This is a genomic window from Saccharothrix sabaoui, assembly GCF_051756985.1.
Classification (GTDB): domain Bacteria; phylum Actinomycetota; class Actinomycetes; order Mycobacteriales; family Pseudonocardiaceae; genus Actinosynnema.
This window is the reverse complement of sequence record NZ_JBPKJK010000038.1, coordinates 1-56,545: the sequence shown is the minus strand read 5'-3', so window position 1 is coordinate 56,545 and position 56,545 is coordinate 1. Positions and strand designations below refer to the sequence as shown.

52 protein-coding genes, 1 pseudogene and 1 riboswitch (1 of these 54 cut by a window edge) are annotated in these 56,545 nt (G+C 73.9%); of the genes and pseudogenes, 19 read left to right on the top strand and 34 right to left on the bottom strand.

Features of this window, described 5'->3' with window-relative positions; genetic code table 11:
- Positions 1-278, top strand: a pseudogene (locus ACR807_RS14635) (FAD-dependent oxidoreductase) (its annotated part extends 988 nt beyond the left edge of the window); the annotation flags it as partial.
- A gap of 4 nt (positions 279-282) precedes the next feature.
- On the opposite strand, the gene ACR807_RS14630 reads toward ACR807_RS14635, so the two are convergent.
- On the bottom strand, positions 283-1,053 hold the full coding sequence (locus tag ACR807_RS14630; protein WP_438921846.1) for a fumarylacetoacetate hydrolase family protein: 771 nt from the start codon (positions 1,051-1,053) through the stop codon (positions 283-285).
- A 57-nt stretch (positions 1,054-1,110) separates the two neighbouring features.
- On the opposite strand from ACR807_RS14630, the gene ACR807_RS14625 reads away from it, so the two are divergent.
- Positions 1,111-1,773: a S1 family peptidase gene (locus tag ACR807_RS14625; RefSeq protein WP_438921845.1), complete on the top strand. Its 663-nt coding sequence runs from the start codon at positions 1,111-1,113 to the stop codon at positions 1,771-1,773.
- Here ACR807_RS14625 and cimA read toward each other — a convergent pair.
- The 11 genes from cimA to ACR807_RS14570 all read right to left on the bottom strand — a co-directional run bounded on the left by cimA (position 1,754) and on the right by ACR807_RS14570 (position 17,237).
- The gene (gene cimA / locus ACR807_RS14620; protein WP_438921844.1) at positions 1,754-3,349 is read right to left on the bottom strand and encodes a citramalate synthase; all 1,596 of its coding nucleotides are present in this window, start codon (positions 3,347-3,349) and stop codon (positions 1,754-1,756) included. The two genes, ACR807_RS14625 and cimA, sit on opposite strands and share 20 nt — an antisense overlap.
- Positions 3,350-3,558: 209 nt before the next feature.
- Positions 3,559-4,533: an ABC transporter substrate-binding protein gene (locus ACR807_RS14615; RefSeq protein ID WP_438921843.1), complete on the bottom strand. Its 975-nt coding sequence runs from the start codon at positions 4,531-4,533 to the stop codon at positions 3,559-3,561.
- Positions 4,533-5,282 (bottom strand): ABC transporter ATP-binding protein, encoded by a 750-nt coding sequence (locus ACR807_RS14610; protein ID WP_438921842.1) that lies wholly within the window; start codon positions 5,280-5,282, stop codon positions 4,533-4,535. The genes ACR807_RS14615 and ACR807_RS14610 overlap by 1 nt, the downstream gene beginning before the upstream one ends.
- Entirely contained in the window at positions 5,282-6,340 is a 1,059-nt protein-coding gene (locus ACR807_RS14605; protein ID WP_438921841.1) for a FecCD family ABC transporter permease, read from the bottom strand. The genes ACR807_RS14610 and ACR807_RS14605 overlap by 1 nt, the downstream gene beginning before the upstream one ends.
- A gap of 110 nt (positions 6,341-6,450) precedes the next feature.
- A riboswitch (cobalamin riboswitch) is annotated at positions 6,451-6,520 on the bottom strand.
- A 303-nt stretch (positions 6,521-6,823) separates the two neighbouring features.
- Positions 6,824-7,864, bottom strand: coding sequence for a 3-isopropylmalate dehydrogenase (locus ACR807_RS14600; protein ID WP_438921840.1), 1,041 nt, complete (start codon positions 7,862-7,864; stop codon positions 6,824-6,826).
- A gap of 227 nt (positions 7,865-8,091) precedes the next feature.
- The gene (locus ACR807_RS14595; RefSeq protein WP_438921839.1) at positions 8,092-11,424 is read right to left on the bottom strand and encodes a S8 family peptidase; all 3,333 of its coding nucleotides are present in this window, start codon (positions 11,422-11,424) and stop codon (positions 8,092-8,094) included.
- A gap of 291 nt (positions 11,425-11,715) precedes the next feature.
- Entirely contained in the window at positions 11,716-13,305 is a 1,590-nt protein-coding gene (gene serA, locus ACR807_RS14590) for a phosphoglycerate dehydrogenase (RefSeq protein ID WP_438921838.1), read from the bottom strand.
- Between the two features lie 197 nt (positions 13,306-13,502).
- On the bottom strand, positions 13,503-13,772 hold the full coding sequence (locus tag ACR807_RS14585) for a DUF397 domain-containing protein (RefSeq protein WP_438921837.1): 270 nt from the start codon (positions 13,770-13,772) through the stop codon (positions 13,503-13,505).
- A gap of 69 nt (positions 13,773-13,841) precedes the next feature.
- Positions 13,842-14,855 carry a ketol-acid reductoisomerase gene (ilvC, locus tag ACR807_RS14580; RefSeq protein ID WP_438921836.1) on the bottom strand — a complete coding sequence of 338 codons (1,014 nt, stop codon included), beginning with the start codon at positions 14,853-14,855 and terminating at the stop codon, positions 13,842-13,844.
- A gap of 35 nt (positions 14,856-14,890) precedes the next feature.
- Positions 14,891-15,397 (bottom strand): acetolactate synthase small subunit, encoded by a 507-nt coding sequence (gene ilvN / locus ACR807_RS14575; RefSeq protein WP_438921835.1) that lies wholly within the window; start codon positions 15,395-15,397, stop codon positions 14,891-14,893.
- A gap of 1 nt (position 15,398) precedes the next feature.
- Positions 15,399-17,237, bottom strand: a complete 1,839-nt coding sequence (locus ACR807_RS14570) for an acetolactate synthase large subunit (protein ID WP_438921834.1) — start codon at positions 17,235-17,237, stop codon at positions 15,399-15,401.
- Between the two features lie 285 nt (positions 17,238-17,522).
- Here ACR807_RS14570 and ACR807_RS14565 point away from each other — a divergent pair, with 285 nt between their 5' ends.
- The 3 genes from ACR807_RS14565 (at position 17,523) to ilvD (ending at position 20,437) form a co-directional block, all read left to right on the top strand.
- Positions 17,523-18,056, top strand: a complete 534-nt coding sequence (locus ACR807_RS14565) for a PH domain-containing protein (protein WP_438921833.1) — start codon at positions 17,523-17,525, stop codon at positions 18,054-18,056.
- The gene (locus ACR807_RS14560; RefSeq protein ID WP_438921832.1) at positions 18,053-18,496 is read left to right on the top strand and encodes a vitamin K epoxide reductase family protein; all 444 of its coding nucleotides are present in this window, start codon (positions 18,053-18,055) and stop codon (positions 18,494-18,496) included. Before ACR807_RS14565 ends, ACR807_RS14560 begins: the two co-directional genes overlap by 4 nt.
- Positions 18,497-18,592: 96 nt before the next feature.
- On the top strand, positions 18,593-20,437 hold the full coding sequence (ilvD, locus tag ACR807_RS14555; protein WP_438921831.1) for a dihydroxy-acid dehydratase: 1,845 nt from the start codon (positions 18,593-18,595) through the stop codon (positions 20,435-20,437).
- 95 nt (positions 20,438-20,532) lie between these two features.
- Here ilvD and ACR807_RS14550 read toward each other — a convergent pair whose 3' ends face one another.
- Both ACR807_RS14550 and ACR807_RS14545 read right to left on the bottom strand, forming a co-directional pair.
- Complete coding sequence (locus ACR807_RS14550) at positions 20,533-21,267, bottom strand: DoxX family protein (RefSeq protein ID WP_438921830.1); 735 nt, start codon at positions 21,265-21,267, stop codon at positions 20,533-20,535.
- 72 nt (positions 21,268-21,339) lie between these two features.
- On the bottom strand, positions 21,340-22,254 hold the full coding sequence (locus ACR807_RS14545; RefSeq protein WP_438921829.1) for a 2-hydroxyacid dehydrogenase: 915 nt from the start codon (positions 22,252-22,254) through the stop codon (positions 21,340-21,342).
- Positions 22,255-22,299: 45 nt separating this feature from the next.
- On the opposite strand from ACR807_RS14545, the gene ACR807_RS14540 reads away from it, so the two are divergent.
- From ACR807_RS14540 to ACR807_RS14525, 4 genes are all read left to right on the top strand, one after another.
- Positions 22,300-23,169 (top strand): alpha/beta fold hydrolase, encoded by an 870-nt coding sequence (locus tag ACR807_RS14540; protein WP_438921828.1) that lies wholly within the window; start codon positions 22,300-22,302, stop codon positions 23,167-23,169.
- A gap of 10 nt (positions 23,170-23,179) precedes the next feature.
- Positions 23,180-24,361 carry a PQQ-dependent sugar dehydrogenase gene (locus tag ACR807_RS14535; protein WP_438921827.1) on the top strand — a complete coding sequence of 394 codons (1,182 nt, stop codon included), beginning with the start codon at positions 23,180-23,182 and terminating at the stop codon, positions 24,359-24,361.
- Positions 24,362-24,585: 224 nt separating this feature from the next.
- Positions 24,586-25,980, top strand: a complete 1,395-nt coding sequence (locus tag ACR807_RS14530) for a DUF1996 domain-containing protein (protein ID WP_438921826.1) — start codon at positions 24,586-24,588, stop codon at positions 25,978-25,980.
- On the top strand, positions 25,977-26,579 hold the full coding sequence (locus ACR807_RS14525; protein ID WP_438921825.1) for a hypothetical protein: 603 nt from the start codon (positions 25,977-25,979) through the stop codon (positions 26,577-26,579). The genes ACR807_RS14530 and ACR807_RS14525 overlap by 4 nt, the downstream gene beginning before the upstream one ends.
- Positions 26,580-27,096: 517 nt before the next feature.
- Here the strand turns inward: ACR807_RS14525 and ACR807_RS14520 are convergent.
- The 7 genes from ACR807_RS14520 to gatC form a co-directional block, all read right to left on the bottom strand.
- Positions 27,097-29,583: a M14 family zinc carboxypeptidase gene (locus ACR807_RS14520; RefSeq protein WP_438921824.1), complete on the bottom strand. Its 2,487-nt coding sequence runs from the start codon at positions 29,581-29,583 to the stop codon at positions 27,097-27,099.
- Positions 29,584-29,699: 116 nt separating this feature from the next.
- On the bottom strand, positions 29,700-32,360 hold the full coding sequence (locus ACR807_RS14515; RefSeq protein WP_438921823.1) for a CHAT domain-containing protein: 2,661 nt from the start codon (positions 32,358-32,360) through the stop codon (positions 29,700-29,702).
- Between the two features lie 79 nt (positions 32,361-32,439).
- Complete coding sequence (locus tag ACR807_RS14510; RefSeq protein ID WP_438921822.1) at positions 32,440-32,658, bottom strand: hypothetical protein; 219 nt, start codon at positions 32,656-32,658, stop codon at positions 32,440-32,442.
- A 359-nt stretch (positions 32,659-33,017) separates the two neighbouring features.
- On the bottom strand, positions 33,018-34,520 hold the full coding sequence (gene gatB, locus ACR807_RS14505) for an Asp-tRNA(Asn)/Glu-tRNA(Gln) amidotransferase subunit GatB (RefSeq protein ID WP_438921821.1): 1,503 nt from the start codon (positions 34,518-34,520) through the stop codon (positions 33,018-33,020).
- Entirely contained in the window at positions 34,517-34,708 is a 192-nt protein-coding gene (locus ACR807_RS14500) for a hypothetical protein (RefSeq protein WP_438921820.1), read from the bottom strand. The genes gatB and ACR807_RS14500 overlap by 4 nt, the downstream gene beginning before the upstream one ends.
- Positions 34,705-36,222, bottom strand: a complete 1,518-nt coding sequence (gene gatA, locus ACR807_RS14495) for an Asp-tRNA(Asn)/Glu-tRNA(Gln) amidotransferase subunit GatA (RefSeq protein ID WP_438921819.1) — start codon at positions 36,220-36,222, stop codon at positions 34,705-34,707. The genes ACR807_RS14500 and gatA overlap by 4 nt, the downstream gene beginning before the upstream one ends.
- The gene (gatC, locus tag ACR807_RS14490) at positions 36,219-36,518 is read right to left on the bottom strand and encodes an Asp-tRNA(Asn)/Glu-tRNA(Gln) amidotransferase subunit GatC (RefSeq protein WP_015804727.1); all 300 of its coding nucleotides are present in this window, start codon (positions 36,516-36,518) and stop codon (positions 36,219-36,221) included. Before gatC ends, gatA begins: the two co-directional genes overlap by 4 nt.
- A 213-nt stretch (positions 36,519-36,731) precedes the next feature.
- On the opposite strand from gatC, the gene ACR807_RS14485 reads away from it, so the two are divergent.
- Positions 36,732-37,385 (top strand): ACT domain-containing protein, encoded by a 654-nt coding sequence (locus ACR807_RS14485; RefSeq protein WP_438921818.1) that lies wholly within the window; start codon positions 36,732-36,734, stop codon positions 37,383-37,385.
- 7 nt (positions 37,386-37,392) lie between these two features.
- Here the strand turns inward: ACR807_RS14485 and ACR807_RS14480 are convergent, their stop codons facing one another.
- Both ACR807_RS14480 and ACR807_RS14475 read right to left on the bottom strand, forming a co-directional pair.
- Positions 37,393-38,046, bottom strand: coding sequence for a LysE family translocator (locus ACR807_RS14480; RefSeq protein WP_438921817.1), 654 nt, complete (start codon positions 38,044-38,046; stop codon positions 37,393-37,395).
- A gap of 32 nt (positions 38,047-38,078) precedes the next feature.
- Positions 38,079-38,789, bottom strand: a complete 711-nt coding sequence (locus ACR807_RS14475; RefSeq protein WP_438921816.1) for a 3-keto-5-aminohexanoate cleavage protein — start codon at positions 38,787-38,789, stop codon at positions 38,079-38,081.
- A gap of 26 nt (positions 38,790-38,815) precedes the next feature.
- Between ACR807_RS14475 and ACR807_RS14470 the strand changes: the two genes are divergently transcribed.
- Positions 38,816-39,226 (top strand): SWIM zinc finger family protein, encoded by a 411-nt coding sequence (locus ACR807_RS14470; protein ID WP_438921815.1) that lies wholly within the window; start codon positions 38,816-38,818, stop codon positions 39,224-39,226.
- Here the strand turns inward: ACR807_RS14470 and ACR807_RS14465 are convergent.
- Complete coding sequence (locus ACR807_RS14465; protein WP_438921814.1) at positions 39,207-39,713, bottom strand: GNAT family N-acetyltransferase; 507 nt, start codon at positions 39,711-39,713, stop codon at positions 39,207-39,209. The genes ACR807_RS14470 and ACR807_RS14465 overlap by 20 nt on opposite strands.
- Before the next feature lie 270 nt (positions 39,714-39,983).
- Here ACR807_RS14465 and ACR807_RS14460 point away from each other — a divergent pair, with 270 nt between their 5' ends.
- A complete protein-coding gene (locus tag ACR807_RS14460) occupies positions 39,984-41,927 on the top strand; it encodes a GTP-binding protein (RefSeq protein ID WP_438921813.1) in 1,944 nt (647 codons plus the stop codon).
- A 12-nt stretch (positions 41,928-41,939) separates the two neighbouring features.
- Here ACR807_RS14460 and ligA read toward each other — a convergent pair whose 3' ends face one another.
- From ligA to ACR807_RS14445, 3 genes are read right to left on the bottom strand one after another with little or no spacing between them, the layout of a single operon-like run.
- Positions 41,940-44,153, bottom strand: coding sequence for an NAD-dependent DNA ligase LigA (gene ligA, locus ACR807_RS14455; protein WP_438921812.1), 2,214 nt, complete (start codon positions 44,151-44,153; stop codon positions 41,940-41,942).
- A gap of 9 nt (positions 44,154-44,162) precedes the next feature.
- Positions 44,163-44,852, bottom strand: coding sequence for a hypothetical protein (locus ACR807_RS14450; RefSeq protein ID WP_438921811.1), 690 nt, complete (start codon positions 44,850-44,852; stop codon positions 44,163-44,165).
- On the bottom strand, positions 44,849-45,739 hold the full coding sequence (locus tag ACR807_RS14445) for a LysR substrate-binding domain-containing protein (protein WP_438921810.1): 891 nt from the start codon (positions 45,737-45,739) through the stop codon (positions 44,849-44,851). The genes ACR807_RS14450 and ACR807_RS14445 overlap by 4 nt, the downstream gene beginning before the upstream one ends.
- Positions 45,740-45,809: 70 nt before the next feature.
- Here ACR807_RS14445 and ACR807_RS14440 point away from each other — a divergent pair, with 70 nt between their 5' ends.
- Positions 45,810-46,592 carry a putative sulfate exporter family transporter gene (locus ACR807_RS14440; RefSeq protein WP_438921809.1) on the top strand — a complete coding sequence of 261 codons (783 nt, stop codon included), beginning with the start codon at positions 45,810-45,812 and terminating at the stop codon, positions 46,590-46,592.
- Here the strand turns inward: ACR807_RS14440 and ACR807_RS14435 are convergent.
- Genes ACR807_RS14435 through ACR807_RS14425 form a run of 3 tightly spaced genes read right to left on the bottom strand, consistent with a single transcriptional unit; the run spans position 46,568 to position 49,849 of the window.
- Positions 46,568-47,314: a succinate dehydrogenase/fumarate reductase iron-sulfur subunit gene (locus tag ACR807_RS14435; RefSeq protein WP_438921808.1), complete on the bottom strand. Its 747-nt coding sequence runs from the start codon at positions 47,312-47,314 to the stop codon at positions 46,568-46,570. The two genes, ACR807_RS14440 and ACR807_RS14435, sit on opposite strands and share 25 nt — an antisense overlap.
- Positions 47,311-49,218 (bottom strand): fumarate reductase/succinate dehydrogenase flavoprotein subunit, encoded by a 1,908-nt coding sequence (locus ACR807_RS14430; protein ID WP_438921807.1) that lies wholly within the window; start codon positions 49,216-49,218, stop codon positions 47,311-47,313. The genes ACR807_RS14435 and ACR807_RS14430 overlap by 4 nt, the downstream gene beginning before the upstream one ends.
- 1 nt (position 49,219) lies before the next feature.
- Positions 49,220-49,849 (bottom strand): succinate dehydrogenase cytochrome b subunit, encoded by a 630-nt coding sequence (locus ACR807_RS14425; RefSeq protein ID WP_438921806.1) that lies wholly within the window; start codon positions 49,847-49,849, stop codon positions 49,220-49,222.
- 72 nt (positions 49,850-49,921) lie between these two features.
- Between ACR807_RS14425 and ACR807_RS14420 the strand changes: the two genes are divergently transcribed.
- Together ACR807_RS14420 and ACR807_RS14415 are read left to right on the top strand one after the other, a co-directional pair.
- Positions 49,922-50,827 (top strand): LysR family transcriptional regulator, encoded by a 906-nt coding sequence (locus tag ACR807_RS14420; RefSeq protein WP_438921805.1) that lies wholly within the window; start codon positions 49,922-49,924, stop codon positions 50,825-50,827.
- A 10-nt stretch (positions 50,828-50,837) separates the two neighbouring features.
- The gene (locus ACR807_RS14415; protein ID WP_438921804.1) at positions 50,838-51,341 is read left to right on the top strand and encodes a GNAT family N-acetyltransferase; all 504 of its coding nucleotides are present in this window, start codon (positions 50,838-50,840) and stop codon (positions 51,339-51,341) included.
- Between the two features lie 19 nt (positions 51,342-51,360).
- On the opposite strand, the gene ACR807_RS14410 is transcribed toward ACR807_RS14415, so the two are convergent.
- Positions 51,361-52,371, bottom strand: coding sequence for a methionine synthase (locus ACR807_RS14410; protein ID WP_438921803.1), 1,011 nt, complete (start codon positions 52,369-52,371; stop codon positions 51,361-51,363).
- Positions 52,372-52,572: 201 nt separating this feature from the next.
- Between ACR807_RS14410 and ACR807_RS14405 the strand changes: the two genes are divergently transcribed.
- Positions 52,573-53,022: an SMI1/KNR4 family protein gene (locus ACR807_RS14405; protein WP_438921802.1), complete on the top strand. Its 450-nt coding sequence runs from the start codon at positions 52,573-52,575 to the stop codon at positions 53,020-53,022.
- Positions 52,977-53,234, top strand: a complete 258-nt coding sequence (locus ACR807_RS14400) for a hypothetical protein (protein ID WP_438921801.1) — start codon at positions 52,977-52,979, stop codon at positions 53,232-53,234. Before ACR807_RS14405 ends, ACR807_RS14400 begins: the two co-directional genes overlap by 46 nt.
- Positions 53,235-53,241: 7 nt before the next feature.
- Here the strand turns inward: ACR807_RS14400 and ACR807_RS14395 are convergent, their stop codons facing one another.
- From ACR807_RS14395 to ACR807_RS14385, 3 genes are all read right to left on the bottom strand, one after another.
- Positions 53,242-53,415 (bottom strand): hypothetical protein, encoded by a 174-nt coding sequence (locus ACR807_RS14395; RefSeq protein WP_438921800.1) that lies wholly within the window; start codon positions 53,413-53,415, stop codon positions 53,242-53,244.
- Positions 53,416-53,460: 45 nt separating this feature from the next.
- Positions 53,461-53,838 (bottom strand): hypothetical protein, encoded by a 378-nt coding sequence (locus tag ACR807_RS14390; RefSeq protein ID WP_438921799.1) that lies wholly within the window; start codon positions 53,836-53,838, stop codon positions 53,461-53,463.
- A gap of 66 nt (positions 53,839-53,904) precedes the next feature.
- Entirely contained in the window at positions 53,905-55,080 is a 1,176-nt protein-coding gene (locus ACR807_RS14385) for a hypothetical protein (RefSeq protein ID WP_438921798.1), read from the bottom strand.
- A gap of 41 nt (positions 55,081-55,121) precedes the next feature.
- Here ACR807_RS14385 and ACR807_RS14380 point away from each other — a divergent pair, with 41 nt between their 5' ends.
- Together ACR807_RS14380 and ACR807_RS14375 are read left to right on the top strand one after the other, a co-directional pair.
- Positions 55,122-55,628: a DUF6584 family protein gene (locus tag ACR807_RS14380; protein WP_438921797.1), complete on the top strand. Its 507-nt coding sequence runs from the start codon at positions 55,122-55,124 to the stop codon at positions 55,626-55,628.
- A 15-nt stretch (positions 55,629-55,643) separates the two neighbouring features.
- Complete coding sequence (locus ACR807_RS14375) at positions 55,644-56,516, top strand: threonine/serine dehydratase (RefSeq protein ID WP_438921796.1); 873 nt, start codon at positions 55,644-55,646, stop codon at positions 56,514-56,516.
- The last annotated feature ends 29 nt before the right edge of the window (positions 56,517-56,545 follow it).

Below are 56,545 nucleotides of genomic sequence, written 5' to 3'. Positions count from 1 at the left end.
AGCTGACGCCGAAGGTGCTGGCGGGGGTGCGCCGCCGCCGGTGGCTGCCGACCGCGGCGGTCCAGGCGGCCCAGCGGCGCGTGCAGGACTCGTTCCTCGCGCCGACGCTGGCGGGCACCTCCGGCGCGGCCGGGGGCCGGGTGCCCCTGCCCGTGCGGCTGGTGCGGCGGTTCCCCGCCCTCCAGGTGGTGCCCGCCTACCTCATCGGGATCGGGCTGCTGCCCGAGCACGCGCCGGTCTTCGCCCGCCGCGCGCCGGAGCGGGTCGAGCGGACCTGACCGGTCAGCGCTCGGAGACGGTGTTGGTCAGCGTGCCCAGGCCCTCGACGGTCACCGAGACGCTCTGCCCGGCGGTCAGCGGGCCGACGCCGGCGGGGGTGCCGGTGAGGATCACGTCGAGCGGGCGCAGCGTCATCACCGACGAGATGTACTCGATCAGCTCGGGGATGCCGTGGAGCAGCAGCGAGGTCCGCGAGTCCTGCTTCACCACGCCGTCCACCTCGGTGCGGATCGCGACGTCGGACGGGTCGAACTCGGTCTCCACCCACGGGCCGAGCGGGCAGAACGTGTCGAAGCCCTTGGCGCGCGTCCACTGCCCGTCGATCTTCTGCAGGTCCCGCGCGGTGACGTCGTTGGCGATCGTGTAGCCGAGGACGGACTGCGCCGCGCGGGACGCGGGGATGTCCCGGCCGCCGACGCCGACCACCACGGCCAGCTCGCCCTCGAAGTCGACCCGCTCGGACACGGCGGGCAGCTTGATCTCGGCGTTCGGGCCGACGACCGCGGTGTTCGGCTTGAGGAACATGAGCGGTTCGGCGGGCACCTCGTTGCCCAGCTCGACCGCGTGCTCGGCGTAGTTGCGGCCGATGGCGACGATCTTGGGCGGCAGGAACGGCGCCAGCAGGCGGACGTCGGCCAGCGGCCACGAGCGGCCGGTGAACGTCGGGTTCGCGAAGGGGTCGTCGGCGATCTCGACCGCGGTCAGGTCGTCGCCCTCGCCGCGGATCTCGGCGAAGGCCAGGCCGTCGGGCTGGGCGATACGGGCAATGCGCACGCTGTTCACCCTAACCGGCGGCTGAACAGCGCACCGTGCGTGCCTAACGTCGGGGGGATGCGAACCCTGCTGATCGCCCTCGTCCTGTTGCTGGGGACGGCCGCCCCCGCCGCCGCCGTCCCCGTCCTCGCCGCCCCGGTGCCCGCCGCCCCGGTCTCCGCCGCCCCGGTGCCCCTCGAAGCGGGCACCCCGCTCACCACCGCCGCCGGCGCGCGGTGCACCAACGGCTTCAACGTCCGCGGCCACCTGCTCGTCCAGCCCTCCTGCGGGCCGGTCGGCACGGTGGTCCGCGGCCCCGGCGGCGGCGTCGTCGGGTCGATCACCGCCGTCCGGCCGACGTACGCGGTGGTCACGATCACCGACGCCGCCGCCTGGGTGCAGCGGCCCACCGTCGCCGGGCGGCCCGGCGTCGTCACCGGCTCGGTCGAGACCCCCGTGGGCGGGTCGGTGTGCCGGGTCGGCGGCGCCACCGGGCTGCGCTGCGGCACCGTGCAGGCCAGGAACGTCACCGTCTTCCTGCCCGCGGGCACCATCACCGGCGTGACGCGGACGAACCTCTGCCCGGAGCCCGGCGACCACTGGGCCCCGGTGATCAGCGGCTCGAACGCGCAGGGCCACGTGATCGGCGGCTCCGGCGGCTGCTCCTCCGGCGGCACGACCTTCTTCTACCCGGTCAACCGCGTCCTGGCGGCCGAGGGCTTCACGCTGGTGACGGGCTGACCCGCATGGCCTTGTGCGCCAGCGCGTCGCACAGGGCCAGCCAGCTCGCCTCGACGATGTTGCCGTGCACGCCCACGGTGGTCCACTCGCGCTCGCCGTCGGTGGACTCCACCAGCACGCGGGTGACGGCGTCGGTGCCGTGCTGGTCGGTGAGGATGCGGACCTTGTAGTCGTTCAGCTCCACGGCGTCCAACCAGGACAGGTGGGGCAGCAGCGCCTTCCGCAGCGCCGCGTCGAGCGCGTGCACCGGCCCGTTGCCCTCGGCGGTGGCGATGACCCTCTCCCCCGCCACGTGCACCTTGACGGTCGCCTCCGACACGATCTCGCCGCCCTGGTGGTGGTCGAGCACCACCCGGTAGGACTCCAGCCGGAACGGCGGCGCGTCCAGTTCGGACAGCTCGTCGCGCATGAGCAGCTCCAGGGAGGCGTCGGCGGCCTCGAACGACCAGCCGCCCGCCTCCAGCTCCTTCACCCTGCGCACGGCGTTCGTCAGCGCCTCGGGGCGGCGGGCCAGGTCGATCCCGAACTCGCGTCCCTTGAGTTCGAGGCTCGCCCGGCCCGCCATCTCCGTGACCAGCACCCGCATGTCGTTGCCGACGGTCCCCGGCTCGATGTGGTTGTACAGCTCCGGGTCGACCTTGATCGCGCTCGCGTGCAGCCCCGCCTTGTGGGCGAAGGCCGACGACCCGACGTAGGCCTGGTGGGAGTCGGGTGCGATGTTCGCGATCTCGGCGAGGGCGTGCGAGACGCGGGTCAGCTCGGCCAGCGACTCGTGCGGCAGCACCTGGAGGCCGAGCTTGGTCACGAGGTTCCCCACCACGGCGAACAGGTCGGCGTTGCCCGCCCGCTCGCCGTAGCCGTTCGCGGTGCACTGGACGTGGGTCGCCCCCGCCTGCACCGCCGCCAGGGTGTTCGCCACCGCGCACGACGTGTCGTCCTGGCAGTGGATGCCGACCCGGAAGCCCGTGCGGGCGACCACGTCGGCGACGGTCTCGGCCAGCCCGAGGGGGAGCTGCCCGCCGTTGGTGTCGCACAGCACGACGACGTCCGCGCCGCCCTCCACCGCGGACTCCAGCACGCGCAGCGAGGTGTCCGGGTCGAACGCGAAGCCGTCGAAGAAGTGCTCGGCGTCGAGGAACACGCGGCGGCCCTCGCCGACGAGGAAGCGCACGGTGTCGCGCACCATCGCGCAGTTCTCCGCGACGTCGGTGCGCAGGGCCTTCTCGATGTGCCTGCGGTCGGACTTGGCGACCAGCGTCACGACCGGCGCGTGGCTGTCCAGCAGCGCCTTGACCTGCGCGTCCTCCTCGACCCGCACGCCCGCCTTGCGGGTGGAGCCGAACGCGACGAGCTGCGCGTGCTTGAGCGTCAGGTCCCCCGCCGCGGCGCGGGCGAAGAACTCGGTGTCCTTCGGCAGCGCCCCCGGCCAGCCGCCCTCGATGAACCCAACGCCCAGCGAGTCGAGCAGCCGCGCCACGGCCAGCTTGTCGGTGACCGAGTACGTGATGCCCTCGCGCTGGGCACCGTCGCGCAGGGTCGTGTCGTAGACGTGGAACGAGTCGCCGAGGGGGGCCACGGGAGGTCTCCTAGAGATCTGGGAAACGAGATCCGGAAAACAAAAAGACCCCCCGCGGGATGCGAGAGGTCTGCGCGTCGGGTGCTCGGTGGGAGCACTACCCGACGCGCTGGGCGATAATGATCACGGCGTGGAGAGCCACGTCGGGAATGGTGCCACACCCCGTCCGCGCTGACCAAGCCACGGACGGGTTGTCCCACATGGTGGGGCTAGTGACCGGCGAGGAACTCGGCGAACGCCTCGATGGCGGCGGGGTTGCGGGGCGATTCCACGAGAGCGGCGTAGGGCAGCACGAAGAACTTCCCGTTCCGGACCGCCGAGACGTCCTTCAGCGGCGCGTAGGACTCCAGGAACGCCCGCTTCTCCTCCGGGGTGTTCGCGTCGCCGTCGGCGTAGTCGTTGATCAGGATGACGTCGGGGTCGCGCGCCACGACGGCCTCCCAGCCGACCGTCGTCCAGCTGTCGTCGAGGTCGCCGAAGACGTTGTCGCCGCCGGCCTTGCCGATGACGTCCTGCGGCGCGGCGTTGCGGCCGGCGGTGAACGGCTGGTCGAGGCCGCTGTCGTAGAGGAACACCTTCGGGCGGTCGCCGGTGACGAGCCCCTCGGCGGCGGCCACCTGCTCCCGGTACCCCTCGACCAGCTCTCGCGCCCGGTCCTCCACGCCGAAGATGCGGCCCAGGTTCTCCAGGTCGGTGTAGAGGGCTTCGAGCGGCGGCATGATGCCGCGCTGCTTGCCCGTGCCGTTCCGGCACGCCTCGGTGAGCTGGTAGGTGGCGATGCCGAGGTCCGCCAGGGCGTCGGGGGTGAAGCCGGTGCTCTCGGAGAACCCGTAGTTCCAGCCCGCGAACACCAGGTCGGCGCCCGCGCCCTGGACGACCTCCTTGTTCACCTCGTCACCCAGGTGCGGCACGCGCTCGAAGTCGGCCTTCCACGGCGAGGACGCGACGTCGCCCGCCTTCGCGGCGGTGGGGATCGTGTAGCCGGCCATGCGGTCGGCCAGGCCCAGGGCGAACATCAGCTCGGTGATGCCGGTGTCGTTGGTGACGACCCGGGTCGGGGAGCCGTAGGAGACCTGCCGCCCGCAGTTCACCACGGTGGTGGTGGCCTGCGCGGCGGGTTCCACGACCTGTGCGCCGCACGCCGTCGTGAGCAGGGCGGTGGCGAGCGCGAGGACTCGTCGCATCACGGGGTGACCTCCCGGTCGAACAGCAGTTGGGGCACCCCGCTGGTGGGGTGCGGGACGACGTGGGCGCGGACGCGGAAGACCTCCGCGAGCAGGTCCGGGGTGAGCACCTCGGCGGGCGTGCCGCTGCGCACCACCCGGCCTTCGGCGAGCACGTGCAGGCGGTCGCAGTGCGCGGCGGCCAGGTTCAGGTCGTGCAGCACCGCGAGGACCGTGACGCCGAGGCCGCGGACCAGGCCGAGCACGGCGAGCTGGTGGCTGATGTCGAGGTGGTTGGTGGGCTCGTCGAGGACGAGCACCTCGGGCCGCTGGGCGAGGGCGCGGGCGATGAGGACGCGTTGCCGCTCGCCGCCGGAGAGGGTGAGGAAGCTGCGGTGCGCGAGGTGCGCGGCGTCCACCCGGGACAGCGCGTCGGCGGCGACCCGCGCGTCCTCCTCCCGGCCGGTGCGGTGCGGGAGGCGGCCCATCGCGACCACCTCGGCGGCGGTGAAGTCGAACTCGACGTGGCTGTCCTGGGTGAGCGCGGCCAGCCGGCGCGCCGTGTCGGCGACCCGCTGCCCGGCGATGTCGCGGCCGTCGAGGAGCACCGCGCCGCCGGACGGCGCCAGCGCCCGGTAGACGCACCGCAGGGCGGTGGACTTGCCGCTGCCGTTGGGGCCGACGATCCCGTGCACCTCGCCCCCGCCGACGCGCACGTCGACGCCGCGCAGGATGCCGTCGATGACGAGGGAGTCCAGTTCGAGGTCCATCAGCGGCCCCCGAACACGTAGCCGCGGCGGCGCATGAGGAACACGAAGCACGGCACGCCGAGCGCGGCCGTGATGACGCCCAGCGGCAGCTCCTCGGGCGCGGCGAGCAGGCGTGCGGCGACGTCCACCCAGATCAGGAACACCGCGCCCGCCAGGGGCGCGACGGCGAGCACGCGGCGGTGGTCCGCGCCCACGACCAGCCGCACCAGGTGCGGCAGCATCAGCCCGACGAACCCGACCGCGCCGCTGACCGCCACCAGCACGCCCGTCATGGCGGCGGTGACCACGAACAGGCCGCGGCGGGCCCTCGTCACGTCGACGCCGAGCGTCGTGGCCGTCTCGTCGCCCATCGACAGGGCGTTGAGGTGCTTCGCGCGGGCCGTGAGGTGGGCCGTGCCGGCCAGGACCACCGCGGCGGCGACCGGCAGGGACGCCCACGTGACGCCGCCCAGGCTGCCCAGCAGCCAGAACATCGCCGACCGGGCCGCCTCGCCGCGCGGGGCGCGGAACACCAGCAGCATGGCGAGGGCGCTGAACCCGTAGGCCATGGCCGTGCCGGTGAGGACCAGCCGCAGCGGGGTCAGGCCGCCTTGACGTGCGATCAGGTAGACCACGGCCATCGCGACCAGCGCGGCGAGGAACGCGGCGGTGGACAGGGCGTAGACGCCCAGGGACGCGAACAGGCCCGTGGTGGCGACCGCCGTGGCGCCGACGCTCGCGCCGGAGGAGATGCCCAGCACGTACGGGTCGGCGAGCGCGTTGCGGACCATCGCCTGGATCGCCACGCCGACCGCCGTCAGGCCCGCGCCGACGACCGCGGCGAGCAGGACGCGCGGCAGGCGGATGTCCCAGACGATGCGGTAGGCCCCGACGTCGGCGCCCTCGACGACCCCGCCGGTGAGCCCGGCGCGCAGCAGGCGGACGACGTCGCCGAACGGGACGCGCACCGGTCCCAGCGCGACGCCGGCCACCACCGACAGGACCAGCAGGAAGCCCAGGACCAGGCACAACGCGGTGGTGGAGCGCACGCGGCGCGGTACGGGGTCGATCGCGGTCACCGGGCGCCTTCCGGGCGGGTGGCCTCGACCCGGTTGAGCGCAGCCCGCGGTGGACCGGCGCACCCGTCCCGCAGACCACGGCAGGAGTGGAGCTTCTTCCCACCGCCCGCGGGTGATCGGGCTCGCCCCTCGCGGGGCTTACCGTTGCGGGTCAGCGCCGGACTCTCACCGGACTTCCCCCGAGGGCAGCGCCCCCGACCCTACGGCAGCCCCCACCCCCGCAGCGCCCCACCCGCAGTAACCCTGCTCACCACCCCCACCCGCGAGAGTCCAACCCCCAGGTCCCGAGAGTCCAACCTCCAGGACCCGTGAGTTCTTCGTTCGGGCCGACCGGTCGGTATGCGGAACGGAGAACTCACGGGTCCTGAGCGTTGGACTCTCGGGCCTTGAGCGTTGGACTCTCGAGGTCTGAGTGTTGGACTCTCGGGGACGGGAAGGGCCACCGCGCGCTGGTCGCGGTGGCCCTCGTCGCGTGCGGTCGTGCTAGGCGCCGGTCCTCACGTTCGAGGAGACCAGCGCGGCCAGGCGGTCGCCCACCGCGTAGGTGGCGCCCGGCGACGCGTGGTCGCGGGTGGCCAGGTCGAACGCCACCGACGCCTCGATCCGGCGCGCCGCCTCCGACTCGCCCAGGTGGTCGAGCATCAGGGCCACCGACAGGACCGCCGCCGTCGGGTCGGCGATGCCCTGGCCCGCGATGTCCGGCGCGCTGCCGTGCACCGGCTCGAACATGCTCGGGTTGCGCCGCGTCACGTCGAGGTTGCCGGACGCCGCCAGCCCGATGCCGCCGGTCACGGCCGCCGCCAGGTCCGTCAGGATGTCGCCGAACAGGTTGTCGGTGACGATCACGTCGTACCGGCCCGGGTCGGTGACCAGGTGGATCGTCGCGGCGTCCACGTGCTGGTACGCGACCGTCACGTCGGGGTGCTGCAGCGACACCTCCTCCACGACCCGCGACCACAGCGAACCCGCGTGCGTGAGCACGTTGGTCTTGTGCACCAGCGTGAGGTGCTTGCGCGGCCGGTTCGCGGCGCGGGCGAACGCGTCGCGCACCACCCGCTCCACGCCGAACGAGGTGTTGATCGACACCTCGGTGGCGATCTCGTGCGGCGTGTCCTTGCGCAACAGGCCGCCGTTGCCCGCGTACAGGCCCTCGGTGCCCTCCCGCACGACCACCATGTCGATCTCCGGCGGGTCGGCGATCGGGCTGCGCACACCGGGGTAGAGCCGCGCCGGGCGCAGGTTCACGTGGTGGTCGAGCTCGAACCGGAGCCGGAGCAGCAGGCCGCGTTCCAGGATCCCGCTGGGCACCGAGGGGTCGCCCACGGCTCCGAGCAGGATCGCGTCGTGCTGGCGGAGCTCGCCCAGCACGGACTCCGGCAGCAACTCACCTGTGGCGTGCCAGCGCGCCGCGCCGAGGTCGTAGCGGGTGATCTCAGCCGCTGGAACGACCTCACCGAGCACCTTCAGGGCCTCGGCGACGACCTCGGGCCCGATCCCGTCTCCTGGGATCACTGCGAGCCGCATCCACACACCTCCCAGGTATCAGTCCCATTTAGCGGGACTAGTTTCCTTTGCGAAAGGCTACCGGTCCCCAGGGGTGAAACCGCACTCGGAACACCCCTCCGTGGCCGAGTCTCCCGGACTGCGGGACACCCGAACGGTTCAGTGCGTCCGAATGGCGGTCACCCGATGCGCTTAAACGGCTCTGGCCGGCCGGGGCAACCCCGACCGGCCAGAGCGGCGTACGGCGATCAGTCCGCGGAGCGGTTGTTCGCCTTGCCCTTCACCTTCACCACGGACGCCCGGTCACCCGTGGCGTTGTGGTGGTGCAGGACCAGCAGGCTGTCCGCGGCGTCGGTCGCGAGCGACGCGGCGTCGCGGTTGACCACCAGCGCGGTGCCCGGGCGGGCGGAGTAGGACAGCGCGGCGTCGCCGCCGCCCTGCGCCCACAGGCCCGGCTTGAGCGGGTCGAACGACAGCTGGCCCGGGGTCGAGTCGATCAGGCCGTTCGTGCTGCCCGGCGCGAGGTAGAAGCCGGACGTGCCGGCCTGGTACCTGATCCGCGAGGTGTCCGCCGAGGCGTCGATGCCGATCGCCGACAGCAGCACCGGCAGGACCACGACGTTCGTGTCGAACACGTTCGTGTCCACGTCGCCGAACTGGCCGTTGACGCCCTGGATGTCGACCGCGACGCCGGTGGCGAGGTCCACCGTGGTCGCGACCAGCAGGTCGGTGTCGGTCAGCTTGGTCGCGTAGACCTCGTAGTCGAACACGCCGTCGCCGTTGGTGTCGATGTCGACGAACGGCACGGTGTTGCTGCCCAGGTTGTACCAGTTGCCCCAGGTCGCGATGCCGAACGCGAGCAGCGCCTCCTCCGGCGCGCCCTGCGCCTTGGCCAGCGGCGCGGTGGACGCGGCGCCGACGTAGCGCAGGTCACCGCCCTTGGCCGTGTCGTTCAGGGTGCAGTTGGTGGTGACGTTGCGGCGGCACTCCGGCAGCTTCGGCGAGGTGGCCTGGAGCTCCAGGACGCTCACCAGCGACTGGTAGGCGCCCTGGTTGAGGCCCTTGCCGGTCAGGTTGAGCACGGCCTGGCCGCTGTTGTTCGCCTTGACGCTGCCCGGCACGTCGATGTCCGCGACCGGCTTCGGGGCGGAGTACACCGGCACGCGCAGCGGCACGGTCGTGCCCGACTTCGGCGAGAACACGACCCGGCCCGACGCGTCGGCCAGGAACTGGCGCGGCACGTCCAGCTGGAGCGGCTCGACGGTCGGGTCGACCGTCTTGCGCAGCGCCTTCGGGTCGTCGATCCTCAGCGTGACCTTGACCCGGGCGACGCCGCGCGGCGACACCCGGACGGTGTTCGCCGACAGCTCGTAGCGCACGCCGGGGATCTGGGTCAGGGCCTCGTAGCCGACGGTGTAGTCGACCCACTTGGTGGACTTGTTGACCACCTTGATCGTCTTGGTCAGCGACACCGGCTTGGCGACCTCGACCACGCCGAACGACGCGGACACGGTGCCCGGGTCGTCCTGCACGTAGGCCAGCACCTGGTTCTCGACCGCGGCCTTGCCGTCGATGCGGCCGGAGCCGACGCGGTTCGGGGCGTAGGTCTTGCCGTCCTGCGACTTCACGTCGGCCGAGGCGCTGTTCATGACCGCGGCCTTGACCTCCTCGGGCGTCCAGTCCGGGTGGACCTGGCGCACCAGCGCGGCGATGCCGGTGGTGTGCGGGGCCGCCATCGAGGTGCCCGAGATGACGAGCGTCTTGTCGCCCGAGCCGACCAGCGCCGAGGCGATGGTGTCACCGGGGGCCGCCACGTCCGGCTTCACGGCCGGGCCGCGCACGCCGCGCGAGGTGAACGAGCTGGGGGTGTCGGTGATCGCCTGGTCGAACGTCGGCAGCACGGTGCGCAGGTCGCCCGCGAGGCGGACGGTCAGCGTGCCGGCGGCCAGGGCCGGGCGCAGCGCCGCGGTGGCGGAGCCGGTGAACTGGAGGACCGGGACGGCGGCGTTGCCCGCGATGCCCGCGTTGAAGTGCTCCAGCTGCGAGGTGAACACCGCGCCGATGGCGCCCGCGGCGGTCACGTTGTTCGTGCGGCCACCGGAGCCGCAACGGCGCGTCGCGTCGTTGTCGTCCCACTCCAGCCACGCGATCCTGCCCGCGACGGCGGCCTTGTCGGCGGCCGACAGCGGGAGGCAGCCGTCCTTGTTGGCCGGGTCGGACAGCGGCACCACGACACCCGTGACGCTCTTGCCCTCGTAGTTGTAGTTCTGGCTGTACTGGCCGGGCTTCCGCCCCGCCACCGCGGCCGGGGCGGTCACCTCGGCCGCGTCGCGCAGCACGTACGAGTCGCGCGTGCTGGCCACGGTCAGCGCCTCGGGGGTGCTGCCCGGCGAGCCGCCGATGTCGTACAGGTCGCCGCCGTTGCCCGCGGAGAACACGGTCAGCACGCCGGAGGCGTTGAGCTTGCGCACGAACAGGCTGTCGGGGTCGTCCGGGGCGCCGTAGTCGGAGCCCAGGGACAGGTTGACCACGTCGAGGTGGTCGGAGAAGTCGCCGTCGCCGTCGGGGTCGAGCGACCAGTCGAGCGCCTGCGCGGTGACGTTGGTCGAGCCCTCGCAGCCGAACACCTTCAGCGCGTACAGCAGGGCCTTCGGCGCGGTGCCGGGGCCGATGCGCATCGCGTCGAGCGCCTCGGGGGTGAGCTTGGTGTAGTCACCGGTGAAGGTGGAGCCGTCGGCGTTGACGCCGAAGCCCGCCGCGGTGCCCGCCACGTGCGAGCCGTGGCTGTTGCAGTCGATCGGGTTCGGGTCCGGCTTCGGGGTGTTGAGCGCCGGGTCGTCGCTGGCGCCGTCGTAGGCGTTGCCGACGAAGTCGTAGCCGCCGACGACCTTGGCGGTCGGGAAGTACGACGCGTCGACCTTCGTCTCGTCGATCGCCTGGAACGCCTCGATGGTGCCCGGGCCGCCGAAGTCGGCGTGGGTGTAGTCGATGCCCGTGTCGATGATGCCGACGCGGGTGTCGTCACCGAGCTTGCCGTACTGCTGCCACGCCTTGAGCGTGTTGGTCAGCTGCACGGCGGTGGAGTTCTGGCGGGACTTGGGCACCACGGTGCGCACGGACTTCACGTCCGCGCGCTGCGCCAGCTCGCGCACCTTGGCGGCGTCGGCGGTGACCACCACGCCCGGGACGCCGTTGGTGGTGCGGTACAGCTCCTTGGTGGCGGAGTCCTTGCCCCTCAGGTCGGTGACCACGCGGTCGACGACCTTGCCGGTGTCGTTCCTGGTCGCCTTGGCGGCGTCCTTGGCCTGCTGCTTGCTCGCGCCCTGGCTGGTCTTCTCCGCGTAGGTGTCGACGGCCGGCTTGGCCTCCAGCTCGACGAACGCGGTGACCTTGCCCTGGGCGGCGGTGAGCCGCTTCGAGACCTTCAACTGCAACTTGCCGGCGTCCAGCCCGCGCGCGGCGGCGACGGACGGTGCCGGCGGATCTTCGGCGGCCAGTGCCGTACCCGCCGTGGACGCCGCGAGGAGGATCGCGGCGAACACCGGTACGGCTGATCTGGCGACAACGCGAGATCGGCTCACAACGTGCCCCAACCGAGGTCGTGTTCGACCGGGCGGGCAGCGTCGCGACGACTGTGGGGGGACTGCGTGCCCGCGTGGTGCCGTGCCCTCTACGGCACCGGGTCAACCTCGTGGGCAGCAACCTAACCGCTCGAAAGAGCCGAACAATTAGTCCGAACGAGTGACAACACCAACAGTTTTAACGACTAACGGTCAAATGTGACACCGCCGAGACCTGCGACGATATACACCAACAGGTCTCGGCGGCACTAGTCCGATTCAGCTATGGGTGCCCTCGGCGGGCGACCCCGTTCAGTCGAAGTTGACCGCGCGGGCGGTGCGGGCGCCCACGGACGCGCCGATCGGGGCCAGCACGGCGGTGTCCACCGGGCGGTCGACGCGCAGCAGCATGAACGCGTCCTGCCCGTCCTTGGTCTGGCTGATCTGCGCCGCCTCGACGTTCACGCCCGCCTCGCCCAGCAGGGTGCCGACGGTGCCCATCACGCCCGGCCGGTCCGGGTACTCCAGCAGCAGCACGTTGCCCTCGGCGCGCAGGTCGAAGCCGCGGCCGTTGATGCCGACCAGCTTCTGCACCTGGTCCAGGCCCGACAGCGTGCCCGACGCGGTGATGACCGCGCCGTCCGCCTGCACCGCGCGCACCGTGACCAGGCTGCGGTGCGCGGCGCTCTCCGGCTCCTTCACCAGGTCGACCGAGACGCCGAGCGAGTTGGCCAGCGCCGGGGCGTTGACGAAGGTGACCTGCTCCTCGACCACGCTGGAGAACACGCCGCGCAGCGCGGCCAGCGGCAGCACCGCGACGTCCTCGTTGGACAGCTCGCCGCGCACCTCGACGGTGACCGAGGTCGGGGCCTTCGCGCTCAGCGCGGCGACCACCGTGCCCAGCTTCTGCACCAGCGGCAGGTACGGGCGGACCTCCTCGCCGACCACGCCGCCGCCCTGCACGTTCACCGCGTCCGGCACGAAGTCGCCCGCCAGCGCCAGCAGCACCGACTTGGCCACGTCCGTGCCCGCGCGGTCCTGCGCCTCGGACGTGGACGCGCCCAGGTGCGGCGTGACGACCACGTTGGGGACGCCGAACAGCGGGTTGTCGGTGGTGGGCTCGCTGGAGAACACGTCCACGCCCGCGCCGCCGACCTGGCCCTCGCGGACCGCCTCGGCCAGCGCCTCCTCGTCGATGAGCCCGCCGCGCGCGGCGTTGACGATGATGACGCCGCGCTTGGCCTTGGCCAGCTGCTCGGCGCCGATCAGGCCCTTGGTCTCCGGGGTCTTCGGCAGGTGGATCGAGATGAAGTCGGAGCGCTCCAGCAGCTCCTCCAGCGACACCAGCTCGATGCCGAGCTGCGCGGCGCGGGCGGCGCTCACGTACGGGTCGTAGGCGATCAGCGTGGTGCCGAAGGCGGCGATGCGGGCCGCGAACAGCTGGCCGATCTTGCCGAGGCCGACGACGCCCACGGTCTTGCCGTTGACCTCGACGCCGTTGAACTTGCTGCGCTTCCACTCGTGGTCCTGGAGCGTGGCGTGCGCGGCGGGGATCTGGCGGGCGGTGGCGAGCAGCAGCGCGACGGCGTGCTCGGCGGCGCTGACGATGTTGGAGGTCGGCGCGTTCACCACCATGACGCCGCGCTCGGTGGCGGCGGGCACCTCGACGTTGTCCAGGCCCACGCCGGCGCGGGCGACGACCTTCAGCTTCGTGGTGGCCTTGAGGACCTCGGCGTCCACCTTGGTCGCGGAGCGGACCAGGAGGGCGTCGGCGTCGGCCACGGCCGCCAGCAGGGCGGGGCGGTCGGTGCCGTCGACGTGGCGCACCTCGATGTCTTCGCCGAAGACGTCGAGAACGGACGGTGCGAGCTTCTCGGCGATGAGGACAACGGGCTTGGTCACGGACGTCGCTCCCAGTGGTTCTGTTCGTGTGGGGAGCGCGGGGCCGTCGTGCAGGTAGTCACCCGCGCCGGCCGGCCACGGCAATGTGTCCGGTTTGTTAACGAGCTTAGTCGGCGACCGTTCACCGATTCACACCCGGGTACCGCGTTTCACCTGCTGGGACCCGGTACGCACGTCCTGCTTGGCGCCCGGCGGGGTCACCAGGGTTCGTCGAACTCGCCGTCCTTGACGCCGAGGATGAACGCCTCCCACTCGGCCGGCGTGAAGACCAGCACCGGACCCTCGGGGTGGGCGGAGTTGCGCATGGCCGTGTAGGTGATGCCGTCGGTGTGCTCGACGAACGCGATCTCGACGTGCTCCTCCTCGTCCTCGGCCCCCTCGTCGCTGCGGACCCACTCCGCGGCGGTGAGGTCGAGGTTGCCGCGGACGTGGGCCTTGTCGTCGTATATCGGCGCGCTGTCGGTCATGGGACCTAGGTATACCGGAGCCCGCGGCGTGCGTGAACACCGCGGGCTCCGGGGGTGGAACAGCAGGTACTAGGCGGTTTCGGTGATCGGGCGGTCGACCCACGACATGAGGCCGCGCAGCTTCTTCCCGACCTCCTCGATCGGGTGCTGTTCGCCCTCCTGCTGCAACTTCTTGTAGTTGCCGCGGCCGGCGTCGTCCTCGTTCACCCACTCGGTGGCGAAGGTGCCGTCCTGGATCTCGCCCAGGATCTTGCGCATCTCCTCCTTGACGGCCGGCGTCACCACGCGCGGGCCGCGGGTGAGGTCGCCGTACTCGGCGGTGTCGGAGATCGAGTAGCGCATCCGGGCGATGCCGCCCTCGTACATGAGGTCCACGATCAGCTTCAGCTCGTGGAGGCACTCGAAGTAGGCGACCTCGGGCGCGTAACCGGCCTCGGTCAGCACCTCGAAACCGGCCTGCACCAGCGCGGACGCGCCACCGCAGAGCACGGCCTGCTCACCGAACAGGTCGGTCTCGGTCTCCTCCTTGAACGTCGTCTTGATGACGCCCGCGCGGGTGCCGCCGATGCCCTTGGCGTAGGCCAGGGCCAGCGCCTGGGCGTTGCCGGTGGCGTCCTGCTCGATCGCGATCAGCGCGGGCACGCCCTTGCCGTCGACGAACTGGCGGCGCACCAGGTGCCCCGGGCCCTTGGGCGCGACCATGGCCACGTCCACGTTGGACGGCGCCTCGATCAGGCCGTAGCGGATGTTGAAGCCGTGGCCGAAGAACAGCGCGTCGCCGTCCTTGAGGTTGGGCGCGATGTCGTTGGCGTAGATGTGCCGCTGCGCGGTGTCCGGCGCCAGGACCATGATCAGGTCGGCCTCGGCCGCCGCCTCGGCGTTGCTCAGGACCCGCAGGCCCTCCTCCTCGGCCTTGGCCGCGGACTTCGAACCCTCGCGGAGGCCGATGCGCACGTCGACGCCGGAGTCGCGCAGGCTCAGCGCGTGGGCGTGGCCCTGGCTGCCGTAGCCGATGACCGCGACCTTGCGCCCCTGGATGACGCTCAGGTCGGCATCGTCGTCGTAGAAGATCTCGACGCTCACGTGTTGGTACTCCCTTTCGCAAAAGCGGGGTGGGTTCAGCGCACCGCGGTGGCGGTGATGGAGCGGGCGCCACGGCCGATGGCGACCATGCCGGACTGGACGATCTCGCGGAGCCCGTAGGGCTCCAGCATCCGCAGCAGCGCGTCGAGCTTCTCAGACGTGCCGGTGGCCTCGACGGTGACCGCCTCCGGGGAGACGTCGACGACCTTCGCGCGGAAGAGCTGCACCGTCTCCAGGACCTGGCTGCGCACCGTGGCGTCGGCACGCACCTTGACGAGCAGGAGCTGCCGCTGCACGGCGGCGGCGGGTTCCAGCTCGACGATCTTGATGACGTTGATGAGCTTGTTGAGCTGCTTGGTGACCTGCTCCAGCGGCAGCTCCTCGACGGAGACGACGATCGTCATCCGGGAGATGTCGGGGTGCTCGGTGCGGCCGACGGCGAGCGACTCGATGTTGAAGCCGCGCCGCGAGAACAGGCCCGCCACCCGGGCCAGGACACCGGGCTTGTCCTCGACCAGGACGCTGAGGGTGTGCCGGGTCATCTCACTCGTCCTCGTCGAACAGGGGGCGGATGCCCCGCGCGGCCATGATCTCGCTGTTGCCGGTGCCCGCCGCGACCATCGGCCACACCTGGGCGTCCTTGCCGACCACGAAGTCGATGACGACGGGGCGGTCGTTGATCTCCATGGCCTTCTCGATGACCGCGTCGACCTCCTCGCGGGACTCGGCGCGCAGCCCGGCGCAGCCCATGGCCTCGGCCAGCAGCTTGAAGTCGGGGATGCGGTGCTTGTGCGTGCCCAGGTCGGTGCTGGAGTAGCGCTCGCCGTAGAACAGGGTCTGCCACTGGCGGACCATGCCCAGGTTGCCGTTGTTGATGACGGCCACCTTGATCGGGATGCCCTCGATGGCGCAGGTGGCCAGCTCCTGGTTGGTCATCTGGAAGCAGCCGTCGCCGTCGATCGCCCACACCTGGACCTCCGGCACGCCCGCCTTCGCGCCCATCGCGGCCGGGACGGCGTAGCCCATCGTGCCGAGGCCGCCGGAGTTGATCCAGGTGCGCGGCGACTCGTACTTGACGAACTGCGCGGCCCACATCTGGTGCTGGCCGACGCCGGCCGTGAACACGGTGCCCGCCGGGGTCAGCGCGCCGATCCGCTCGACGACGTACTGCGGGGACAGCGTGCCGTCGTCCGGCCAGGTGTAGCCCAGCGGGAACGTGCGGCGGACCTCGTCCAGCGTCTCCCACCAGGGCGTCAGGTCGACGACCCGGGCGGTGTTCTCCTTCTCGGCGCGGACCGCGTCGATCAGCTCGGCGATGATCTCCTTGCAGTCGCCGACGATCGGGACGTCCGCGCGGCGGTTCTTGGAGATCTCGGCCGGGTCGATGTCGGCGTGCACGACCTGCGCGTCCGGCGCGAACGTGGACAGCTGACCGGTGACCCGGTCGTCGAACCGCGCGCCCAGGGCGATCAGCAGGTCGGACTTCTGCATCGCGGCGACCGCGGCGACCGTGCCGTGCATCCCGGGCATGCCCAGGTGCTGCCGGTGCGAGTCGGGGAACGCGCCGCGCGCCATCAGCGTGGTGACCACCGGGATGCCGGTGGACTCGGCCAGCTCCAGCAGCTCGGCCGACGCCTCGGCCTTGATGACGCCGCCGCCGGCGTACAGGACCGGGCGGCGGGCCGCGGCGATCAGCTTCGCGGCCTCGCGCACCTGCTTGCCGTGCGGCCGGGTCGTCGGCCGGTAGCCGGGCAGGCGCAGCTCCGGCGGCCAGGAGAACGACGTCATCTCCTGGAGCACGTCCTTGGGGATGTCCACCAGGACCGGGCCGGGTCGGCCGGTGGAGGCCAGGTGGAACGCCTCGGCCACGGCGCGCGGGATGTCCGCGGCATCGGTGACCAGGAAGTTGTGCTTGGTGATCGGCATCGTGATGCCGCAGATGTCCGCTTCCTGGAACGCGTCGGTGCCGATCAGCGGGCGGGACTGCTGGCCGGTGATGGCGACCACCGGGACGGAGTCCATGTTGGCGTCCGCGAGCGGGGTGACCAGGTTCGTGGCGCCGGGACCGGACGTGGCCATGCACACGCCGACCCGGCCGGTGGCCTGGGCGTAGCCGGTGGCTGCGTGGCCCGCGCCCTGTTCGTGGCGGACCAGGATGTGGCGCACCTTGGTGGAGTCGAGCAGCGGGTCGTACGCGGGCAGGATCGTGCCGCCGGGGATGCCGAAGACCACCTCGCAGCCCACCGCTTCGAGCGAGCGGACGAGGGACTGGGCACCGGTCACGCGGATGGGGGCACCGCTCGGCGGGGCCGGCTTCGGGCGCGGTCCAGGGCGGGGCGACGGCGGCTCACCGGGAGCCGGTCGCGAGGTTGCGCTGGTCATCTGTCTGCCTCGTGGTAAGGAGAATGCACGGTCCGGGCACGAAAAAACCCTCGCCAACCCAGACGGGTCGCACGAGGGTCGCGCGTCGACGCAAGCTCGAGTGCCTAGGCGTCGACGCGCCTGGGAAGTACGAGAACGAGGTTGCGCTGCATGGCGCTGACGTTAACCGTCAAGTGCGGGAAGCGTCAACTGTGCGGGACGGCACTCCCGGATGGTGGACGCCCCCACGTGCGTCGACCCGGGCCGGGGTCACCCGCCCGGACGACCGGTGGCACCATCGGTGGCGTGTCGAAGGTCGTGTTCCGCATCCCCACCCCCGCCCTGCTCGCCGCCGCGCTCACGGTGATCTGCGCCACCCCGATCGCCTGGGCGGCGCCCGGTCTCCAGGCGATCTACCTGCTGCCGGCGGCGTTCGCGGTGTGGGTCGTGCGCAACCGGACCACGGTGGACGGTGAGCGGATCGTGGCCCGGAGCACGTTCGGCGAGCGGGTCGTGCCGTGGTCCGGGGTCAAGGCCGTCAAGGTGGTCGAGCGCGGCTGGCTGAGCGCGGTGCTCACCGACGGTTCGCTGGTCCGGCTGCCCGCCGTCCGGGCGGGTCACCTGCCCGCGCTGGCCCTGGTCAGCGGCGGTCGCCTGCCGAACCCGGCCGCGGCGGAGGAGGGGCCGGCGACGGCGCCCGAGCCGACCGCGGTGGCGTCGAGCACGGGCCCCGGGGACCCGGCAAGCGCGCCGGGGGGTGCCGCTTCGGGTGGTCCCGACCCGGCCGCCGCCGCGCCTGACCGGGAGGCAACGCCGCCCTCCGTACAGTCCGACGGGTGAGTTCGAACACGCGGACCCTCGGCCGGGTGCCCGTCGTCAGCCTCGTGCTGTCCCTCGCGGGCCTGGCCGTCTCGACCTACCTGACCGTCGCGCACCACACCGCGGGCGCGCTGCTGTGCGCCGAGGGCGAGGTGGTCGACTGCGGCACGGTCACCACCAGCGAGCAGTCCGAGCTGCTGGGCGTCCCGGTCGCGGTGCTGGGCCTGGCGTTCTTCGCGTTCCTCACCGTCGTCTGCCTGCCGTTCGCGTGGCGCGTGGAGGCGCTGCACTGGGCACGCCTGGCGTCGGTCGCGGTCGGCGTGCTGTTCGTCGTCTACCTGGTGGCCGCCGAGTTCCTGCTGATCGGCAAGATCTGCCTGTGGTGCACCGCCGTGCACGTGATCACGCTCGCGCTGGCGGCCGTGCTGGTCACGGGCGCGTTGCGGCGGAGTAGCCTCTAGGCACCGCTCCCACCACCCCGGCGCCCCACCCCCGCGCCGTCGGCGCCTTTCGCGCGCCCCCGCGACCAGCACCTGAACCGCAGACATGGAGGAGCCGTGCCACCGCTCCGTTCCCGCACCACGACCCACGGCCGCAACGCCGCGGGCGCCCGCTCGCTGTGGCGGGCGACCGGCATGACCGACTCGGACTTCGGCAAGCCGATCGTGGCGATCGCCAACTCCTACACGCAGTTCGTGCCCGGTCACGTGCACCTGCGCGACCTCGGCGACATCGTGGCCGAGGCGATCCGCGAGGCGGGCGGCGTGGCGCGCGAGTTCCACACCATCGCCGTGGACGACGGCATCGCGATGGGCCACAGCGGCATGCTCTACTCGCTGCCCTCGCGCGAGATCATCGCCGACTCGGTCGAGTACATGGTCAACGCGCACCAGGCCGACGCGATCGTGTGCATCTCGAACTGCGACAAGATCACCCCGGGCATGCTGAACGCCGCGATGCGGCTCAACATCCCCGTGGTGTTCGTCTCGGGCGGGCCGATGGAGGCGGGCAAGGCGGTCGTGGTGGACGGCGTCGCCGTCGCGCCCACCGACCTGATCACCGCGATCTCCGCGTCGGCGTCCCCGGACGTGGACGACGCCGGGTTGGCCGAGGTCGAGCGGTCGGCGTGCCCGACGTGCGGCTCCTGCTCGGGCATGTTCACCGCGAACTCGATGAACTGCCTCACCGAGGCGCTGGGCCTCTCGCTGCCCGGCAACGGCTCGACGCTGGCCACGCACGCCGCGCGCCGCGAGCTGTTCGCCGAGGCCGGCCGCGTGGTCGTGGAGCTGTGCAAGCAGTACTACGAGCAGGACGACGAGTCGGTGCTGCCGCGGTCGATCGCGAACCGCAAGGCGTTCGAGAACGCCATGGCGCTCGACATGGCGATGGGCGGCTCCACGAACACCGTGCTGCACGTCCTCGCCGCCGCGCAGGAGGGCGAGGTCGACTTCACGCTCGCCGACATCGACGCGCTCAGCCGCCGCGTGCCGTGCCTGGCGAAGGTGTCGCCGAACTCGGACTACCACATGGAGGACGTCCACCGGGCCGGCGGCATCCCGGCCCTGCTGGGCGAGCTGTGGCGGGCCGGGCTGCTCAACGAGGACGTGCGCACCGTGCACAGCCCGGACCTGGCGTCCTGGCTGGGGGCGTGGGACGTCCGCGCCGAGTCGCCGTCCGAGAAGGCGGTCGAGCTGTTCCACGCGGCGCCCGGCGGCGTGCGCACCACGCAGGCGTTCTCCACCTCGAACCGCTGGTCGAAGCTCGACACGGACGCGGCGGGCGGCTGCATCCGCGACGTCGAGCACGCCTACACCAGGGACGGCGGCCTGGCCGTGCTGCACGGCAACCTGGCCGAGCGCGGCGCGGTGATCAAGGCGGCGGGCGTCGACGAGGACCTGTGGCGCTTCGAGGGCCCGGCGCGCGTCGTCGAGTCCCAGGAGGAGGCCGTCTCGGTCATCCTGAAGAAGGAGATCAAGGCGGGCGACGTGCTGGTGGTCCGCTACGAGGGCCCCGCGGGCGGGCCGGGCATGCAGGAGATGCTGCACCCGACCGCGTTCCTCAAGGGCGCGGGCCTGGGCAAGAAGTGCGCGCTGATCACCGACGGCCGGTTCTCCGGCGGCACGTCGGGGCTCTCGATCGGCCACGTCTCGCCGGAGGCGGCGGGCGGCGGCGCGATCGGCCTGGTCCAGGACGGCGACCGCATCCTGATCGACGTGCACGAGCGCCGGCTGGAGCTGCTGGTGGACGACGAGGTGCTGGCCGAGCGGCGCGCGAAGATGGAGGCGTCCGAGCGGCCGTGGCAGCCGGTGGACCGGGTGCGCCCGGTGACCTCGGCGCTGCGCGCCTACGCGCGGATGGCGACCGACGCGTCCACCGGCGCGGTGCGGGACGTGAACAGGTAGCACGTGCCGAGGACCGGCCGTCCCGCGTGGGGCGGCCGGTTTTCGCACGTCAGGGCGTTTCGTCGACGTGCACCGGGCCGTCGGTGGAACACCCGTCAGCGGAACACGTAGAGGGTCGCGGCCGTCGCGCCCACCGCCGGCACCAGGCAGATGAACCCGGCCAGGAGCGCGTGGCGGAACCAGCCCCGGTTGTAGTCGAGCGCCGCCCGGCCCGGCCCGGCGAACAGCAGGCCGAACGCCATCGCCGCGTACGCGACCTCCAGCTCCACGCCGTCCGGCGCCAGGAACCCGGCCCGGTACTTGAGCGCGACGACGTTCGCCATCACGCCCAGCACACCGGCCGCCGCCAGCGGCGTGAACAGGCCCAGGACCAGCAGGCCGCCGCCCGCCAGCTCGGTGACGCCGGTGACCCACGCCAGGATGCGCGGCTCGCGGAAGCCCGCCGCCTGGAGGTAGTTCGCGAACCCGTCGATGCCCGGCCCGCCGAACAGGCCGAACACCTTCTGCAACCCGTGCACGACGAACGCGCCGCCCAGCGCCAGGCGCAGCACGAGCAGGCCGAGGTCGGGACCGGCGCTCCAGCCGAACGGCCTGCGCTCGTCGTCCTCGTCCTCGTAGTGCGACGACGGCTCGTCGTCGAGCGTGGAGACCGGCGCGTACCCGGTGGAGTCGAAGCTCTGCGTGTCCCGGTCGTACGCCTGCGCGCCGAACGCCGTGGTGCCGTCGTCGTCGAAGTGGTGCACCCCGCCGCCGCCCGTGCCGCTCGTCGAGTAGAACCCGTCGTCGGAGTAGCCGCCCGAAGCCCTCGAGCGGTCGTCGTGAGTAGCCACGCACCCGCACGTTAGGAGGTTCGGACGACGACCGCGAGCGTCCGTCCAGCCCTCCCCGCACACCCGAACGGCCTAGTAGTCGCCCGTCACGAGGTTGACCGGCAGCTCCCCGCGGGCGTAGCGGGCCACCTCGGCCGCCACCACCGCGTACGCGCGCTCGGCGTGACCCGTGCAGCTGCCCGCCACGTGGGGGGTGAGGAACAGCCCGGGGGCCGTCCACAGCGGGTGGTCGGCGGGCAGCGGCTCGGGTTCGGTGACGTCCAGCGCCGCCCGCAGCCGCCCCGACTCCAGCTCCGCGAGCAGCGCGCCCGTGTCGACCACCGGGCCGCGCGCCGCGTTCAGCAGCACCGCCCCGTCCTTCATCCGGGCCAGGAACGCCGCGTCCACCAGGCCGGTGGTCGCCCCGGTCAGCGGCACCACGACCAGCACCGCGTCGAAGTCGCCCAGCAGCTCCGGCAGCTCGTCCACGCCGTGCACGCCGGGCCGCGCCGTGCGGGCGACCATCGTGGCGGTCGCGTCGAACGGCTCCAGCCGCCGCCGGAACTGCTCGCCCAGGTCGCCCGCGCCGACCACGAGCACCTTCTTGCCCTGCAACGTGTCCGTCACGCGGTAGTCCCAGCGGCGCTCGGCCCGGGCCCGCTCGAACACCGGGAAGTCGCGGTAGACCGCGAGCAGCGCGCCGATCGCCCACTCGGCCGTGCTGCCGCCGTGCGCGCCCCGGCACGTGGACAGCAGCACGCCGTCCGGCACCGCGCCGACGAACCGCTCCGCGCCCGCCGACATCAGCTGCACGTACTTCAGCGCGGGCAGCTGCGCGAACACCTCGCGCGGGTCGGTGCTCTGCAGGAAGCGCGGCACGATCACCTCGGCCTCGGCGGCCTCGGCGGGCAGCGGTCGCCCCGCCTCGTAGCGGACCGGGCGGACACCCTCCACCCCGGACAGCGCGCGAACACCGACTTCATCGGGGACCAGCACGATGACGCTCACGGCGTCGAACGTTACGGCAGGGCCCGGTGCGGCACACTGGCCGCCATGCGGGAGCACGACGTCCTCAGCGGGGACGGCACGCGGATCAGGCTGTGGCGCACCGGCGGGGACGGCCCGGACGTGCTCCTGTCCCCCGGTCTCGGCGCGGTGCCCGACGGCTGGCCGGAGCTGCCGTCCGCGCGCGTGCACAGCTGGTACCACCGGGGCACGCTGGGGTCCGACCGGCCCGCCGACCCGGCCCGCGTCGAGCTGGCCGACCACGTGGCCGACGCGCTGGCCGTCCTCGACGACGGCGGGGTCGAGCGGTGCGTGGTGATGGGCTGGTCGATGGGCGTGACCGTGGCCGCCGAACTGGCCCTGCGGCACCCGTCGCGGGTCAGCGGGCTGATGCTCGTCGCGGGCTCGCCCGGTGACGCCTTCGCGGGCGTCCTCGGCGTGCCCGGCGTGCCCCCGGAGGTGCGGCGGGTCCTCGGCGTGGCCGTCGCGAGCGCGTTGCGCGCCGCCGGGCCGCTGCTGGACGGCGTGCTGCACCGGCTGCCCGTGCCGAACCTGCCGCACCCGCTGGTCGCGACGCTGCGCCGGTTCCTGCGGCACGACTGGCGGTGGTACTTCACGCTGGCCCTGGCCCTCGGCCGCACGCCCCCGCTCGACCTGGCCGGCGTGACGTGCCCCACCACCGTGCTCGCCGGGCGGTACGACGTGCTGGCGCACCCGGCCGGCGTGGTCGACCCGGTCGCCGCGCTGCCGCAGGCCAGGGTGCGCGTGCTGCCCAACACCCACTTCCTGCCGCTGGAGGACCCGCGCGTGGTGCTCGACGAGCTGGAGCTGCTGCTCGACCGGGTGTCCGCCGTGGAGCGGGTGCTGCGCGACGACGTCGACGGGCCGCTCACCCCGCGTTCACGGCCGCGCGCCTAACCTGGGTGGCGTGTCGCGACTGCGTGGAGTGGTGATCGGGTCGGCCCTCGGCCTGCTGGTCGCGGGCTGCGCGAGCTTCCCCGAGCAGCCGGGACCGGCGGGGTGGAGCGCGGCCCAGCAGCTGACGCCGCAGGCCGGGCCGGTGCCCGAGCTGCCCGGCGAGCTGCCCAAGGCGCCCCAGGGGCAGCAGCCCGGCCAGTCGCAGGCCCCCGTGCCACCGCCGCAGGGCTGCAAGGACTTCAACCCGGCCGTCGTCGGCACCTGCCTCGACCCGGTGTCCGGGGTCGCGCTGACCGACGTGAACCCGGCCACGGGCGCGGTGACGGCGCTGGCGACCGAGCGCGCCACCGGGCGGCTCGTGCGCGTGACGAAGGACGTGGACCCCGTCGAGCTGGCCCGCTTCGAGGTGGACGCCTCCACCGACGGCGGGCTGACCGGGCTGGCCCTGTCGCCCACCTACGCGGAGGACCAGCTCGTCTACGTGTACGTGACGACCGCCACCGACAACCGGGTGATGCGGATCGCGCCCGGTGACGTGCCCAAGCCCGTGCTGACCGGCATCCCCAGGGGACCGTCCGGCAACCGGGGCGTGCTGGCCCACGACCGCACCGGCGCGCTGCTCGTGGCGACCGGCGACGCGGGCAACCCGGCGTCGGCGGCCGACCCGGCGTCGCTGGCCGGGAAGGTGCTGCGGATCGACGGCTCCGGCCAACCCGCGCCGGGCAACCCCACCGCCGGGTCGCGCGTGCTGGCGTCCGGGCTGCGGTCGCCGGGCGGGCTGTGCGTGGCCGGCGACGGGTCGAAGACGTGGGTGACCGACGCGGGCGCGTCCGCCGACCTGCTGTACCGGGTCGAGGCGGGCAAGGCGCTGGGCGACGCGGCGTGGTCATGGCCGGAGCGGCCGGGCGTGGCGGGGTGCGCGTCGATGTCCGACATGGTGTGGGTGGCGACGTCCGCGACGCCGGGGACGCTCACGCTGCCGATGAACCCCGACGGCGGCTTCACCGGCAAGCCGGAGCCGATGCTGGAGGGCGAGGACGGCTTCGGCCGCCTGGGTCCGATGGTGGCGCTGGACGACCGGACGGCGCTGGCGGGCACGGTGAACAAGGCGGCCGGCGGCACCCCGGTGTCCAGCGACGACCGCGTGGTGATCATCCTGCGCCCGGACACGGCCGGCGGCAGCAGGGACTGACGTCCCGGGGGCCCGCGCCGGTTCCCCACCCCTGTCTTCGCGACTTTCCCGTTATCCCCTCACGGCGGTGGCATCTCCTGGTCGGCACCCGGTTCGGTGCCGACCCTGCGGACACACCCCTGAGAGGGACCATGTCATCACTTCCCGTTCCCGAGACGCCGTCTTCCGGGCGCCGCCGCCACGGCGTCCCGCGCACCAGGGGGCGTCGGCGGACCCTGGCCGCGTTGACCGCGCTGGCCGTGACCGGTTCGGCGGCGGTGTACGTGACCTCGACGTTCGCCGCCACCGCCCCGCCCGCGCAGCCGCTGCTCTCGCAGGGCCGGCAGGCGACGTCGTCGTCCACCGAGGCCGCCGCGTTCGGCGCGGCGAAGGCCGTGGACGGTGACCCGGGCACCCGCTGGTCGAGCGCGTTCCGCGACCCGCAGTGGCTCCAGGTGGACCTCGGCTCGACCGCGTCGATCAGCAAGGTCACACTTGCGTGGGAACGTGCCCACGCGCTCGACTACCAGTTGCAGTCATCGTCCGACGGCCTGACGTGGACGACGTTCGACCGGGTGGCGAATTCACCCGGGGGTACCGAAAGCCACGACGTCACCGCGACCGGGCGTTACGTGCGCGTGCACGCCACCAAGCGGTCGACCCAGTACGGCGTCTCCCTGTGGGAGTTCCAGGTCTTCGGCACGGCGGGCCCGACCACCACGACACCACCCGCAAGTGCGACGACCGGCGTCCCCACCACGTCGTCCCCCAGCGCCACGACCTCCTCCACCACGGCCGTCCCCACCACCACCGCTCCTACCACGACCGCCCCCGGCACCACGTCGGCCGGCCCGACCACGTCCGCGACCATCCCCCCGAACGCGGTGCGGGTGGCGGAGTTCGTGGCCGAGTGCCCGTTCACGCACCGCCTGCCGGACGACCCGATCGTGTTCCCCAAGCTGTCGGGCGCGTCGCACATGCACAGCTTCTTCGGCAACGAGTCGACCGACGCTCACTCGGACGTGAACTCCTTGTCCGCCGCGCGGAGCACCTGCTCGCCCTCGGTGGACGTGTCGTCCTACTGGGTGCCGACGCTGTACGTGGACGGTCAGCCGGTCGAGCCGACCGGTACCACGTTCTACTACCTGGGTGAGGGCGTGAAGCCCGAGGTGACGGCGCGCATCCAGCCGTTCCCGCTGGGCCTGCGGGTCGTCGCCGGCAACGCGAGGGCCACCGCGCCGGACGCCACCACGCTCTCCCGGTGGTCGTGCCTGCACGCCGGGCACGTGGGTTCGTCGAAGGACTTCGTCAACTGCCCGGCGGGCACGATGCTGGAGTCCTACCTGGACTTCCCGCAGTGCTGGAACGGCAAGGACCTGGACGCGCCGGACCACAAGAGCCACATGTCGTACCCGGTCGACGGCGGGTGCCCGGCGACCCACCCCGTGCCGGTCCCGAAGCTGCGCCAGGTGCTGCGCTACCCGGTCAGCGGCGACCCGTCGCGCATCAGGCTGGCCTCCGGCGCGGGCTTCACCATGCACGGCGACTTCTTCAACGCGTGGCCGGAGGCGGAGCTGGCCCAGCGCGTCCGCGACTGCATCAACGTGATCGTCAAGTGCGGCCCGAACGGCCGCCCATGACCCCCACCCCCCACACCTGTCCTGACCTGCACTTCTCCCGCACCCCTCGCGGTCCGGCCACCCCGCGCGGCAGGCGCGGCCTCGCGCTGGCCGTCGCCGTCGCCGCGGCGGCGCTGTGCGCGGCGTGCGGCAGCGGCCCCGCGGGCGGCGAGGCGGCCCCGGCGGCGGCCTCGTCCCCCGCAGCCGCGCCGACGACGGCGGCGAACGGCGGGTTGTCGCCCACCGACGTGGCCTGGCTGGAGCTGCTCATCGCGCAGGACGAGTCGGCGTTGGCCCTCGTCGGGGCGATGGGCGACGAGTGGGACGCGGTGGCGAGCGACTACCGGCGCGAGTTGGCGCGGGCCCGGGAGATCCTCGCGGGCGCGGGTGCCGTGGACAGCCGGCAGCACGAGGGGCACGACATGCCCGGGATGGTGCCCGCCGACGAACTGGCCGCGGTGTCGGGCGGCGAGGTCGGGCGGCGGGTGTTGCGGGCGCAGTTGGAGGAGTCCGCCGCGGTCGCCTCGGCCGAGCGGTCGGCCGGGGTGGCCGAGGACGTCGTGTCCTTGGCCGTCGAGGTCGAACGGTCACGGGCCGCGCACCTCGAAGGGCTCGGGTGAGGTAGGCGCATCGCAGGGCTGGGTGCACTCGGGACCTCGCGAGACCCCCGAGTGCACCCAACGCATCGCGGGGCTGGGCTGCACCCGGTGCGTCACGGGGCCGAGGTGCGCTCGGCGCGTCACGGGACCGGGCTGCACCCGGCACATCGCGAGGCTGGGGTGCGCTCGGCACGTCGCGCAGCCGGGGTGCGCTCGGCGGGTCGCGGGTCGCGGGTCGCGGGTCGCGGGTCGCGGGTCGCGGCTGCGCTCGGCGCGTCGCGGGCAGGGTGGGCTCGGGGCGTCGTGGGCCGGGTGTTCGGGGCGTTGGTCGTCGGTCGGCTGCGGGGGCTCCTCGGGTCGTGTGGTGGGCGTTGATCGCGTCCGCTTGGTCTTCAACCGATGTCCGGGACCGGCGTTTACGTACATCGATCACCCGATCGTGTAGCCATCGGGGCTGTCACCAGCGGAGATGACGGGGGCCGCCGGGGTGTGGGGGACGAGCACCCCCTCCCCCCGGCGGCCTTGGTGCACCCGGTGTTCAGTGTGCCGTTCGGTAGAGCGCGTCCGCTACCTGCCAGTACAACCCCTTCGGGTGGTCTCGGAAGAGTGGTTCCGTGCCGAACAGCACCGCTTCGGCACCTCGCGGGGACCGGCCCGCCACCACGGCCGCCTGGCCCGCCGCCTCCGCTTGGCCGCCGGTGCCGTCGGGGCGGCTCGCCCAGTGGCCCGCGACCACGTCCTCGTAGCGCTGGAGCGCCCGCACCCCCTCGCCCAGGTCCGCGAACCAGTGGGGGGCGTACACGAACGAGTGGTCCTTGACGCCCGCTCCGTCCACGACCGACACCACGCCGTTGGCGTCCTCCCTGCCCGCCACCGCACGGACGGGGAGCAGGGACGTGTCCGTCGCGAACCTCGCCCCGGTCGCACCCCTCGTCACCACCCCGCCGCGCGCCAGGAAGGCGTCCACGGCGGCACGCGCGGCGGGGGTCAGCTGGTCGTGGCGCAACCCCGACGAGACGAACAGGACGTTCACCCCGGTCAGGTCGAACCCGGCGTTCAGCGCCGCCGTCGACACCGGCCTGACCTCGAAACCCATGTCGCGCAACGCCTTCAGCTCGTCGGCCGCCACCGCGCCGGCCACCACCGGGCGGACCAGGGGGCGGGTCGGCGCGGTGCCCGCGGCGGTGAAGCGGGCACCGTGGCGGTCCGAGACCTCGGTGACCGCCGCGCGGGCGGAGGCGGGGGCGACGACGGTGCCGTCGTCGGCGCGGCGCAGCGCCACGCCCCGCGCCAGCAGGTCGTTGACCGCCGCCGCGTCCCTGCCGTCGCGCGGGACCAGGGACAGGTCCCGCCCGGGGGCCGCGTCGACCGAGCCGGTGGGCGACGCGGCGGCCACGGGTCGGCCGCGCACGTCGAGGCGACCGGTGGGCACGGCGTCGACGGTGGCTCCCCACAGCAGGCCGTGGCTCCAGCCGCTGATGTCGTACATGACGTCGACCCGGTCGGAGATGTCGCTGCCCGCCTCCAGCAGCACGTTGGCCAGCGCCCGCTTGGGCTGGTGCATGTCGACCACGTACGACCCGGCGGGGTGGGTGCGGCCGGCGAGGGTGAACGGGCGGTCGGCGCGCGTCACCCGGACGTCGTGCGCGACGAGGTGGTCGACGAGCCGGGCCGCGGCGGCGCCGGAGCGCTGGCCGTCCCCGACCGGGATGACGTAGGCGCGCGGGAACGTGGTGGTGTAGCGGTCCTCGGGCCCGAAGCCGGGGACGACGCCGTCGGGCACGGTGCGCTGCGGTTCGCCGGCCAGGCCGCGCCGGAACACCTCGACCTGGTTGTCGAGCATGGGCAGGCGGTTGTCGCGCACGTAGCCGAGGGCGCTGCGGACGGTGGCCTCGACGACGTCGGTGTTGATCGCGGAACGCCGGCGCAGCTCCGCCTCGGGCAGGGTCTGGTAGTCGCCCCGGTTGACCCGCATCGGGACCTCGATCGTGTAGGACACCGCGCCGTGGTACATCGAGTACTGGGCGGTGTAGATGGGCGCCCACCCGTCCCACTCGCCGGGTTGGTAGTCGCGGAACGGGATCTCGGGTCGGGCGGCCTCGGGGTGGCCGAGGGCCTGCACGGCCTTCTCCATGCGCAGCCCGCCGGCGTAGCCGTGCTCGACGTAGAGGTCGAAGTCGTAGTTCTGGCCGTGCGGCGGGGTGGTGGGTTCGATGAGGGTGTTGGCCACGTAGCCGTGCTGGTCGAGCACGAGCAGCGGTTGGACGCGCTCGACGACGTCGCGCAGGGCGCGGGACTCGGGTTGGGAGTTGGTGACGAAGTCGCGGTTGAGGTCGAAGCCGGCGCCGTTGGCGCGGGTGCCGGTGACGCGGCCGTCGGGGTTGGCGCTGAGGGTGAAGTAGACGCGGTGGCGGCGCAGGAACGTCGACGCGGACGGGGTGAGCGCGAGGTCCTCGATGACGCGCAGGGCGCCGTCGGTGCCCTCCCACTCGTCGCCGTGGATGTTGGCGTTGACCCAGACGGGCGCCTTGTAGGCGGTGCGCAGGAAGATGTCGCGGCGGGCGGCGACGGGGTCGTTCTCGATCTTCTCGCGCCACGCGTCCTGGCGGCGGGTCTCGGCGGGGGTCTCGGGCGCGGTGAGGGTGACGAGGTAGAGGTCGCGGCCCGCGGTGGACTGGCCGACGACCTCGACGGAGACCCGGTCGCTGCGGCGCTGGAGGTCGTTGAGGCGGGGCGCGAGGGAGTGGTAGGGGGCGAGGCCGAGCTTGAGGGCCTTGTCGGTGGGGTCCTCGGGGTAGGCGCGGAGCTGGGTGCGGCGCGGGTAGCCGGGGTTGGCGTCGGGCCAGTTGTCGCCGCGCGCGGTGGTCGCGGTGAGCGGCGCGTCGGTGGCGGCGACCTGGTTGCGCTCGGGGCCGTTGCCGGGTTCGCGCCCGGTTCCGGTGGCCGGGGCGGCGGTCGCGGGTGTGAGCAGCGTGGTCGGCAGCAGTGCGGTCAGCAGCAGTGCGGCGAGCAGGGTCGAGCGCACCGGTCACCCTCCGATCACCGGGGAACCCGGGAGGGGTTCGCTCCCTCCTGACTAGTGGGCGGGCCGGTCCCGGGTCAACCGGTCGACCGGGGGGAGCCGGGGCCGCCGGGTGGTGGTCAGCCGGACCCGAGGCAGACGAACGGCCTGCGCAGCGGGTCGACGGCGACGGCGTCGGCGAGGGCCACGGCGGGTCGGGCGCCGGCGGCGAGGTGGCGGTGGAAGTCGGCCATGGCGGCGGCCGAGGGGTGGTCGCCGACGCGGCTGGAGGCGGCGATGACGGTGCGGGTGCCGCCGGCGAGGAGGGCGCCGGCGAAGCCGAGGGGTTCGTCGCCGGGGCGGACGCGGTTGAGGGCGAGTTCGCACGCGGCGAGGACGACGCGGTGCGGTGGGTGGCGGACGCGGCCGACCTCGTGGGCGAACAGGGCGCCGTCGACGAGTTCGAGGCGGGAGAACAGGGCGTTCTCGGGTTCGTGCTCGCCGTGGGCGGCGATGTGGGCGAGGTGGACGCCGTCGAGGGCGTCGAGGACGGCGGTGACGCGGGCGTCGGCGACGCCGAGGACGGTGGCGTCGCCGTGGTAGCCGGCGAGGTTGTCGATCTCGCCCTGGGCGGCTTGCAGGCCGGGGCCGCTGACGAGCAGGACGCCGTCGGCGGCGGGGCGGTCCTCGCGGGTGGCGGACACCCAGGCGGTGGCGGACGGCACGGCGGTGGTGGGCCGGTTCGCGCAGGTCGGGAGGACGCCCCAGGGGACGACGTAGAGGGCGCCGGTGGGCACGACGACGAGTTCGCGGTCGCCGAGGAGGGCCGCGAGGGGGCGCAGGAGGAGCTGGTCGAGCTTGTCGGCCTCGCGGCGCGCGGAGGCGGCGATGACGTCCAGCAGGGGTGGTGCCAGGTGGTCGGGGGCGAGGGCGTTGAGGTCGGCGTGGAGGCGGCGGGCGCCTTCGGTGGCGGCGGCGGCGGAGCCGAGGCGCACCATGCGGACGCGGTCGTCGACGAGGACGACGGCGAGGAGTTCGTCGCCGCTGACGGCGTAGCTGACGAGGGCGCGGCCGGCGAGGCGGGCGAGGACCTCGTCGGGGGTGACGACGGGGCGGGGCGTGCCCCAGGGGTGGGCGGCGCTCCAGCCGAGGCGGGAGGCGGCGCGCTGGCTCGTCCGGAGGCGGGTCTCCAGTTCGGCGGTGGGCAGGCCGTCGAGGCGGGCGCGGAGCAGGACGCGGCTGAGCCTGCGGACCTCGGTGATCCGCTCGCCGAGTTCGCTGTCCACGGTGGACTCGGCGGGGTCGTAGCGGTAGAGCTGGGCGCGGGTGCGTTCGAGCCAGGTGAACAGGCGCTTGGCGTTGGCGGCCGGGTCGCGGCCGCGCAGCACCAGCCCGATGGCGAGTTCGCCCAGTTCGCGGCCGTGGACGGCGGTGCCGGAGACGAGTTCGAGGCCGCCGAGGCGGTCGCGCACGCGGCCGAGTTCGGCGAGGCCGGCCTTGGCCTGGGCGAGGGCGACGCGGTGGTTGCCGCGGGCGAGGGCGAGTTCGGCGCGGCAGAGCCGCAGCACCATGCGGTGGTCGATGGGGGCGGGGCGGCGGGCCTTGGGGACGCGGCGCAGCAGGTCGGCGGCGCGGTCGGGGTTGGCGCGGCGGATCTCCAGGCGGGCGGCGAGGACGAGGGCGAACGCGGCCTGGTCGGGGAGCTTGAGGTCGGCGAGTTCGGCGGACAGCGCCTCGGCGCGGGCCACGACGGCGGCCCCGGGGCGGGGCGGGGTGCCGGCCGCGTCGCGGGGGCGGGCGGCGAGGGGGCGGGTGGCGAGGGGGCGGGCGCCGAGGAGGCGCTGGGCGTCGACGCGCAGGGCGATGAGGCCGGCGACGGCGGCCCACGCGGGGCTGCCCCGGCGGGCGAGCTTGCGCTGCGCGGAACCGGCCGTGCGCTTGGCGAGCAGGAGGTCGCCGTCCTGGAGGGCGGCGGCGGCGCGGAACAGCTCGGCTTCGGCGACGTCCTGGCCGGTGCGCTGGCGGCGCAGCTCGGGCAGCACCTCGTCGAGGAGCCGGCCGGCCTCGTCGGCGAGGCCGACGCTGATCATGGCCTCGGCCTGGTCGATGCGCAGGCGCAGCAGCAGGCCGGGTTCGAGTTCCTGGAACGCCCGGTTGGCCTCGTGGTAGTACCGGAGGGCGGCGGGGATGTCGCCGGCGCGCTGCACGGTGTTGCCGAGCGCGTGCTTGGCGATGGCCGCGCGCAGCGGCAGGTCGTGGGCCTCGGCGAGGGCGACGACGCGGTCGAGGTCGCGGACGGCCCGGTCGTGGTGGTGGACCTCGCCGTGGGCGTTGCCGCGGTTGGACAGGGCGAGGGCGAGGAGGTTGACCGCGTCGGGGTCGGGTGCGCGCCGGATCGCCGCGTCGAGCAGGTCGACCACGACGTCGAGGCTGGCGATGCCCTCGTCGATGCGGCCCACCCGGCACAGCAGGGCGGACCGGTTGAGGTTCGCGGTGGTGGCGAGGCGGGCGCGCAGCACGTCGTCGCGCAGCTCCGCGAGTTCGCGGTCGACGGCGGCGAACTGGGTGAGGCCGTCCTCGACGTTGCCGGTCTCGCCGAGGCAGAAGGCGAGGAGGCTGAGGAGCCGGATGCGGACCTCGTGGCGTTCCTGGGGGTCGACGCCGGGGGTCTCCAGCAGTTCCAGGCCGCGCCGCATCTGCCGGATGGCGGCGGGGTGCCGGTCGGCGGTCGCGGCGTCGAGTGCGCTGTCGCGCAGTTCCCGGGCGAGGGCGACGGCCCGAGCGGGTTTCGGCGCAGGCACGGTCATATCAGATCACAGCCGGTGCGGGGGTGCCGCCGACTCGGGGTCGGCGGCACCGCCGCGCGTCACCGGGCGATCGTCAGACGGCGGCCGCCGGCTCGCTCCCGGGCTTGTAGGGGCCGCCGTTGGGCGTCGGCAGCGGTTCGCCGCCGGGCTTGTAGGGGCCACCGGTGGGCACGGGCAGCGCGCCACCGCCGCCGGAGCCGGCCTCGGGCACCACCAGGTCGGTGGTCCCGGCGACCAGGTCGTCCTCGATCGCGTCGATCTCCGCGACGAGCTTCGGGTCGGTTCCAGCCATGACGTCGTCCTCCCCTAACAACGGGCCCGTCCAGGCTTGTGCGCGACGGGCGGTCCAGTCCGGTGGCGACCTCCCCGACCGCCTCCCGAACGGGCCCAAGCCTTACACAGATGGACGCAGCCACGAGGAGAAATTTCACTATGAGCTACCAAGATCACGTTCAGCGCCGCGTTGACCAGCAGCAGCATGGTCAATTGAGCTTTGTTACCACTCGAACGGACGAATGCCTTCACAGGCTGCATCCACTGTGGGTCCGCAATAGTGTGGACACCCGCCCCGGCAACGGCCCCCGGGAACGACCCCCGGGAACGACGAGGGGGGCGGCACCCGCGGGCACCGCCCCCACCCGGTCGCACGACCTACGAGCAGCGGGCGATCACGAGCTCCCGCACGCGCTTGGCGTCCGCCTGGCCCTTCGTCGCCTTCATCACCGCGCCGACGATCGCACCGGCCGCGGCGACCTTGCCGTCGCGGATCTTCGCCGCCACGTCCGGCTGCGCGGCCAGCGCCTCGTCGACCGCCTTCTCCAGCGCGGAGTCGTCGGACACGACCTTCAGGCCGCGCGCCTCGACGACCGCGTCCGGCTCGCCCTCGCCGTCGAGCACACCGGTGACGACCTCGCGGGCCATCTTGTTGGTCAGCTCACCGGAGTTGACCAGCGCCACGACCCGCGCCACCTGCGCCGGCGTGATGGCCAGCCCGGACAGCTCCACGCCCCGGTTGTTGGCCTCCTTGGTCAGGTAGGCCACCCACCACGACCGCGCCTCGGCGGGCGTCGCGCCCGCGTCCACCGTCGCCGCCACCAGGTCCACCGCACCGGAGTTGACCAGGTCGCGCAGTTCGGCATCGGTCAGCGACCACTCCTGCTGGACGCGCTTGCGGCGCTCCCACGGCAGCTCCGGCAGCGTCCCGCGCAGCTCGTCGACCCACTCGCGCGACGGCGCGACCGGCACCAGGTCGGGTTCCGGGAAGTACCGGTAGTCCTCCGCGGTCTCCTTCTTGCGCCCCGGGGAGGTGCTGCCCGTGGACTCGTCGAAGTGGCGGGTCTCCTGGGTGACCGAGCCGCCGTTCGCGAGCACCGCCGCCTGGCGGGTCATCTCGAACCGCACGGCCCGCTCGACGCTGCGCAGCGAGTTCACGTTCTTCGTCTCGGTGCGCGTGCCCAGCTCGCCCGTGGTCTTCGGCGAGAGCGACACGTTCGCGTCGCAGCGCAGCGAGCCCTGGTCCATCCGGACGTCCGACACGTCGAGCGCCTTGAGCAGGTCGCGCAGCGCCGTCACGTAGGCGCGCGCCACCTCGGGGGCCCGCTCGCCGGTGCCCGGGATCATCTTGGTGACGATCTCGATCAGCGGCACGCCCGCGCGGTTGTAGTCGAGCAGCGAGTGCTCGGCGCCGTGGATGCGCCCGGTCGCGCCGCCCACGTGCAGCGACTTGCCGGTGTCCTCCTCCATGTGCGCGCGCTCGATCTCGACCCGCACGACCTCGCCGTCGTCCAGCGTCACGTCGAGCCAGCCGTTGAACGCGATCGGCTCGTCGTACTGCGAGGTCTGGAAGTTCTTCGGCATGTCCGGGTAGAAGTAGTTCTTCCGGGCGAACCGGCACCACTCGGCGATCTCGCAGTTCAGCGCGAGGCCGATGCGGATGGCCGACTCGATCGCGGTGGCGTTGACCACCGGCAGCGCGCCGGGCAGGCCCAGGCACACCGGGCACACGTTCGTGTTGGGTTCGCCGCCGAACGCGTTGGCGCACCCGCAGAACATCTTGGTGTTGGTGTGCAGCTCGACGTGCACCTCCAACCCCAGCACCGGGTCGTAGCGCTCGACGACCTCGGCGTAGTCCATCAGCTCGTCCACCGACGTCATGACTTCCCGCCCTTCCGCAGCCCGCGCGCGGCCAGCGCCGCACCGGTGATGGCCACCAGGATGCTCGCCGCCGCGTTGGCCAGGGCCAGCTTGTCGCCCTTGCCGCGGGCCGACTTCAACGTGGAGAACGCGCTGGTCGCGGCACCGGCGGCGCCCACCAGCGACAGGATCACGCGCGCCTTCTTCACCGGGCCACCGCCAGGTCCGGCACGCCCAGGACCAGCGCCGACCCGGCCGCCGCGTCCCGCGCCGCCTCGTAGGCCGCCGCCACCCGGTACATGCGGTGGTCCTGGAGCGCCGGGGCCATGATCTGCAGCCCCACCGGCAGGCCGTCCTCGTCGGACAGTCCACTGGGGAGGCTCATGGCCGCGTTGCCCGCCAGGTTGGCGGGGATCGTGCACAGGTCGGCCTTGTACATGGCCATCGGGTCGCCGGTGCGCTCGCCGATCGGGAACGCCGTGGTCGGCGTGGTCGGCGACACCAGCACGTCGACGGTCGCGAACGCCGCGTCGAAGTCCCGCGAGATCAGGGTGCGCACCTTCTGCGCCGACCCGTAGTAGGCGTCGTAGTAGCCCGACGACAGCGCGTACGTGCCGATCATGATGCGGCGCTTGACCTCGGGGCCGAACCCGGCCTCGCGGGTCAGCGACATGACCTCCTCGGCGCTGCGGGTGCCGTCGTCGCCCACCCGGATGCCGTAGCGCATCGCGTCGAAGCGGGCCAGGTTGGACGACGCCTCGCTGGGCGCGATCAGGTAGTACGCGGGCAGCGCGTAGTCGAAGCTCGGGCAGGAGACCTCGACGACCTCCGCGCCGAGCTGCTTGAGCTGCGCCACGGCCGCCTCGAAGCTGCGCAGCACGCCCGGCTGGTAGCCGTCGCCGGAGAACTGGGTGACCACGCCGACGCGCACGCCGGACAGGTCGCCGTTCGCGCCCTCGCGGGCCGCCGCCACCACGGGCGGGACGGGCGCGGCGATCGAGGTGGAGTCCAGCGGGTCGTGGCCCGCGATGACCTCGTGCAGCAGGGCCGCGTCGAGCACCGTGCGGGCGCACGGGCCGGCCTGGTCCAGCGACGAGGAGAACGCCACCAGGCCGTAGCGCGACACGCCGCCGTAGGTGGGCTTCACGCCGACCGTGCCGGTGACCGCGCCGGGCTGGCGGATCGAGCCGCCGGTGTCGGTGCCGATCGACAGCGGGGCCTCGAACGCGGCCAGCGCCGCCGCCGAGCCGCCGCCGGACCCGCCGGGGATGCGGTCCAGGTCCCACGGGTTGCGGGTGGGCCCGTAGGCGGAGTTCTCGGTGGAGGAGCCCATCGCGAACTCGTCCATGTTGGTCTTGCCGAGGACCACCACGCCCGCCTCCTTGAGGCGGCGGGTGACCGTGGCGTCGTAGGGCGGCAGCCACCCTTCGAGCATCTTGGAGCCGACCGTGGTGGGCACGCCCTCGGTGGTGAACACGTCCTTGAGCGCCACCGGCACGCCGGCCAGCGGCCCCACGGCCTCGCCGGCGGCGACGGCGTCGTCCACCTTCTTCGCGGCGGCCAGCGCGCCCCCGGTGTCGACGTGCAGGAACGCGTGCACCGCGCCGTCGACCTCGGCGATCCGGTCGAGGTGGGCCTGCGCGACCTCGACCGCGGAGACCTCGCGGCTCGCGATCCTCGCGGCCAGCTCGGCCGCGGTGCTGCGGATCAAGTCCTTGCTCATGCTTCCTCACCCAGGATTCGAGGAACGCGGAAGCGGCCTTCCTCGGCGGCGGGGGCGCCCGCGAGCGCCTGCTGCTGACCGAGGCTGGGACGCACCACGTCCTCGCGGAACACGTTGGTCAGCGGGACGGCGTGCGACGTGGGCGGGATGTCCGCGGTGGCGATGTCGCCGACCGTGGCAACCGACTGGAGGATCACGTCCAACTGGCCCGCGAACAGGTCGAGCTCGTCGTCGGTGACGGCGAGCCTCGCCAGTCGGGCCAGGTGCGCGACCTCGTCGCGGGAGATGCTCGGCACCTCGTCAACCCCCGGGGGTCTGGTTTTATGGTTTTTGGACCCACCGAGTCTATGGGCTGGTCAGGGGGACCTCGTACCGGGTTGCGCGCCCGCGCGCGCGGGGGTGCGCGATTTTACCGGTGCGCAACGCGGCCGGGAGGTCGGAAAGCGAAGCTGCGTCTGCGAGAATCACCGGTCGGCAAGTCCCACCACCTGCTCTTGGAGGCGTGCACCGTGTCCTTCCTGATCCGGGTCCAGCTCCCGGACCGTCCCGGCACACTGGGCGCGGTCGCCACCGCGCTCGGCGAGATCGGGGCCGACATACTGAGCGTGGACGTGGTGGAGCGCGGGGCGGGCCTGGCCATCGACGACCTGGTGGTCGAGCTGCCCTCGGGCCGGTTGCCGGACGTGCTGATCACGGCGGCCGAGTCGATCGAGGGCGTCGAGGTGGACGCGGTGCGGCCGTACGCGGGTGTGCTGGACACCCACCGCGAGCTGGAGCTGGTCGAGGAGGTCGCCGAGGACCCCAAGCACGGGCTGGAGGTCTTCACCGAGGGCGTCCCGAAGATCATCCGGGCGGGCTGGGCCGTCGTCGTGTCGTGGGACGGGCGGAAGGTGCACCGGCTGACCTCGTCGTCGGCCGCGCCGGAGACCCGCCTGGAGTCCCAGCCGTGGATGCCGCTGGCGCGGGCGACCGTGCTCGACGGCGACGACGACTGGGTGCCCGAGACGTGGCGCGAGCTGGGCACCGAGCTGGCCGCGACGCCGCTGGGCAAGCCGGACCGCGTGCTGCTGGTCGGCCGGCCGGGCGGTCCGATGTTCCGCGCGGCCGAGGTGGCGCGGCTGGCGCACCTGGCGGGCATCGTGTCCGTCGTGCTGCCGGACTGAACCCCGGCTAGTCCTCCCCGCCGGTCACGGCGACCGCGACGCCGAGGCCGATCATCGTCGCCCCGCCGACGCCGCCGACCGCCGCGAGCCGGCGCGGCGAACGGGCGAACCAGGTCCGCGCGGTGGCCGCGGCGAGGCCCCAGGCGCTGTCCGAGGCCACCGCGATGAGGTTGAACACCAGGCCGAGCAGCAGCACCTGCGCCACCACGTGCCCGCGTGCCGGGTCGACGAACTGCGGCAGCACGGCGGCGAAGAACACGATGGTCTTCGGGTTGGCCACGCCGACCGCGAACCCCTCCCACAGCGTGCGCAGGCCGCCGCGCGCGACGCCGCCACCGCCGCCACCGCCGCCGCCGGGGTCGGCCGTCAGCTCACCGCGCCGGCGCACCGCCTTCACGCCCAGGTGGACCAGGTAGGCGGCGCCGGCCAGCTTGAGCGCGGTGAACACGAGCGCCGAGCGCTCCACGACCGCGCCCACGCCGAACGCCACGGCCACCACCAGCAGGTACGCGCCCAGGGTGTTGCCGACGACGGTGACCAGCGCCGCCCGGCGGCCGTGCGCCAGCGCCCGGCCGATCACGAACAGCACGCTGGGCCCGGGGACCAGGATCAGCGCGAACGACAGGGCCGCGAAGGCCCACAACCGCTCGGTGGACACCATGCGCCCAGGCTAGGCACCCGGTCCAGGCAGTTTCAGCCGCGCGCCAGGGCCACCAGCTGCGCGTTCGTCAGGCCCGTCTCGCCGTCGCGGCCCAGCAGGGTGTCCTCCAGGCCGACGCGGGTGTCCAGGCCGCGGGCGAGCGCCAGGTCCAGCACCGGCCACGCGCTGTCGTCCTCGCCGTGCAGCAGCACGGGCGCGCCGAGCGGCGCGAGCAGGTCGAGCAGGCGTTCGGCGTCCCCGGTCGTCCCCTCCGGCCGCACCTCGGCCAGCACGCGGACCGTGCCCGGCGGGAGGCCCGCGTCGAGCAGGGTGCGCGCCGCGGCCTCGTGGAACACGCCCAGCTCGATCCCGACGCCCGCCTCGCGCAGGGCCGCGGCGCACCCCCGCCAGCCCTCCTCGTGGACGTTGACCGACGCCACGTCCGGCCGGCCCGCCGCGAGGCCCGCCCAGCCGCGCAGCAGCTCGGCCCGCCGCACCGGGTCCGGCACGACCCACGCGCCCGTCGTCACGCCGATCTCCGCGCCCGGCACGGCGGCGCGCACCACCGCCACCGCCGTGGCGACCTCCGGTCCGGCCAGGACCTCCAGCCCCACCACGTCACGGGGGTGGAGGTGGAACGCCGACACCCCCAGCTCGGCGCACGCCGCGGCGTCCGCGGCCAGCTGCTGCGGGGTGATCGGCAGGTTCGGGTGGTCGCCCGGCACGCGGGCGCCGTTCAGACATGCCTGGAGCACGGAGCCCACTCAACCGCACGGTGTTGGATACCGCCATGCAGACGCTCACCCCGGCCCTGCTCCGACACCACGCGGGCGCCAAGTCCTACTGGCGCGGGTTGACCTACCGGGACGCCGTGGTGGAGCTGGTCGTGCGCTCGCGGCACGTGGACGCGACCGTCGTCGGCGCCGACACCTACCGGGTGTCGCTGGCCTGGGAGGGCACCCACCTGGCGGGCGACTGCTCGTGCCCGTACGGGGCGCAGGGGTTCTTCTGCAAGCACTGCGTCGCGGTCGGCCTGGTGCTGCTCGACCGGGGCCTCACCGTGCCGCCGCCCGACGCGGAGGACGCGGAGCTGCGCGCCCGGCTGGGCGAGCTGGACCACGCCGAGCTGGTCGAGCTGCTCTACGAGCGGGCGAGCGCCGACCGGGCGCTGCGCGACGCCGTCATGCGAGTTCGAGGCTGAACGCGCAGGCCACGACGTCCACGCCGGGCACCGGCAGCCAGTCGCGCTCGGGCAGCCGCCGGAACCCCAGCCGCCGGTAGAGGCGGTGCGCGGTGAGCATGTGCTCGGAGCTGCTCATCACCAGCCGCCGCGCGCCCAGCTCCCGGGCCCGCGCGACGACCGCCAGCACCAGGGCCTCGCCGACGCCGCGCCCGCGCGCCCCCGGGCTCACCGCGAGCATCCGGAACTCGACCTCGCCCGGCCGGCTGACCTCGGCGTACGGCGTGCCCGGCCGCACCACGGTCACCGTGCCCAGCACCGTGTCCTCCACGTCCACCGCCACCAGCAGCTCCGCCTGCGCGGCCCGCGACCGCGCGTCGACCAGCACGTCGGCGTACCCGCCGGTGTGGCTGTCGATGTGGCGGTCGGCCCGGTAGGCGGCCACCGTGACCGCACCGGCCGCCGCCCACTCGTCTTCCCTCGCGGGCCTCACCACGACGTCGGCCATCTGGCACCCCTCCACCTCGGCGACTCCCGATTCCCGATTCCCGATTCCCACCCCCAGACAACTGCGCGGGTGGTGGTGCGATCAAGGTCCGGCGGCGATGTCACCCGTTGCCGCCCGCAAGACTGCGGAGCGCGTTAACCGGTTGCCGCACCCCGGGTCGGCCTGGTTGCGTGGTCGGGGTCCCGATCCCCCGAGCGAGGAGACGCGTCGTGCGAGCTGTCACGCCCTTCCGGAAGGTCCTGAACACCTGCCAAGAGGACGTGACACCTGGTGCGAACGCTCAACCTGGGCATCCTGGCCCACGTCGACGCCGGTAAGACGAGCCTGACCGAACGGCTGCTGCACACCGTCGGCGTCATCGACGTGCTCGGCAGCGTCGATGGCGGCAGCACGCGGACCGACACGCTCGACCTGGAGCGGCAGCGCGGCATCACCATCAAGTCCGCGGTGGTGTCGTTCGAGGTCGCGGGCACGACGGTCAACCTGGTCGACACCCCCGGCCACCCGGACTTCATCGCCGAGGTGGAGCGGGTGCTCGGCGTGCTCGACGGCGCGGTGCTGGTCGTGTCGGCCGTCGAGGGCGTGCAGGCGCAGACCCGCGTGCTGGCGCGGGCGCTGCGGCGGCTGCGCATCCCGACGCTCGTGTTCGTGAACAAGGTCGACCGGGGCGGCGCGCGGCCGGAGGCGGTGCTGCGCGACCTGGCGGCGGTGCTCGCGCCCGCCGTGGTCGGCACCGGGCGGGTGCTCGGCGCGGGCACGCGGTCGGCGTCGGTCGTGCCGGGGCTCGCCGACGACGCCGCCGAGGTGCTGGCCGACGGCGACGACGCGCTGCTCGCCGCCTACGTCCGCGGCGACCTGCCGGACCTGCGGCCGGCGCTGGCCGAGCAGACCCGGCGGTGCGCCGCGCACCCGGTGTTCTTCGGGTCCGCGATCACCGGCGCGGGCGTGCCCGACCTCGTGCGGGGGCTGGTCGAGCTGCTGCCGGCGGCGTCCGGCGACCCGTCCGCGCCGCTGTCGGCGCTGGTGTTCAAGGTCGAGCGCGGGCACGCCGGCGAGCGGGTCGCCCACCTGCGGCTGTTCGGCGGCGTCCTGCGGGTGCGCGACCGGGTGCCGGTGGCGGGCGTCGGGCGGAAGGTCACCGGTATCGCCGCGTTCGCGCACGGCGACGCGGTGCGCGCCGACGCGGTGTCCGCCGGGCAGGTGGCCCGGGTGTGGGGGCTGGGCGGGGTCCGCGTCGGCGACGCCGTCGGCGCGCGGCCACCGGTGGTCGTGCACCGGTTCGCGCCGCCGACGCTGGAGACCGTCGTGGTGCCGGCCCGCGCGGCCGACCGGCCCGCCCTGCACGCGGCGCTGGCGCGGCTCGCCGAGCAGGACCCGCTGATCGACCTGCGGCAGGACGACGTGCGGCGGGAGATCCGGCTGTCGCTGTACGGCGAGGTGCAGAAGGAGGTCGTGCAGGCCACCCTCGCCGCCTCGCACGGCCTGGACGTGGCGTTCCGCGAGACCACCACCGTCTGCCTGGAGCGGCCGGTCGGGGTCGGCGAGGCGGTGGAGGTCGGGCAGCAGGGCGACAACCCGTTCCTGGCCACGGTCGGGTTGCGCGTCGAACCCGGTGACGGCGTCGCGTTCGCGCTGGGCGTGGAGCTGGGGTCGATGCCGTTCGCGTTCTTCAGGGCCGTCGAGGAGACCGTGCGCGAGACCCTCGCCGAAGGGCTGCGCGGCTGGCGGGTGGACGACTGCGCGGTGACCGTGACGCGCGCCGGCTACTGGCCCCGGCAGTCGCACGCGCACGCCACGTTCGACAAGTCCATGTCCAGCACGGCGGGCGACTTCCGGCTGCTGACCCCGCTGGTGCTGATCGAGGCGCTGCGGCGGGCCGGCACCGCGGTGCACGAGCCGGTGCACCGGTTCGCGCTGGAGGTCCCGACCGACGTGCTGGGCGTGCTGCTGCCCGCGCTGGCGAGGCTGCGCGCCGTGCCGCTGGACACCCGGCCGGGCGGGCGGACGACCGTGCTGGAGGGCGACGTGCCCGTCGCGTCCGTGCACGCCCTCCAGCGGCGGCTGCCGTCGCTCACCCGCGGCGAGGGCGTGCTGGAGACCTGGTTCTCGCACCACTCCCCCGTGGTCGGGGAGCCGCCGGCGCGGGCGCGCACCGACCACGACCCGCTCAACCGCGAGGAGTACCTGCTGCGCGTGACGCGGCGGACCGACTGACCACGCCTCCGCCTACGAACCGGCCTGATCCCCCTCGGCGGGGCTTTCGCCGGCCGGTTCCCCGGCAGGGCTCTCCTCTGCGGAGGGCTCCTCTGCGGGGGGCTCCTCGACAACGGCCACGGCCGCCGCGGCTTCCGGGCCCTGCTCCAGCAGGACCCGGAAGCCCGCCTCGTCCAGCACGGGCACCTTCAGCTGCGCGGCCTTCTCGGCCTTCGACCCCGGCGACTCGCCGACCACCACGAACGCCGTCTTCTTCGACACCGACCCCGCCGCCTTGCCGCCGCGCGACAGGACCGCCTCCTTGGCCTCGTCCCGCGAGAACCCGTCCAGCGAGCCGGTGACCACGATCGACAGGCCCTCCAGGGTGCGCGGGACCGACGCGTCGCGCTCCTCGGCCAGCCGCACGCCCGCCGCGCGCCACTTCGCCACGACCTCCTGCCGCCACGGGGTGTCGACCCACTCGCGGACGGCGGCGGCGATGGTCGGGCCGACGCCCTCGGCCGCCGCCAGCTCCTCCTCCGACGCCGACGTGATGCGGTCGAGCGAGCCGAACTCGCGGGCCAGCGCCCGCGCCGCCGTCGGGCCCACGTGGCGGATCGACAGCGCCACCAGCACCCTCCACAGGGGACGCTCCTTGACCGCCTCCAGGTTGTCCAGCAGCTTGTGCGCGTTGGTGGTCAGCCCGCCGTGGACGGTCCGGAAGAGGCCGACCTCCAGCAGCCGGTCCGCGTCCAGCGAGAACAGGTCGCCCTCGTCGCCGTAGACCGGCGAGTCGACCAGGGCCGCCGCGGCCTCGTAGCCCAGCACCTCGATGTCGAGCGCCGACCGGGACGCCAGGTAGGCCAGGCGCTCCCGCAGCTGCCCCGGGCAGCCCGCCGCGTTGGGGCAGCGGATGTCGACGTCGCCCTCCTTCATGGGGCGCAGCAGGTGGCCGCACTCCGGGCAGGACACCGGCATCACGAACTCGCGGGCGTCGGCGGGGCGGGCGTCGACCACCGGGCCCAGCACCTCGGGGATCACGTCGCCGGCCTTGCGGATGACGATGCGGTCGCCGATCAGCACGCCCTTGCGGCGGACCTCGCTCGCGTTGTGCAGGGTGGCGCGGGCGACGGTGGACCCGGCGACCTTCACCGGCTCCATCACCGCGTACGGCGTGACCCGGCCGGTGCGCCCCACCTGCACCTTGATGTCGAGCAGCGTGGTGGTGGCCTCCTCCGGCGGGTACTTGAACGCGATGGCCCAGCGCGGCGCGCGGGACGTGCTGCCCAGGCGGCGCTGCAGCGACACCTCGTCGACCTTGACGACCACGCCGTCGATCTCGTGCTCGGCGTCGTGCCGGTGCGCGCCCCAGTGCTCGACGTGCCCGGCGACGTCCTCGAACGCGGTCAGCACCTTCGTGTGCGGTGACACCGGCAGGCCCCACGCGCGCAGCGCCTCGTAGGCGGCGGACTGGCGGGTCAGCTCGAAGCCCTCCCGCTTGCCGAGGCCGTGGCAGATCAGCCGCAGCCGGCGGGACGCGGTGACCTTCGGGTCCTTCTGCCGCAACGAGCCCGCCGCCGTGTTGCGGGGGTTGGCGAACGGCGGCTTGCCCGCCTCCACGAGCCGGGCGTTGAGCTCCAGGAAGTCCTCCACGGCGAAGAACACCTCGCCGCGCACCTCCACCAGCTCGGGCACCGGGTGCTCGTCGGTGCCGGTCAGCACCTCGGGCACGTCGTCCAGCGTGCGCACGTTGAGCGTCACGTCCTCGCCGGTGCGCCCGTCGCCGCGGGTGAGGGCGCGGACCAGCCGGCCCTTCTCGTAGAGCAGGTTGACCGCCAGGCCGTCGATCTTCAGCTCGCACAGGTAGTGGACGCCCGTGCCGACCTCCTTCTCGACCCGTTCGAACCACGCGCGCAGCTCGTCGGGCGAGAACGCGTTGTCCAGGCTGAGCATCCGCTCCAGGTGGTCCACCGCCCGGAACTCGGTCGAGAACGTGCCGCCGACCCGCTGGGTGGGCGAGTCGGGGGTGGCCAGGCCGGGGTGCGCCCGCTCCATGGCCTCCAGCTCGCGCAGCAGCGCGTCGAACTCACCGTCACCGACCGTCGGCGAGTCCTTCACGTAGTAGTTGAACTGGTGCCCGCGCACCACCTCCGCCAGGGCGGCGTGGGCCTCCCGCGCGGCGGCGGGCACGTCCTCCACGCCCTCGGCGGGCGGTTGGGTCTCGTTCACCGGGTCGCTGCTGGTCACAGCATGATCCTAGTCAAGGGGCCCGACATTTTCGCCGCTGTCCCCGGCCATCCCCCGAACCAGTTCGCGCAGTTCCAGCAGACCGATCGTGCCCTCCGGTTCGGCTGACGCGGTCTCCACCCGACCGAGTCGTTCGCCCGCCAGTCGCTCACCCAGGGTGACGTCCAGGGGGAGGAACGTCATGGTCCGCCGGGCCGCGTCGTCCAGCGCGGCGAACTCCGGGTGGTACACGGCGACGTCCACGAGCCCGTCCGCGACCTGGGCGACGACCCGCACGTCGGCGAGCGCGATCCGCCGCGCGCCCAGGTTGACCGTCACCCTGGTCGGGTCCGGCACGGGCGGCACCGAGTCGTGGTACTCCCAGATCATGTCCCCGGCGGGCGCGGCGGCCATCCAGGCGTCGGTCCACGCCCGCAGCCTCGGGTCCTCCTGCCCGGTGAGGACCAGCGCGTAGATGGCGCGGTGCCCGCGTTCGAGGGAGAAGCGCAGGTCGGGGTGGACGGCGGCGACCAGGGCGCCGATCTCGTCCTCGACGCGGTGCGGCTCGCCGTCGCCGAGCGCCGCGCTGACCGCCGGCAGCAGCTCGAACCAGGCCGTCCAGAACGCGACCGCCGCCTCGTCCGGGTTGGGCAGGTGCGCGCGGGCTCCCCCGGCCTGGGGTCCGGGCACGTCGGGGCGTCGGCGGCGGAACCAGCTCATGGCCCCATTGAACTACGCCGGACCGCCACCGCGAGGAGTTCCGCGGCAGGTCCCACGAGCCGCCGCCCGCCCGGCCACACGGCCCGCAGCACGCGCCGCAGGTCCAGCCCGACCGGCACCTCCACCAGCCGCCCGTCGGCCAGGTCGACGCCCACCGCGAGCGCGCTGAGCACGGCCGGCGCGACCCCGGCGACCACCGCGCCGCGCACCGCCGTCGTCGACCCCAGCTCCAGCGCGGGCGGGCACGCGCCGGGCAGCGCGCGGTCGAGGGTGTCCCGGGTGCCCGACCCGCGTTCCCGCACCACCAGCGGCGTCGCGGCCAGCTCGGCGGCGGTCGGCCCGCGCCGCCGCCGCGCCCACGGGTGGCCGGGCGCGACGACCAGGGCCAGCCGGTCCACCGCGACCTTCCGGGTGGACAGCCCGGCCAGCGCGCCGGGCGCCTCGACGAACCCGACGTCGACCGCGCCGTCGCGGACCAGCCCGACGACGGTCTCCGAGTTCGTCACCCGCAGCCCCACCCGCAGGCCGGGCCGGGCGCGCCGCAGCTCGGCGATCCAGCCCGGCGCGAGGTGCTCGGCCACGGTCATGCTGGCCGCGACCCGCAGCTCCGCCTCGCGCGCCGACCGCAGCGCCTCCGCGCCCGCCAGCAGCCCGGCGACCTCGTCGAGCACGCGCCGCGCCCGTTCGCCGACCACCACGCCCGCCGGGGTGAGTGCGGAGCCGCGCCGGCCCCGGTCCACCAGCACCAGCCCCAGGGCGCGCTCCAGCGTGGCCAGGCGCTTGCTCGCCGACGGCTGCGCGACGCCGAGCCGTTCGGCGGCCCGGCCCAGGCTGCCCAGCTCGCCCACCAGCACCAGCAGGCGCAGCGAGTCCAGGTCCGGGGTCATAGCCCCAGGGTATGACCCCAGAGCGCGTTGCCGCCTACCGGCGAGGCCCGCGCGGGCGCACGGTGGACGGGTGCTGATCGCCGCGGTGGTGCTGGGTGTGCTGGTGGGCGGCCGGGTGCCCGACCTGACGACGTGGACCCGCCGGCTGCTGCGGACGGGCGTCGTCCTGCTCGGGTTCCAGCTGTCCGTGCCGGTGCTGGTGTCCCTCGGACCGGGCGTGCTGGTCGCGGTCGTGGTGACGGTCGGCGTCACGTTCTTCGGCACGCTGTGGCTGGGCAAGCGCTTGCGCCTGCCGCGCGGGCTGACCGTGCTGGTGGCGAGCGGCTTCTCGATCTGCGGCGCGTCGGCCATCGCCGCCGTGGAGGGCGTGGTGGAACGGGAGGACGAGCACGTGGCCGCGGGCGTCGCCCTGGTCACCCTCTACGGCAGCCTCGCGATGGTCGCGCTGCCGCTGCTCGGCGCGTCGGCGGAGTGGACCGGGCTGAGCGTGCACGAGGTGGCGCAGGTGGCCGCCGCCGCCCCCGCGGGCGGGCTGGCGACGGCCATGGCGGTCAAGCTCGCCCGGGTGGCGCTGCTCGCTCCGGTCGTGGCGTACCTGGGCGGGCGGCGCGGCGTGCCCGGGTTCCTGCTCGGGTTCGCCGCCGCCGCCCTGGCGGGCCCGCTCGTGCCCGCGCCCGTGCTGGACGTCGTCCGCACCGCCACGGCGGTCCTGCTCGCCGCCGCCCTGTTCGGCCTCGGCACGGCCGTCCGGCCGCGCGCCCTGCTGCGCCTCGGCCCGCGCCCGCTGCTGCTGGGCCTGCTGTCGACGCTGCTGGTGTGCGGGACGGGCTACCTGTCGCTGCGGGTGGTGTGAGCGCGCAGCAGGTCGGCGTTGAGCCGGGCGATCGTGGTCAGCGGGATGCCCTTGGGGCACACCGCCGTGCACTCGCCGGTGTTCGTGCAGCCGCCGAACCCGGCCGCGTCGTGCTCGGCCACCATGTCCCGCGCCCGCGACCACCGCTCCGGCTGCCCCTGCGGCAGCACGCCCAGGTGCGTCGCCTTGGCCGCCGTGAACAGCATCGCCGAGCCGTTCGGGCAGGCCGCCACGCACGCGCCGCACCCGATGCACGCCGCCGCCTCGAACGCGGTGTCCGCGTCCGGTTTCGGCACGGGCGTGGCGTGCGCGTCCGGCGCGGACCCGGTCGACACGCCGACGTACCCGCCGGCCGCGACGACCCGGTCGAGCGCCGACCGGTCCACCACCAGGTCCCGCACCACCGGGAACGGCCCGGCGCGCCACGGCTCCACGGTCACCACGTCGCCGTCGCGGAAGTGCCGCAGGTGCAGCTGGCACGCCGTCGTCGCCCGCTGCGGCCCGTGCGCCACGCCGTCGATCACCAGGCCGCACGCGCCGCAGATGCCCTCGCGGCAGTCGTGGTCGAACGCCACCGGCTCGCCGCCGCCCGTGATCAGCCGCTCGTTGAGCACGTCGAGCGCTTCGAGGAACGACATGTCCGGCGACAGCCCGTCCAGCTCGTAGTCCACCAGGCGGCCGGTGTCGTCCCGCTGCCGCCAGATCCTCAGGGTCAGCCTCACGCGTAGCTCCTGGTCGACGGGGTGACGTGCTCGAACACCAGTTCCTCCTTGTGCAGCACGGGTGGCGCGCCGACGCCCGTCCACTCCCAGGCGGCGACGTGGGCGAAGTTCGCGTCGTCGCGCAGCGCCTCGCCGTCCGGGGTCTGCGACTCGGTGCGGAAGTGGCCGCCGCACGACTCGGCGCGGTGCAGGGCGTCGACGCACATCAGCTCGGCCAGCTCGAAGAAGTCGGCCACCCGGCCCGCCTTCTCCAGCTCCTGGTTGAAGTCCGGGCCGCCGGGCACCTTCACGTCGCGCCAGAACTCCTCGCGCAGCTCCGGGATGCGCTCCAGGGCCTTGCGCAGCCCGGCCCCGTCGCGTTCCATGCCGCACTCGTCCCACATCAGCCGGCCCAGCTCGCGGTGGAACGACTCGGCGGTGCGCCGGCCGTCCGCGGCCAGCAGGGTCTTGAGCCTGCCGCGCACCTCGGACTCGGTGTCCGCGACCTCCCGGCGGCCCTCGACGGGCTCGAACGGCGCGTCGGCCAGGTAGTCGCCGATGACGCCGGGCAGCACGAAGTAGCCATCGGCCAGGCCCTGCATCAGGGCGCTCGCGCCCAGCCGGTTGGCGCCGTGGTCGGAGAAGTTCGCCTCGCCGATCACGTACAGGCCGGGGACGTTGGAGCGCAGGTCGTAGTCCACCCACAGGCCGCCCATCGTGTAGTGCACGGCCGGGTAGATGCGCATCGGCACCCGGTACGGGTCGTCGCCGGTGATGCGCTCGTACATCTCGAACAGGTTGCCGTAGCGCTGCTCGACGGCCCGCCGCCCGAGCCGGCCGATCGCGTCGGCGAAGTCGAGGTGCACGCCGCGCTTCTCGTCGGAGATGTTCTTGGCCGCCCGGGAGGCGATGTCGCGCGGCACGAGGTTGCCGAAGCTCGGGTACATCCGCTCCAGGAAGTAGTCGCGCTCGTCCTCCGGGACGTCGTTCGGCGCGCGCCGGTCGTGCGGGTCGCGCGGCACCCACACGCGGCCGTCGTTGCGCAGCGACTCGCTCATCAGGGTCAGCTTCGACTGGTGCTCGCCGCTGACCGGGATGCACGTGGGGTGGATCTGGGTGAAGCACGGGTTCGCGAACAGCGCGCCGCGCCGGTGCGCCCGCCAGATCGCCGTGGCGTTGCAGCCCTTGGCGTTGGTGGACAGGTGGAACACGTTGCCGTAGCCGCCGGTGGCGAGCACGACGGCGTCCGCGAAGTGCGTCGAGACCTCGCCGGTGACCAGGGACCTGACCACGACGCCGCGCGCCCGGCCGTCCACCACGACGAGGTCGAGCATCTCGGTGCGCGCGTGCACCTCCACCCGCCCGGCCGCGACCTGCCGCTCCAGCGCCTGGTAGGCGCCCAGCAGCAGCTGCTGCCCGGTCTGGCCGCGGGCGTAGAAGGTGCGCGAGACCTGCGCCCCGCCGAACGAGCGGGTGTCGAGCAGGCCGCCGTACTCGCGGGCGAACGGCACGCCCTGCGCCACGCACTGGTCGATGATCGCGGTGCTGATCTGGGCGAGCCGGTGCACGTTCGACTCGCGGGAGCGGAAGTCGCCGCCCTTGACGGTGTCGTGGAACAGCCGGTGCACGCTGTCGCCGTCGTTGCGGTAGTTCTTGGCCGCGTTGATGCCGCCCTGCGCGGCGATGCTGTGCGCCCGGCGCGGGCTGTCCTGGTAGCAGAACGACGTGACCCGGTAGCCGAGTTCGGCCAGGGTCGCGGCGGCGGACCCGCCGGCCAGGCCGGTGCCGACGACGATGACGTGCCGGTTGCGGCGGTTCGCCGGGTTGACCAGCCGCGCGGAGAAGCGGCGGCGGTCCCAGCGGGACTCGATCGGCCCGTCGGGGACGCGGTGGTCGGCGATCGGGGAACCCTCGGTGAAGTGCATGTCAGCCCACCAACCCGGTGATGACGGCGAACGGGACGGACAGGAAGCCGGCGCAGATCACCGCGGCCGCGCCGAGGCCGATCGCGCGCGACGTGGTGACGCCCAGCGTCTGCGCGGCGCTCCACACGCCGTGGCGGACGTGGAACCCCAGGGCGAGCACGGCGGCGGTGTAGGCCAGCACCACGTACCAGTGCCGGAAGTCCGCGACGACGTTGGCGTGGATCTCGCCGGGCACGCCGTGCGGGTTGAGCCACCCGGCGGTGAGGTCGAGCAGGTGGTAGACCACGAACAACGCGATCACCACCCCGCCCCAGCGCATGGTGCGCGCCGCGTAGCCGCCTTGCACGCGCCGCCGGTGCTCGTAGCGACCGCGTGCCCGCCGGGCGCGGGCGGTGAGCTGGTGGGCGGCGGTGAAGTGCAGCGCCACGGCGACGAGCAGCGCCACCCGCGTCGGCCACACCGCGCCGACCTCGCGCAGCCACCGGCCGTAGCCGTCGATCGCCGCCGGGCCGGCGAAGATCGTCAGGTTGCCGACCATGTGCGCGACGACGTACAGCAGCAGCACGGCGCCGGTGACCGCCATGACGGCCTTCTTGCCGACGGTGGTGCGGTAGAGCCGGATCGTGTCCACGCCCAGGACGGTAGGAACACGTGCGACGAGTCGTCCAATACATCGTGGAGTGCCTGACGATAGCCTGGCGCTATGACGTTGACGCAGCTCGCGTACTTCCTGGCAGTGGCCAGGACGCGGCACTTCACCCGCGCCGCCGAGGAGGTGCGTGTGGCGCAGCCCTCACTGTCCAAGCAGATCCGCGCCCTGGAGCGGGAGCTGGGGGCGGAGCTGTTCAGCCGCGCGCGGGGCAACATCGCGCTCACCCCGGCGGGCGAGGCGCTGCTGCCCGTCGCGAGCCGCATCCTGTCCGATGTGGACACCGCCGGGCTGGAGGTGGCGGAGCTGGTGGGGCTGCGGCGCGGCCGGGTGCGGGTCGGGGCGACGCCGAGCCTGTGCGGGAGCCTGCTCGCCGACGTCATCAAGCGCTTCCACGACGCCTACCCGGGCATCCGGGTCGTGGTCACCGAGGGCGGGTCGCGCGACCTGGTGGCGGCGCTGGAGGTCGGCGACCTGGACCTGGCGCTGGTCATCGTCTCGCCCGCGGACGCCGACCGGGCGCTGACCGTGGTGCCCGTGCTGCGGGAGGAGCTGGTGGTGGCGTCCGCCGAACCGCTGGGCGTGACCCGGATGCGGCTGACCGACCTGCGCGAGCACCCGCTGGTGATGTTCCGCGCGGGCTACGACCTGCGGGAGACGACGCTCGCCGCGTGCCGGCGGGCCGGGTTCGAGCCGTCGTTCGCCGTGGAGGGCGGGGAGATGGACGCCGTGCTGCGGTTCGTGGAGGTGGGGCTGGGGGTGGCGATCGTGCCGTCCACGGTGCTGGCCACGCGGTCCCTGCACGCCACGCCGCTCGCGCCCGGCACCACCCGCACGGTGGCGCTGGCGCACCGCACGGACGTGGCGCCGACGTCGGCCGGCCGGGCGTTCCGCGACGTCCTGCTCGGGTTCCTGCGCGGGGCGGAAATGCCCTCGGGCGTGCACCTGATCGGGTCGTAGGCTGCGCGGCGTGCTGATCCGACGCGAGACCGCCGCCGACACCGACGCCGTCCGGGCCGTGACCGAAGCGGCATTCGCCGCCCGACCCGGCGGCGAGGCGTGGCTGGTCGGCGCGCTGCGCGAGGACGCGGGCTGGATACCCGCCCTGTCCCTGGTGGCCGAGGTGGACGGCGAGGTGGTGGGCCACGTGGTGTGCACGCGCGCCACCGTCGGCGACGCGCCCGCGCTGGGCCTGGGACCGCTGGGCGTGCGGCCGGACCACCAGCGCGCGGGCGTCGGCACGGCCCTCGTGCACACCGCCCTGGGCGTCGCCGAGGGCCTGGGCGAACCGGTCGTGGTGCTGCTCGGCGACCCGGCCTACTACTCCCGCTTCGGCTTCCGCCCCGCCGCCGACCTGGGCATCACCCCGCCCGTGCCGGAGTGGGCCCCGCACTTCCAGGTCCGCGCCCTGACCGCCTGGACGCCGTCGCTGCGCGGCCCGTTCCGCTACGCGGAGCCCTTCGACCGCCTCTGAGCGCGCCCGACCCGGCCGGTCACCACTCCTCGGGCGGCTCCACGAACGCCTTGCCCAGGTCGCGGGTCAGCGCCAGCGACCGGCGCACCCACGCCGCACCCGCCCCGGCGAGGCCGCACGTCGGCGTCGGCACGGCGTGCGTGCCGAGGATTTCGCGCGGGAAGCCGAGCCGGTCGACCAGGTCGAGCACGGGCCGCGCGACCTCCCTCAGCTTCCGCGGCGAGCCCGGGTCGGTGCTCGGCGTGACGCCCAGGAACAGCTGCGTCCCCTCCTCCCACGCCTCGCCGACCTCGTCCCACAGCGACTCGTCGAGCACCGTGACGTCGAACGAGACCGCCTTCGTGCCCGCACCGCGCAGTAGGGCGATGGGCGGGTTCGCGGCGCAGCAGTGCACGACCACGTCCGCCTCGATCCCCTCGACCACGCGCTGGAGCAGGTCGCGCGCCTCGGGCTCGGGGACGGCGGCGACCGTGCCGAGCTTGGACGGCGTCGGCAGCAGGCCGCGCAGCACGGCGGGCAGCGCCGGTTCGTCCAGCTGCACGAGGACCGCCGCGCCGGTGCGCTTCGCGACCTCGGCGACGTGCCGGTTCAGCCCCTCGGTGAGCGAGGCGGCGAACTCGCGCAGCGCGCCGCGGTCGGTGAGCACGCGGTGCCCGCGCGGCAGCTCGACGCTCGCCGCGAGCGTCCACGGCCCGGCGGCCTGCACCTTGACCAGGCGCGGCGGCGCCGGTTCGGCGGCCTCCTCGAACGCGTCGAGGTCGCGGCGCATCAGGTCCACCGCCCGCCGGTGGTCCCGGCCGGGGTGCGCGGCGGTCCGGTAGCCGGACGGGACCACCTCGACGGGCAGGTCGACCAGCAGCCCGGCGGTGCGGCCGATCATGTCCGCGCCGACGCCGCGCGCGGGGAGTTCGGGCAGGTGGGGAAGGTCGGGCAGCTCGCCGAGAACGATCCGCGAGGCTTCCAGCGGGTCGGTTCCGGGCAGCGAGCCGAGGCCGGTGGCGGTACCGGCGGTCCAGGGGAGGGCGTCCACCGGCACAGTCTCCCACCGACCGGTCGGCGGGCGCCCGTGCCGGAAGAGGTCTAGACCCATTGACGTGGTGGTACAGACCACATACGGTCACCTTGTCGGTGCCGACGGTCGCGGCGGCACCACCACGACCGTGGTGTGGGGACGTGCCGCGCCCCACGTCCTCACACCACTCCCCACCCGCCGTCGGTAGGGTGCGCCCGCATGGGCATCGACGTCGCCGCGGAGCTCTCCCTCGGGCTCGACGACCGGGACGACGCGTGGCGGTTCATCAGGTGGTACGCGGAGCACTTCGCGGCGCCGCTGGAGGACGGTGACGGCCACGCCGTCGAGGAGGCCGAGGAACGGCTCGGTGTGCGGCTGCCCGCGGCGGTGCGGGAGGCGTACGCGCTGTTCGGGCGGCGGGCGGACCTGACGAGCAACCAGGACGAGCTGCTCGCGCCGGACGAGCTGCTGCTGTCCGGCGACGTGCTGGTGTACCGGGCCGACCACCGGGCCCGCGCGCACTGGGGGTGGCGGTGCACGACCCCGACGACCCGCCGGTGCTCGTGCGCACCGACCCCGCCGGCGCCTGGGAGCCGTGGCTGGACCGGTTCTCGTGGGCCTGCGTGGAGCTCGTGCTGTCCGAGTCGCTGTTCCCGCGCGACGACATGACCGGCTGCCGCGAGGTGGACGAGGGCGAGCTGCCGCTGCTCGACCTGGCCTTCACCCGCATCCCCGTGCCCTCGCCGCCCGACACCCGCTGGTACGCGGGCGACGAGGTGGTGCTGCGCGTCCACCGCGACCGGGTCGCCCGGGTGCGGGGCGCCACGGCGGAGGCGGTGGACCGCGTGCTGGCGCTGTTCCCGGGCGACTGGACGCGCTGAGCGGCGGTCAGCCCAGCAGGACCAGCACGCCGATGCCGATCAGCACCACCGGCAGCACGACGTGGCCCCACCGGCCCGGGGCGCGCGCCACCGCGGGCCGGCCCGCGAAGAACAGCGCCGGCAGCACGGTGTCGTCGACGTTCGTCACCGCGAACAGGCCGGCGGCCCGCAGGATCTCCACCGGGAGACCCCGGGTGGCCGGGCCCCGCCCCGGACACGCCCGCGCTCAGGCCGAGCGGCGCAGCCCCAGCACCTGCAGGGCGATGAACGCGGCCACGGCCGCCGCCTGGGCCAGCACCAGGAACACCCCGAGCCCGGTGACCGGGAACCACCCGGCGAACGCCACCAGCAGGCTGCCCACCACCCACACCAGGTTGCCGACCACGACGACCGCGACCAGCGGCCGGACGGGTCGCACGCCGAGCAGGAAAACGCCGATCCCGTACACCACGAGGAAAACGCCGAGACCGATCACGAGGCCGCGCGGCAGCCCGTGGTCGACGTCGAGGAAAAGGGCCGACAGGCCCAGCGAGCCCGAGGCGACGCCGTCGAGCTTGAGCGCGAAGCGGAGCAGGCCGTCAGTGCGGACAGCGGTAGTCGTCATGGCCACGACACTGCCGCCCGGAGCACTGCCGGCGGTATGCCGAACACTGCCAACGCCTGCCGGTTCTCACGGCACGACCTGCGACGACAGGTCTTCGGCCACCAGTTTCGCCGCCGCGTTCTGCCAGTTGTGCAGGGTCCGCTCCGGGACCTGGTCCACGAACCACGCGAGCGCCCGGCGGCCCACCGGGTCGAGGTCCTCGCGCTTGGTGCGCCTGCTGTAGGGGCGAATACCGGCGACGTAGTAGAAGTAGAGCGCGTTGTAGTGCCGCCACTCGTCACTGGTGCCGAATTCGCCGTCCCGCGGTTTCAACCGGGAAATGCCCTCCAGCAGCAGCGACTTCAACTCGGCCGCGCGTTCCAGCGGGTTGTCCGCCGCGCCGCGCGCGGCCAGCCGGGCGTCGATCACCGGCAGGTCCACCAGCGGGCTGGCGACGAGCTTGCCGAGGTCGCCGTAGTGGCTCAGCGCGCGGCGGACCAGCTTCGCGAAATCGGCCGGCACCTCCAGCGGCGGGCGCTTCGGCAGCGACTCGACGGCCTCGCGCAGCTCGGCCCGCTCGTCGGCCACCCGGGGCACGGCGACCCGGTCGGCGAGCAGCGCCAGCGGGTTCGCCAGCACCTGCACGGCGATCGCGGCGGCGACCGTGCCGTACAGCAGGGGCACCAGCCGGTCGTCGAGGAACAGCGCCACCTGCCCGCCGAAGACGGCCGCGAGACCGGCCGAGGCGAGCAGCGAGCGCAGCATGTCGCCCCGGATCGCCTCGCCCTCGTCGAACGCGTCCGCCACCGCCACGAGCACCCCGAACAGCAGCAGGTCCACGCCCGCCGAGGCGACCACCAGCGCCCTCGGCAGCACGTCGAGCAGCAGCGCGCCGCAGCTCAGGCCGAACAGCGCGGTCGCCGCGCCGAGCAGCGCGCGCCGGGTGCGCAGGCACAGCACCAGCGCCGCGGCGAGCGGCACGAGCACCACGGCGGGCGCGAACCAGGCGGCCACCAGCAGCGGCACGGCGCTCCAGCGCCACCACCGGTCGTGGCGGGCGGGCAGCCGGCACACCACCGCACCCGTCCAGGCCACGGCGGGCACGGCCAGCGCCACCGGCGGCAGCGGCAGCGCGATCACCGCGGCGTAGGCGAGCAGCCCGGCCGAGGCGCGCCGCAGCACGGGTTTGCGGGGGTCGCGGACCAGCAGGTAGAGGCCGAGCCACCAGGCGAGACCCGAGGTCACCACCGACAGCGTGATCACCGGGCGATCCTACGGTTGCGCCCACTGGGACGATGTGCGTCATGCCAGTCGAGCTGACGCTGCGCAGGGTGGCCGAAGAGGTCGGGCGCGGCGACCTGGCGAGCGTGCTCCGGGCGCGGCAGCGGCTGGTCGGGCTCGTGACGAGCTACCCGGACCGGCTCGACCTGCGCCTCCGCCTCGCCGAGGTGTACCGGCTGCTGGGCGACGCCGCGCAGGCCGGGCGGTGGAGCTACCTGGCCGAGGAGCGCGACGAGGCCGAGGTGGCGGCGTTCGAGCGCGCCTACCGCACGCCGCTGGCCCGGCTGACCGCGATGAACTGGGTGAGCGGCGAGGCGGGTGCGGCCACGCCGACCGCGCGCGACCGGCTGGTGGCGCTCCGGGTCGCGGCCGACGCGCAGCTGCGCGCGGAGCTGGTGGTGACCGAGGACCGGGACTCGTCGTGGACGACGAACGCGCTCGTGCTGCTCGGGCTGGTCGTGGTGCTGCTGTGCTTCGTCGTCGGGGCCGTGACGCTGGTCATCTGGGTCTACAGGTGGTTCACCGGGTGAGCGCATCCTGGTGACATGAACCCCGACGTCTCCGCCGCCGCCGACCGCATCCGACCGCACGCCCGCCGCACGCCGCTGTGGCGCGTCGAGGTCGACGGCCGGCCGCTCGTGCTCAAGCTCGAACACCTCCAGCTCACCGGCTCGTTCAAGCTGCGCGGCGCGCTGAACAGCCTGCTCACCGCGGGCTCGCCGGACCGGGTGGTGACGGCGTCGGGCGGCAACCACGGCCTCGGCGTGGCGAAGGCCGCCCAGCTGCTCGGCCTGCCCGCCACGGTGTTCGTGCCGGTCAGCGCGCCGGAGGGCAAGGTGCGGCGGATCGAGGCGGCGGGCGCGAAGCTCATCCGCCACGGCGACACCTACGCGGAGGCGGTGCTGGCGGCGCGCGAGACGCCCGGCCACTACGTGGAGGCGTACGACTCGCCCACCGTCATCGCCGGTCAGGGCACCGTGGCGGCCGAGGTGGTGCGGGACGCGCCGGACGTGGACACCATCGCGGTGGCCGTCGGCGGCGGCGGTCTGGCGGCGGGCACGGCGCTGGGCTCGGGCCTGCCGACGGTGGCCGTCGAACCGGAGCGCTGCTGCGCGCTGCACCGCGCGCTGGCCGCGGGCGAGCCGGTGGACTCGGAGGTGGCGTCGGTGGCGGCGTCCGCGCTCGGCGCGACCCGGGTGGGCGAGGTCCCGTTCGCGGTGCTGCGCTCGCACGACGTGCGCTCGGTGCTGGTGTCCGAGGCCGAGCTGCTGGCCGCCCGCGACCGGCTGTGGGAGGAGTTCCGGCTGGCCGTGGAACCGGCGGCGGCGGTGCCGTTCGCGGCGTGGCTGGCCGGGCGGGTGCCGGGCGAGCTGCCGTGCGTCGTGCTGTGCGGCGCGAACACCGACTGGACGCCCTGACCGCGAGGACGCCCCGGCCCCCGCCGCCC

Excerpts from the sequence above, each read along its gene's own strand:
- ACR807_RS14470 (WP_438921815.1), top strand. The coding sequence starts at position 38,816 with ATGCAGACGCTCACCCCGGCCCTGCTCCGACACCACGCGGGCGCCAAG.
- ACR807_RS14390 (WP_438921799.1), bottom strand. The coding sequence starts at position 53,838 with ATGACGACTACCGCTGTCCGCACTGACGGCCTGCTCCGCTTCGCGCTC.
- ACR807_RS14625 (WP_438921845.1), top strand. The coding sequence starts at position 1,111 with ATGCGAACCCTGCTGATCGCCCTCGTCCTGTTGCTGGGGACGGCCGCC.
- ACR807_RS14610 (WP_438921842.1), bottom strand. The coding sequence starts at position 5,282 with ATGGACCTCGAACTGGACTCCCTCGTCATCGACGGCATCCTGCGCGGC.
- ACR807_RS14585 (WP_438921837.1), bottom strand. The coding sequence starts at position 13,772 with ATGACCGACAGCGCGCCGATATACGACGACAAGGCCCACGTCCGCGGC.
- ACR807_RS14510 (WP_438921822.1), bottom strand. The coding sequence starts at position 32,658 with ATGGCTGGAACCGACCCGAAGCTCGTCGCGGAGATCGACGCGATCGAG.
- ACR807_RS14525 (WP_438921825.1), top strand. The coding sequence starts at position 25,977 with ATGACCCCCACCCCCCACACCTGTCCTGACCTGCACTTCTCCCGCACC.
- ACR807_RS14465 (WP_438921814.1), bottom strand. The coding sequence starts at position 39,713 with ATGGCCGACGTCGTGGTGAGGCCCGCGAGGGAAGACGAGTGGGCGGCG.
- ACR807_RS14480 (WP_438921817.1), bottom strand. The coding sequence starts at position 38,046 with ATGGTGTCCACCGAGCGGTTGTGGGCCTTCGCGGCCCTGTCGTTCGCG.
- ACR807_RS14430 (WP_438921807.1), bottom strand. The coding sequence starts at position 49,218 with ATGCACTTCACCGAGGGTTCCCCGATCGCCGACCACCGCGTCCCCGAC.
- ACR807_RS14540 (WP_438921828.1), top strand. The coding sequence starts at position 22,300 with ATGCGGGAGCACGACGTCCTCAGCGGGGACGGCACGCGGATCAGGCTG.
- ACR807_RS14570 (WP_438921834.1), bottom strand. The coding sequence starts at position 17,237 with ATGACCAGCGCAACCTCGCGACCGGCTCCCGGTGAGCCGCCGTCGCCC.
- gatB (WP_438921821.1), bottom strand. The coding sequence starts at position 34,520 with ATGACGTCGGTGGACGAGCTGATGGACTACGCCGAGGTCGTCGAGCGC.
- ACR807_RS14375 (WP_438921796.1), top strand. The coding sequence starts at position 55,644 with ATGAACCCCGACGTCTCCGCCGCCGCCGACCGCATCCGACCGCACGCC.
- ACR807_RS14600 (WP_438921840.1), bottom strand. The coding sequence starts at position 7,864 with ATGCGGCTCGCAGTGATCCCAGGAGACGGGATCGGGCCCGAGGTCGTC.
- ACR807_RS14380 (WP_438921797.1), top strand. The coding sequence starts at position 55,122 with ATGCCAGTCGAGCTGACGCTGCGCAGGGTGGCCGAAGAGGTCGGGCGC.
- ACR807_RS14450 (WP_438921811.1), bottom strand. The coding sequence starts at position 44,852 with ATGAGCTGGTTCCGCCGCCGACGCCCCGACGTGCCCGGACCCCAGGCC.
- gatA (WP_438921819.1), bottom strand. The coding sequence starts at position 36,222 with ATGAGCAAGGACTTGATCCGCAGCACCGCGGCCGAGCTGGCCGCGAGG.
- ACR807_RS14405 (WP_438921802.1), top strand. The coding sequence starts at position 52,573 with ATGGGCATCGACGTCGCCGCGGAGCTCTCCCTCGGGCTCGACGACCGG.
- ACR807_RS14420 (WP_438921805.1), top strand. The coding sequence starts at position 49,922 with ATGACGTTGACGCAGCTCGCGTACTTCCTGGCAGTGGCCAGGACGCGG.
- ACR807_RS14615 (WP_438921843.1), bottom strand. The coding sequence starts at position 4,533 with ATGCGACGAGTCCTCGCGCTCGCCACCGCCCTGCTCACGACGGCGTGC.
- ilvN (WP_438921835.1), bottom strand. The coding sequence starts at position 15,397 with ATGACCCGGCACACCCTCAGCGTCCTGGTCGAGGACAAGCCCGGTGTC.
- ACR807_RS14445 (WP_438921810.1), bottom strand. The coding sequence starts at position 45,739 with ATGACCCCGGACCTGGACTCGCTGCGCCTGCTGGTGCTGGTGGGCGAG.